Source organism: Apilactobacillus sp., assembly GCF_025290035.1.
Classification (GTDB): Bacteria; Bacillota; Bacilli; order Lactobacillales; family Lactobacillaceae; genus Apilactobacillus.
Genome location: NZ_JAMBKT010000001.1, coordinates 70,426 through 119,038, shown reverse-complemented (window position 1 = coordinate 119,038; position 48,613 = coordinate 70,426). Strand labels below are relative to the sequence as shown.

Here is a 48,613-nt window from a genome sequence, read left to right as displayed (position 1 = left end):
TAAGTGATCGCTACGAAATTATTGATAAAATTGGTGAAGGTGGGATGGTAAATGTTTATTTATCAAAAGACCTGAAAGAAAATCGATTAGTTACTATCAAAATTATTAGACTTGATTTCCAGGGAAGTCAAAAGGCTAAACGCCACTTTAAGTTTGAAAAATTAGCGATTAATAAACTGAATAGTGATCATATCGTTCAAGTATATGATTTGGATCGTTCTGACGATATTCAGTATTTAGTAACAGAATATGTCGAAGGATATGATTTAAAACGATACATTCAAGAAAACAATCCTATTTCTACTAATGAAGTTATTTCCATTATGAGTCAGCTAATTGATGCTGTGAATGAAGCTCATCAACATGGCATTATTCATCGCGATTTAAAACCACAAAATGTGTTAATTGATAAAAATGGAGTGGTTAAGGTTACTGATTTCGGAATTGCGTTAATTGAAAATCAGATTCCGTTTACTCAAACTAATGCTGTAGTTGGATCAATACATTATATTTCTCCTGAACAAGCACTAGGAAAGAAAGCCACCAAACAATCTGATATTTATTCATTAGGAATTATTTTGTATGAATTACTAACTGGAAAAGTTCCGTTTGATGGCGAATCACCATTAAATATTGCAATGATGCATACGGATGAAAATATTCCATCAGTGATTGAACAAAATCATAATGTTAGTCAGGCATTGGAAAATGTTGTTATTAAAGCGACAGCTAAAAAACTAGATGATCGATATAATAATGTTTTAGAAATGAAAAATGATTTACTAACATCGATGAATAAGGATAGAATTGATGAACCCAAGCTACACTTTATTTCACCAAAAAGAGAAATCGATAATGGCGAAACTAAAGTGTTGAACTTAAACGATTTAAAGAAATATAAAGATGACGATTATCAAGAAGATAACAGTAACAACAATCATATGATGTTAAAACAACTATCGTTAATCATAGTTCTTTTAATATTTTTATCTGGGATTTTTCTGTTCTTTAACTACACATTCTTTACTAGGGTATCGGTTCCTAATGTTGAAAATCTGACTTTAAATCAAGCCAAAAAAGAGCTTAAAGACTCACATCTATTAGTAAGCAAAATTAAATATGTTTATGATAGTAAAGTGCAAGCGAATCATGTTATTTCAACCAATCCTGGTACTGGAACCAAAATGATCAATCATTCAAGTATCGCACTAACTGTTAGTAGTGGATATAAAAAAGTAAAGGTTGATAATTATGTTGGCGAGTCAATTGATATAGCTGCTGGTAGATTAGCTAAATTAGGTTTTCATGTTCAACAATCTTATCGATATTCTACTGAATTTAAGTCTGGGACTGTTTTACAACAAAGCATTCAACCACGGACTGTGGCTAACCCACAAAAAGATACTATTAGTTTAACTGTATCAATTAATACCAAGACATTTAAAATGGCTAACTTGATTGGTATGACTGAATCAGAAGTTAAAAGATATGTTAAACAAAACAATTTAAACGCTAAGTATTTCTACGAAAAGAGTAATAGTCAAAAAGCAGGACGAGTTTATCAACAAAATCCTACGACGGGACTAGAAACTAAGTATGGTGATAACATTGAAATTTGGATTTCTAAAGGAATTCAAAATAGTAAAAATTTAAGCCATAGCGTTGACGTTACCTTAACGATACCATTTAAGGATAATGGAAACGGTAAAAATAAAATAACCATTTTTGCTAATCAAAATGGCGAAGATGAAAAGGTCTATCGAACCTTTTATATTAAACAAAGTACAAAAATAACAATTCCTTATAGTTTAAAGGCGCATCAACATGCTAAATATAAAGTATATAGAGATGGTCAGTTGATAATGAAGTAATGAATTGTATAATAATAATAGAAATGTTGTCGAGGTGATATATTGGCTGAAGGAAAAATTTTCCAATCCCTAAGTGGATTTTATGATATTATTAGTGACGGAAAGATATATAGGACAAGGGCTAGAGGTAATTTTAGAAAGAAAGGGATTACTCCTTTAGTAGGTGATAATGTTGAATTTGAATCTACTACTCCGAAAGAAGGATATTTGTTAAAGATTTTTGATCGAAAAAATTCTTTAGTAAGACCACCAATTTCTAACATTGACCAAGCGGTTGTAGTAACGTCAGCTGTTCAACCTGACTTTTCATACAATCTATTAGACCGTCAATTAGTAGCTGTAGAAATCAATAAGATTACTCCAATTATCTATTTCACTAAGACTGATTTATTAGATGATCAACAATTTGATTATTTTAAGGAAGTAAAATCTGTTTATGAAAATGCTGGATATAAAGTTATTTTACCTAGTAATCAAGGCGATAATAATAAATCTGTTGAAGAAATTAAAGACTTGTTTGCACATAAAGAAACAGTATTTATGGGACAAACTGGTGCAGGAAAGTCTACACTTCTAAATAAAATTTCTCCAGATTTAAATCTAGCTACCGGCGAAATCTCAGCCGCTCTAAATAGAGGGAAACACACCACCAGAAAAGTAAGTTTTATTGAAATAAATAATGGGTTGGTTGCAGATACTCCTGGATTTTCATCATATGAAGCATTTGATATTAAACCCGAAGAATTACGAGATTACTTCCCAGAATTTAGGGAAAATGCTAATAAATGTAAATTCCGTGGTTGTGTTCATATTAATGAACCGGGATGTGCAATTAAATCTATGTTGGAAAATGACGAGCTTTCCCATGAACGTTATCATGATTACGTTCAGTTGTATGACATTTTAAAAAATAAAAAACCAATTTATAATAAAAAGAAATGAGGAACTATAGATGATTAAAGTAGCACCATCAATTTTAAGCGCAGATTATTTAAATTTGGAAAGAGATATTGCTAAGGTTGAAGCAGATGCAGAACTATTACATATTGATGTAATGGATGGCTCATTTGTACCAGCAATTTCTTATGGACCTAACTGGGTTTCACAAATCAAAAAAATCTCAAATCTTGTTTTAGATGTTCACTTAATGGTTGTAAATCCAGAAAGATTTGTTGATGAATTTGCAGACAAAGGTGCAGATATTATTGGTGTTCATGTTGAAGCCACTCCACATATTCACCGTGCCCTACAAATGATCAAAAACAAAGGTGTTAAGGCTGAAGTTGTTATCAACCCAGGTACACCTGTTGAAGCAATCAAACCTGTTTTATACATGGTTGATCAAGTTCTTGTGATGACTGTTAACCCTGGTTTTGGTGGTCAAAAGTTCTTAGATGAAACTGTTAAGAAGATTAAGCAATTAGATGATATTAAAAAAGCTGAAGGCTATGACTTTGATATCGAAATTGATGGTGGGGTTAACAACGAAACTGTAAAGGCAGCTGCCAATGCAGGTGCTACAGTTGCCGTTGCTGGTTCTTATGTATTTGGTGCAGATAACCCAGCCGAAAGAATTCAAACTATGAAAGAAGCTACTAAATAGTTATGAAAAAAATCAATTTATTACTTGGTGGACCAACTGACTTATGGCCAGATGAAATGAATAATATGGATATCGATGGTGAATGGATTGGAGTTGATCGTGGCAATCTTTGGCTAATCGAAAAAGGCAAAGATCCAGTTATAGCGATTGGTGATTTTGATTCTATGAGTTCTGATGAACAAAAGATTGTTTCAAGTCATGTTAGCGATATTAGAACCTTCGATCCACATAAAGATTACACTGATACCCAGTTAGCTCTTACGATTGCTGATCAAGAGTTAAATGCCGATATCATTAATATTTATGGTGCGACAGGTGGTAGAATTGATCATTTTATCTCTAACTTCTTAATGGCAACAGAACCTAAATATAAGAGTATAGTTCCTAAGTTAAGAATTATCGATAAGCAAAACACCATCACTTATTACACTCCCGGTGATGGAAAGGTAATTAAAGAAGCTAATAAACATTATCTTGCTTTTATTCCGTTGAATAAAATGAATCTATCCATTTACGATGCAGAATATACATTGGATAATCATTTTGTTCCAAGAGCTTTTGCGTATTCTAGTAATCAATTCGTTACAGATGAATGTAACTTTTGGTTTGATGAAGGAATATTATGTGTAATTCAAAGTAAAGATGAAAAATAAAAAGAGATGACCAATATCATGGTCATCTCTTTTTTCGTATAAAAAAAGCTCAACTATAAGTAAGTTGAGCTTAAATATAATTAGGCACGAGTAACTTTACCTGATTTTAGAGTACGGGCACTAACCCAAACTTTTTTAGGCTTTCCATCTACAAGGATACGAACCTTTTGTAGATTTGGCTTCCAGCTACGACGTGAAGAATTCAAAGCGTGTGAACGCTTGTTACCAAAATGAGTTCTTTTACCATTGATAAAATCTTTAGCCATTGGAAATTCCTCCTTTTTAATGATTTCTAATCAAAAGCGTTGCTTTTATTACATCTCACCTTAATAATTTAGCATATTAAAGCCGAATTTGCAATGGTTTTCTTTCAAGTGAATATACTTGACAGCTTCAAACATTAATTATAACAATACTTTAGCTTTTATTTAACATGTGGTAATATTATATTACGAATATATTAAGAAATCTATCTTTTAAGGAGGCTATTGTTATGGCCGTAAAAATGAAAACAGAATATGGATTAATTGATATTGATAATAATGTCATTTCAACCGTAGTAGGTGGTGCTGCCACAGATAACTATGGTGTAGTCGGAATGGCAAGCAAAAATCAAATTAGAGATAATTTCAATGAAATACTAAAAAAAGATAATTATTCACGTGGTGTAGTTGTTACTCAACATGATAACGATGTAGCAATTGAAGTTAACATTATTGTTAGCTACGGTACAAAAATTTCTGAAGTATGTAAAAATGTTCAATCAAAGGTTAAGTATAATTTAGAAACAATGCTGGGTATTACCGCAAGTTCCGTGAATGTAGTTGTTCAAGGAGTAAGAGTTTTAGATTAAAAGGAGGTTCATTTTAGTGTCTATTTCAAATATAAATAGTTCTAAATTTGATCAAATGGTTCAAGCCGCTGCTACAACCCTTAATAGTAATGCAGAGTTTATTAATTCTTTAAATGTTTTTCCTGTCCCAGATGGTGATACAGGAACTAACATGAGCATGTCTTTCCAAAGTGGAGCGGATTACGTAAATAAAGATACAAGTGAATCTGTAGGTAAATTAGCGCAATCATTAGCTAAAGGATTGTTAATGGGTGCACGAGGAAACTCAGGGGTTATTTTATCTCAGATTTTTAGAGGATTTTCTAAATCAGTTGAGGACAAAGATTTTCTAAGTGGTAAAGATATCGTAGAAGCTTTTCAAAATAGTGAAAAAACTGCATATGGTTCAGTGATGAAACCTACTGAAGGTACTATTTTAACAGTAATTAGAGGGATCTCTGAAGCTGGACAGGCTTCTGATGTAAATGATTTAGCAAAACTATTCGATTCATTATATGATGCTGCAGAAAAGGCACTTCAATCAACTCCAGATTTATTACCAGTTTTAAAACAAGTTGGTGTTGTTGATTCTGGTGGACAAGGCTTGGTATTTGTAATTAAAGCCTTTGCGGATGTTTTAAATGGTCGAGAAATTGAAACCAGCCATCAACCAAATACTGGTGAAATGGATCAAATGATTGATGCAAGTCATGAGCAAAGTCATGAAAGTGCTCAAGGTAAGTTGAATCCAGATGACATTGTATATGGTTATTGTACTCAAGTTATGGTTAGAATTGGTCGTGGTAAAGAAGTTGAATATGCTTTTGATTATGACAAGTTTTATGAACATTTAGCTGGTATCGGTGATTCATTACTAGTTGTTAATGATGATGAAATCGTAAAAGTTCACGTTCATACTGAACAACCAGGTGAAGTTATTTCATGGGGACAAAAATTTGGTGATTTAGCCAACGTTAAAATTGATAATATGCGTCTTCAACAAGAAACAATCATTGAAAATGATGACACTAAGCAAGAACCTAAAGACATTGCAATCATTGCAGTTGCTTCAGGGGATGGAATTGGTGAGTTATTCACTAGTTTAGGTGTTACTGATGTTATTAAGGGTGGACAAACTATGAACCCTAGCACCCAAGATATCTTGGATGCAATCAACAACAGCAATGCTAAGAATGCTTTAATCATTCCTAATAATGGAAATATCTTTATGGCAGCTCAACAGGCCGCTGACGTTGCTGAAATTCCTGTAGAAATCGTTCATGCTAAAACGATTCAACAAGGTTTAACTTCAATGTTATCTTTCAATCCTGATGCTAGTTTACAAGATAACGCTTCTGAAATGGAAGATATGTTAGATACTGTAATTAGTGGGGATGTAACACACGCTGTTAGAGATACAGAAATTGATGGTGTCAAAATTAATAAAGATGACTTTATGGGTATCATCGATGGTAAGATTCAAATTGTTAAAAAAGATTTAACAGAAACTGCTATCGAAATGATTAAAGAAATGATAGATGAAGACAGTGAAGTAGTAACCATTATCTATGGTGATGGAATCACTGAAGAAGAAGCTAATGATTTGTCTGAAAAAGTAGAAGCTATTGATGACGAATTAGAAGTGGAAGTCCACGAAGGTGGTCAACCAGTTTATCCATACTTAATTTCTGTCGAATAAATTTATCGGACATAGTTCCGATTTTTTTATTTTAATAATATTTTGAGATGAGGTGATATGTTGAAAAATTTGTATGATTCGGTTTCAGTTCTAAAAGGCGTTGGTCCAAAAAAGGTTGAGGCACTGGAAGAACTTGGAATCAAGAGTATTTATGATTTATTAACTTATTACCCATTTAGATATGATGATTTTCAAGTTAAGGATTTGACCCAAATTGTTGATCAAGAAAAAGTAACTTTAAAAGGAAAAATTGCTGCTGATCCAGTTATCGCCCACTTTGGTCGTAAAAGAAACATTTTAAATATAAGACTATTGGTGGATAACGATGTTATAAAGGTTACTTTCTTCAATCAACCTTGGTTAAAGAAACAACTACCAGTTGGCAAGGAAGTACTGATTCATGGTCGATTTGATAAAGCCAAAGCATCACTTGCTGGAATCAAAATATTGTCTTCTGTTGATAATAATGAAATGAATGCGATATACCCTGCCAATAAGCATATTCGTCAAAAGACTATCAGCGATTTAGTTAAATTAGCCTTTGATGAATATAAAGATGCAATTGATGATATTATTCCAAATAAAATTATTGATAAATATAAGTTGGAAAAGCAAGTTAAAGTCATTCATGATATGCATTTCCCAACAAATACACAGGATGCGATGCTTGCTAGAAGAACAGCTAAATTTAATGAATTCTTTTTATTTCAGATGCAGTTACAATCTCTTAAGATGGCTGAACAAAAAGATAAGGGAATTGAAATTAATTATTCTGCTGCTGACATGGAAAATTTTATTGCAGAATTACCGTTTGAGCTCACAGGAGCACAACTAAGAGTTGTTCAGGAAATATATGCAGATTTGAAATCCAGCCGGCAAATGAATAGATTATTGCAGGGGGATGTTGGTTCTGGAAAAACAATCGTTGCTGCATTATCTATTCTTGCGACGATTGATGGTGGTTATCAAGCCGCATTAATGGCACCAACTGAAATCTTAGCAGAACAACATGCAAATAAGTTAGCTAAGTTATTTGAAAACACTAAGGTAAATGTAGCCTTGTTAACTGGTGATACTAAGCCCGCAGCGAAGAAGGAACTATTACCTAGAATTGCTTCTGGGGAAATTAACCTGGTTATTGGTACGCATGCACTAATTCAAGATACAGTGGTATATAATAACTTAGGACTTGCAATCATCGATGAGCAACATCGTTTTGGTGTTAACCAACGAAAAATTCTGCGTGAAAAAAATGATGGGACTAATGTCTTAGCAATGACAGCGACACCAATTCCTAGAACGTTGGCAATTACATCATATGGTGAAATGGATGTTTCAATTATTGATGAATTGCCTAATGGTCGACAACCGGTTAAAACGGCTTGGATTAAAGAAGGTCAATTTAAAAATTCGATTCCGTTTATTAAGGATCGACTAAATAGCGGTGAACAAATTTACGTTGTAACGCCTTTAGTAGAAGAATCTGAAGCTGTTGATATGAAAAATGCTGTCAACATATATGAAAACTTTCAGAAGTTATTTGAGCCTGATTTCAAAGTCGGTTTACTTCATGGTAGAATGAAAGATGATGAAAAAAATACTATCATGAGAAGTTTTGAAAATAACGAGTTTCAAATATTAGTTTCAACCACGGTTATTGAAGTTGGGGTTGATGTAAGTAATGCAACCATGATGATTGTATTTAACGCTGATCATTTTGGATTAGCACAACTTCATCAGCTTCGAGGAAGAGTTGGTCGTGGAAGTAGTCAGTCATATTGCTTGTTAGTATCTGATCCAAAAACTGAAACTGGAGTTAAGAGGATGAACGTAATGGTACAAAGTAATGATGGCTTTGTGATTTCACAAAAAGATTTGGAATTACGTGGCCCAGGTGATATTATGGGAAAAGCGCAATCTGGACTACCTGAATTTAAAGTTGGTGATCCGGTAGCTGATTTGAAGATGTTGAGCATCGCTCAACAAGAAGCCATTTTAGTGGTTAATACTAATAATTGGCAAAACGAATCAGAATATAGTAAATTATATAGTTACGTTCAACAAAAAAATAATAATAAAATGTTTGACTAAGAAGGAGTTTTATAAGATGAAAATTGCAATTGATGCTATGGGTGGAGACAACGCACCGTTAGAAGTAGTTAAAGGGGTAGAAATGGCTAGAGATCAATATCCTGATATTGAATTTAAGCTATTTGGTCAAATCGATAAGGTTAAACCTTTAATCCAAAATAACGAAAGAATTGAATTAATTCAATCTGACGAAGTTATTGAAATGGGTGAAGAACCTGTTAAAGCAGTAATGAAAAAGAAAAATTCTAGTTTGGATATGGCTGCTCAAGCTGTTAAGGATAAAGAAGCAGACGCCTTTTTCTCAGCTGGTAACACTGGTGCAATTTTAGCTGCTGGTTTATTTATTATTGGTAGAATTAAAGGAATTGACCGTCCAGGTTTGGCAACTACTTTACCAATTATTAATGATGAAGAACATGATAACTTTGTAATGTTAGATGTAGGTGCAAACGCTGAATCTAAACTATTTAACCTTTACCAATATGCATTCATGGGTAAGTATTATGCAGAAAACGTTAGAAACATCAAAAACCCACGTATTGGATTATTAAATAACGGTACTGAAGCTGACAAGGGTGATTCTTTACATAAGGCAGCTAACGAATTATTAGCTAATGACAAGAACTTAAACTTTATTGGTAACGTTGAATCAAGAGAACTATTAAATGGTGCTGCTGATGTTGTTGTTACCGATGGATTTACTGGAAACGCTGCTCTAAAAGCTATCGAAGGTACTGCATTATCACTTCTTACTTTGATTAAAGGTGAAATCATGTCAGGTGGTCTTAAATCAAAGGTTGGTGCTCTAATGCTTAAGCCAACATTTAAGAAGATTGGTAAGGAAATGGATTACTCACAATACGGTGGAGCTGTTTTAATGGGTACTAAAGCACCTGTTGTTAAGGCTCATGGTAGTAGTGAAGCAGTAACCATTAAGAACACTATTTTCCAAATCAAGACAATGATTGATTCAAAGACAATCGATAATGTTGTTGAATATTTTGATAAGCATGCTGATGATATGCAACAAATCAAACAAAACGCGAAAAACAACTAAATATCTGTTATAATTAATTATATTATTTACGATTTGAAGGAGATAAGTTATGACAAAAGAAGAAGTATTTAATAAAATTGCTGATTTAGTAGCTGAACAATTTGGAATTGATAGAACTACCATCAAAGGTGATTTAAACTTTCAAAATGATTTAGATGCTGATTCAATTGATTTCGTTGAATTTGTATTGTCTCTAGAAAGTGCATTTGGTACTGATATTTCAGATGAAGATGCTGAAAATATTAAAACTATTGATGAAGCCGTAGACTACGTTATGTCTAACGCTGATAACAAATAATTAAAAAGGCGATTACTCAATAGTAATCGTCTTTTGTTGTATTAATAACTGGAGGAGTTAGTTTGGAAAAAGAATTTGATGACCTATTAGAGAAAAAATTTAATATAAAATTCAAGGATGAATCATTATTAGATGAAGCTTTTACACAAGCCTCATACGTTAATGAACATCCAGGCAAAAATCTAAAGTTTTATGAAAGAATCGAATTCTTAGGTGACGCTGTGTATGAACTAGTTGTCTCAGAATATATTTACAAGAGATTCCCTAATTTACCACAAGGTAGACTTACTAGACTAAGAGCTGCAATGGTGAATGAGCAAAGTTTTAGTAGTTTTGCCAGAGAATGTCATTTTGATAAATACATTAGATTAGGTAAAGGTGAAGAAAAAGCACAAGCAAGAAGTCGTGATTCTTTGCTTTGTGATATTTTTGAATCTTTCATTGGTGCGGTTTACTTAGACCAAGGAATGGAACCAGTAGTTAAGTTTTGTCATCAAGTAATTTTTCCTAAATTAGATGAGGGATGGTTTGATGAATTCTTTGATCACAAAACAGAATTACAAGAATTGGCACAAGCAAACGGACCAGTAGAAATTGTATATAACCTACTCGATGAAAACGGACCTGAAAATGATCGTCGCTTTAAGGTTTCAGTTACCATTGATGGGGTTGAAAAAGGTGTCGGTGAAGGACATTCTAAAAAGAATGCCGAACAAGGAGCTGCGAAAAAAGCGATTAATAAACTCACAGAATAAAACAGGATGGAGAAAATACATTGAAGTTAAAATCATTGGAAATTGCTGGATTTAAGTCCTTTGCAAATAAAACAACAATTAGTTTCACTGATGGTTTAACTGCAATTGTAGGACCTAACGGTAGTGGTAAAAGTAACGTAATTGAGGCAATTAGATGGGTTTTAGGTGAACAATCATCTAAAACACTGCGTGGTACTAAAATGTCTGATGTTATTTTTTCAGGTTCAAGTACACATAATCCAGTAAATCGTGCAGAAGTTAAATTAACTCTAGATAATTCAGATCAATACATCAATAGTCCTTATTCAGAAATAATTATCACTAGAAGACTATATCGTTCTGGTGAAAGCCAATACTTAATTAATAACTCAGAATGTCGATTAAAAGACATCAATAATCTTTTTATGGATACTGGGATGGGAATTGGATCTTTCTCCATTATTTCTCAAGGAAGCGTTGAAGACATCTTTAACAGCAAGCCTGAAGATAGAAGATCAATTATCGAAACTGCAGCAGGAGTTTATAAGTATAAGCAACAAAAGCATGATGCTAACCTTAAATTACAACAAACACATGAAAATTTAGATCGTGTTGAAGATATTATCTTTGAACTTAAGGATCGAAATGATCAGTTAAAAGAACAAAGTTCTACGGCAGTTAAATACCTTGATTTGAAAAAGGAATTGAAACAATATGATATTTCTCGAATTGCCCTTGAATTAAATAGTCTAGGAATTGAATTTAATGCTACTGGGAAAATCATTCAAGAAGAAGAACAAAATGCTGAAACTATCAGTACTGATTTAGATAGATTAAGTACTGAAAAGAAAAATCTTAATACTCAATTATCTGAATTGTTGTCCAAAAAAGAACAACAACAAGATGCGTTATTAAACTACACTAAGAAAATTGAACAACTTTCAGGACAACAAAACCTTTCTAAACAAGAAATTGAATTTAAGAAAAGTAGTCTGGTTGAACATAAAGATGTCTTAAATAAATTGAAGGCACAATTGAGTGGTTTAGAACAAAAAGAAAAAGAAATTAATGCTGAAATTGAAAAGGTAAATAGTGAAATTTCAATTATCAATGAAAAATTAGGATCGTTAGATGAAGAAACTATTAACAAATCAATATCAGATAAGAGGGATGAATATGAATCTCTTCGTGGCGAATACGTTGCTATTATGCAAAAAATTGCCAACGTTAATAATGAAAGTACTTATTTAGAAAAGACACAAAAGCAAGCTGATGTCCAAAGTGATACTAATAGACAAAAGATTGCAGGCATTAATGATGAAATTAATCAATTAGAAGAAAATCTTTCTTCATTGAATCAAGAGTACCAAGATAACCTGGCCAAATATGAAGATAGCAAAAAAGTGGTTGATAAGTATCATAAAGAACAAGTTCAATTAAAACATGATGCCGCTAGAATTCAAGATAATTGGTATAAAGCACTTGAAAGAAACCAAAGTATCAAGATTAAATACAACAGTTTAAACAATCTGCAAAATGATCACAGTAATTTCTTTAAAGGTGCGCAAAGTGTTCTAAATAACAAAAATAAATTAAGCGGAGTTTTGGGTTCAGTTTCTGATTTTATAAAAGTTCCAGCTGAATATACTAAAGCAATTGAAACTGCGCTTGGAAATCAATTACAACAAATTGTGGTGGCTAATAATCAAGCTGCTCGAAATGCGGTTCAGTTTTTAAATGATAATCGATTAGGACGTGCTACCTTTTTACCAATTAATGAAATTAGTAGAAGAAGCGTTAATAACAATGTTTTAGCTGCTTGTCAGCAAAATAATGGTTTTGTCGGCATTGGTAACCAATTGGTTTCAATTGATTCCAAATTAGATGCAGTTACTGCGCACCTTCTTGGTAATTTAATTGTTACTAAAGACTTAAGTTCTGCCACTCAACTTAGTAATCAAATCAGACATTCTAACCGCATTGTTACCTTAAATGGAGAATTGGTTAATGCTGGTGGTTCTATTACTGGTGGTACGAATAAGAAGCAATTCGACGGCGTTTTAACGCAAAAAAACAATTTAGTTGAATTAGAAAAAGAATTCGCTAAAGGTAAAACAATTGCTGAAGGTCTTGAAAAGGAACTTAATGAAGCACAAGCAAAACTACAATCAATCAATGATGAAATTGAACAATATTATCAACAACAAAGGGATGCCGCTGGTTTAGTCGATATTAGCAAGAATAAAGTTAGCTTTGCTAAGGATACGTTGGAAAGAAAGCAACGTGAGTTAAAAGCTGTTAAACTATCAATTGGTGGACTTTTTGAAGATGATATTGAAGAAAAGAAACAACAAAATGAAAAACTAAAAGAACAATTGAATTTAGACTTATTAAACAATCAATCACAATCTCGTGATGTATCTGAAAAGATTGAAACGCTTGAAAAAATGAAAGAATCTAACGTTTCTGAAATTCAAAGTACTAGGGAAAAATTAATTGTTCAAAAGGAAAAACTTTCTAATTTGAGAGATCAAAAAGCTAATCTAATTGAAGAATTCGATAGACTTGGCTCTGAAATCGATGATGAAAAAGAAACTATTGATGAGTTAAATGAAGCTATTAGTAATAATATGTTATCTGCTAACCAGGATAGTGAGATTAAGAAGGTTAATGAAAGCATTCAATCAACTCAAGAAGATTTAGAACAATGTAAATCTGCAATTGATGAACATCAAAATAGCATCAAAGAAGTTGAAGAAAAGATTGATAAATTAAGTAAAGATTCTATTAACCAACAAAACTATTTAAATAAGCAAGTCAATAAGTTTGATCAATTAAAAGGTCAACTTGCTAATTTAAAACAACAGTTGGTTGGTAAATATGAAGTAGACATAAAAGATATTGATGATATTGTCATCGATGATAGTGTTGAAAATATTAAAAATAGAATTGCACAATTGAAGCGAGAAATCGATAGTTTGGGAATTGTTAATGTTTCTTCAATCGATGAATACAAAGAAGTTTCTAAACGTTATGAATTTTTGGTTCAACAATCTGATGACCTTAAGAATTCAAGTCAACAATTAACTGATACGATGAATAAAATCGACGTAACAGTTGAAAAGAAGTTTTCAGAAACCTTTGAAGCAATCGCTTATCAATTTTCAAAAGTCTATAATGAAATTTTTGGTGGTGGGAAAGCTAAACTAGTTTTAACCAATCCAAATGATCTTTTGACAACTGGAATTGAGATTATGGCACAGCCTCCTGGCAAAAAGTATAGACATATGTCATTATTGTCTGGTGGAGAAAAGGCATTAACTGCAATTGCGTTACTTTTTGCGGTGCTTAAGGTAAAACCAGTTCCATTTAGTATCTTGGATGAAGCAGAATCCGCGTTAGATGCTGAAAATGTTGATAGATACGCACATTACATGACGAAATTGGATGATGGAACACAGTTTATCGTGATTACCCATAGAAAAGAAACAATGGTTTATGCAAATACATTGTATGGTGTAACTATGCAAAACTCAGGTGTTTCTAAAGTAGTTACAGCAAATCTTAACAAGTACAATGCATCGGAGGGATAACCAATGGGATTATTTGATGTTTTTAAGAAAAAAAGTAATGATGAACAAAAGATTCAAGATTCAACAAATGATGTAAATGAAAATCAAGACATCGTAAAAGATGCTGAAGTTACTCCTGATGAAACTAGTTCAGTAGATACTGAAGTTCAAGAAGATGCGGATGGATCACAAGAAAAATTTACAGATGGATTAGAGAAATCAAGAACTACCTTTGGTGACCGTTTAAACCAATTATTTGCTAATTTTAGAAGTGTTGATGAAGAATTCTTCGAAGATTTAGAAGACACTTTAATTGAATCAGATGTTGGTTATGAAATGGCTGTTAACTTAACTGATCAATTGAGAGATGAGGTTAAGTTACAAAATGCTAAAAGTAGGGATGAAGTTCAAAATGTTATTATTCAAAAAATGATTAACATTTATGATGAAAACGGTAATGATGAAAATCCTGATATTCATTTTGCAAGTGAAGGTCCAACTGTCATTTTATTTGTTGGAGTTAATGGTGTTGGAAAGACAACCACTATTGGTAAAATGGCAAACATGTATAAGAATGCTGGTAAAAAGGTATTGTTAGCTGCGGCAGATACATTTAGAGCAGGAGCAATTCAACAACTTGATGAATGGGCTAAAAGAGACGGCGTTGATATCGTGAAAAAAGAAGAACAAAGCGATCCGTCAGCTGTTGTTTATGAAGCTGTTCATAAAGCTAAAGATGAAAATTATGATATTTTATTCGTTGATACTGCTGGTAGATTGCAAAATAAGGTTAACTTAATGAACGAACTAGCTAAAATGAAAAAGGTGTTAACTAGGGAAATTCCTGATGCCCCTCATGAAGTTCTTTTAGTTTTAGATTCAACTACTGGCCAAAATGCACTTAGCCAAGCTAAGTTATTTAAAGAAACCACAGCAGTTTCTGGAATTGTTTTAACTAAGTTAGATGGGACTGCTAAGGGTGGAATTGTTCTAGCAATTAGAAACGAATTGCACCTACCAGTTAAATATGTTGGATTGGGTGAAAAAGTTACTGATTTAAGACAGTTTGACGCAAATGATTTTATTTACGGATTATTTAAAGGATTAATTAAGTAGTCCTTCGGAAGGATTGATTTAATGGAAATCGAAAAAAATTATCGGATTAATTCTTTATTTGAGTTCTATAGACCGTTACTAACTAGTAAACAGGATAGCTATATTCAACTTTATTATGCTGATGACTATTCTTTAGGTGAAATATCAGAAGAGTTTAATGTGAGCCGACAAGCGGTTTATGATAATATAAGACGAACAGAAGTTATTCTGGAAAAATATGAAGATCAATTACATTTATATGCTGATTTTCAAAAGAGAAATCAACAAACTGACGCAATCAGAAATTACGTTAGAAAAGAATATAGTGATGATGCAAAATTAAATCAACTTGTTGATGAATTAGAAAACACAGAAGAAAGATGAAAGTGGTGAAATAAATGGCATTTGAAGGATTAACAGAACGACTTCAAAAAGCGATGCGTAATTTACGTGGAAAAGGGAAAGTTTCAGAAGCTGACCTAAGAGAAACAATGCGTGAAATTAGACTAGCGCTTTTAGAAGCCGATGTTAACTTCACTGTTGTGAGAAATTTCGTTAAACGAGTACAAGAACGTTCACGTGGAGCTGAAGTTTTAGAAGGATTAAATCCAGCACAACAAATTGTTAAGATTGTTAATGAAGAATTAACAAAGACTATGGGGGAAGAAGCTGTTCCTCTTAATAAATCCGATAAGATTCCAACTGTTATTATGATGGCCGGTCTTCAAGGGGCAGGTAAAACTACTACAGTTGGTAAATTAGCATTGAAACTTCAAAAAGAAGAAAATGCACGTCCACTTCTAATTGCAGCCGACGTTTACCGTCCTGCTGCCATTGATCAATTAGAAACTGTCGGAAAACAAATTAACGTTCCAGTTTTCCAACAAGGAACAGATGTTAATCCAGTTGAAATCGTTAAAAACGGGATGGCTAAAGCTAGAGAAGAACATAATGATTATGTTTTAATTGATACGGCTGGTCGTCTTCAAATCGATGAAAAATTAATGGATGAGTTAAAAGAAATTAAAGCGCTAACTAATCCAGATGAAATCTTATTAGTTGTCGATGCAATGACTGGTCAAAACGCTGTCAATACTGCTGAAGGTTTTAATGAAGCACTAGATATCACCGGGGTAGTACTAACTAAGTTAGATGGTGATACTCGTGGTGGGGCAGCTCTTTCTATTAGAGAAGTAACCCAAAAGCCAATTAAGTTTATTGGTCAAGGTGAAAAGATGGAAGCTCTAGATGTATTCCACCCTGATAGAATGGCATCTCGTATTCTTGGAATGGGAGATATTCTTTCATTAATCGAAAAGACACAAAATGATTATGATGAAAAACAGGCTAAACAATTAGCTGAAAAAATGCAAAATAACACTTTTGGATTTGAAGATTTTCTTGATCAATTAGAACAAATTCAAAAGATGGGTCCTTTGGATGAAATTATGAAAATGATTCCAGGGATGGCTAATAATCCGGCTTTGAAGAATGTTAATATGGATCCTAAAGATTTAGAACATATTAAAGCGATTATTTATTCAATGACATACGAAGAACGTAATAACCCAGACTTATTAAATCCTTCCAGAAGAAGAAGAATTTCAAGAGGTTGTGGACGTCCAATTCAAGAAGTTAACCGAATGATTAAACAATTTAATCAAATGAAAGACATGATGAATAAGATGTCTAACGGTAACATGTCAGGAATGGAACAAATGATGGGTAATATGGGTGGAATGCCAAATATGCCTGGAATGCCTGGTATGGGTGGCGGAATTGGTGGTAAATTGTCTGAAATGGCAATGAAACGAATGAGCCGTAAGATTAGCAAGAAGATGAATAAAAATAGACGCAAGAGAAACAAAAAGCGTTAATTTTATCACTTTTAGTAAAAAAATGATGGTGTAAAGAAAAAAACCTTTACAAGCATCAAAATAACTGTTATATTTAATATCGTTAAAAGAAATACAGGAGGTGTTTATTAATGTCTGTTAAAATTCGTTTGAAGAGAATGGGTTCAAAGAAACGTCCTTTCTACCGTGTTGTAGTTGCTGATTCACGTAGCCCTCGTGATGGTCGTTTCATCCAAACTGTTGGTACTTACAACCCATTAACTCAACCAAGTACTGTTAAACTAGAAGAAGAAGATATCTTCGAATGGTTAAACAAGGGTGCACAACCTTCAGATACTGTACGTAACTTACTATCTGATGCTGGTATCATGAAGAAATATCATGAAGCTAAATACTCTAAGAAATAAGTGATATCGAGTTATGACTAATTTTGATGAGCTGATTAAAAAAATCGTAAAACCACTGGTGGAAAATCCAGAGGATGTTGCTATTGAACATAGTGAATCTGATCGTTTTTATGAATATCATCTAATTACTAATTCTGCTGATGTTGGTAGAATTATTGGTAAAAAGGGCCATGTAGCGCAAACAATTCGTACGATTGTTTATAGTGCTCGTGTTTCAGGTGAAAAGCGCGTTAGATTAATTATTGACGATAGTAAAAATAAAAACTCTTAAATGAAACCTTGGTGTTTTGTTTAAGAGTTTTTTAACATAAAAAGGGGAATTACAATGGATTTTTATAATATTGGTAAAATTGTAAATACTCAAGGACTACGTGGTGAAGTAAGAGTTATGTCAATTACTGACTTCCCAGAAAAACGTTTTCAAGTTGGTAATGAGGTTTATGCATTTTTAAACGAAGATAAAAGCGAAAAACTTGAAATAGATGGTGTTAGAAGTCATAAAAACTTTATATTACTTCATTTTAAAGGTAAGCCTACCATTAACGATGTTGAATATTTAAAGCCATCAATTTTGAAAATTGCTGAAGATCAACTAGACACTGATGACCTAAATCCTGGTGAATATTATTATCACCAAATCATTGGTCTAAATGTGGTTGATACTGATGGAAATAAGATAGGTACTGTTAAGGAAATATTATCACCAGGGGCTAATGATGTGTGGGTGGTAAAACGTGATAACAAATCTGATTTATTATTACCTAAGATTGATTCAGTTATCTTAGATGTTAATTTAGATGATAATGTTATTACTGTTGAAATTCCTGGAGGACTTGATGATGAAGATTGATGTCTTAAGCCTTTTTCCTGATATGTTTGAGGGTCCATTAGGTGATTCAATCTTAGGAAAAGCCAAAGATAAAGGTGCTTTAGATATTGAAATAACTAACTTTAGGGACTATTCGACTAATAAGCATGGCAATGTGGATGATTATCCTTTTGGTGGTGGTGCTGGTATGTTATTACAAGCCCAACCAATTTTTGATGCCTTAGGAGCAACTCAAAATAAAGCACAAGAAAGTGGTTTATCAAAGGGAAGAATTATTCTGTTAGATCCTGCTGGGAAAAAATTCGACCAAAATGAAGCTGAAGAATTAGCGAAAGAGGACCATTTGACTTTTATTTGTGGTCATTATGAAGGATATGATGAAAGAATTAAGTCATTGGTTACTGATGAATATTCTTTAGGCGATTTTGTTCTTACTGGTGGAGAATTACCAGCAATGGTAATGATTGATGCTACTGCTAGATTGCTGGATAATGTATTAGGAAACGATGAATCGGCACCCGGAGATTCTTTCTCTAGCGGACTGTTAGAGTATCCACAGTATACGCGACCAGCTGACTTTAGAGGTATGAAAGTTCCTGAAGTATTAACTAGTGGGAATCACCAAAAAATTGAAGAATGGCGACAAAAAGAATCACTAAGAAAGACATACAAACGTCGACCAGATTTAATCGATTATAGTAAATTAACTGATTTACAGAAAAAATTATTAGCAGAAGTAAAAATAGAGGAAGAATAATAGACCTTTACAATCAATAATGGTTATGATATTATTCTAATTGACTATTTTTATAGTTAAATAAAACGGTATTCCGCTGTTGCTTTAAAAGACATGAATGCTAGTTGGAAGGATGTTATTTTTTATGCGTCAAAACGAATTAATCTCAAAGATTAACGCGGAACAACTTAAGAGTGATGTTCCAGAATTTAGAGCCGGAGATACTGTTAAAGTATCTGTTAAGGTTGTTGAAGGTAGCAACGAACGTATCCAAGTATTCGAAGGTGTTGTTATCAAACGTCACGGTTCAGGTATTCAAGCTACTTACACTGTTAGAAAGATCACTTCAGGTGTAGGTGTTGAACGTATCTTCCCACTTCACTCACCACGTGTTGCTAAATTAGAAGTAACTCGTCGCGGTGCTGTTCGTCGTGCTAAGCTATACTACCTACGTGAACGTCACGGTAAGGCTGCTCGTATTAAAGAAGCACGTCGTCGTTAAGATAAACTTTATATCTAAACAAAAACAGGTATTGAATTTAATTTCATACCTGTTTTTTTGTACATAAAAAGAGTGCTGATTAGCACTCTTTTTTAATTATAGATTTTCATCAGTATTATAGTTTAATTTTGAAAAATCAGTTGAAGCAGCAATTAATTTATAAGCAAGGTTTTGATAACTATTCATTGCTAATTCAGCACATTCATTACTAATTTTAGTTGTGTATTCACTTAATTCGTGATGATCTAAATCAGTTGCTTTAGCATCAACTTGATTAATTTTTTGTTGGAACGAGATATTTAATCTTTCTTGAACATCACCAACAACATCTACAAAATGATTGTAGTGTGGATCTAGTAGCACACCTACTAATTTGAAAATCCAGTATGCAGACTTAGGGTCATATGTCATATCACCAATTTTATATTCTTTTGGCGTATCATTGATTCCTGCAAAGAATGGCACAAATACACTTTGTGCTGCTACACCCATTGATAACCAGTGAATACCGCTTACTTCAATTGGGAGGTTAGGTCTGATTTGTAAAACATGTGATTCCTGTGCTTTAGCTAAGCTAATAGGTCTGTATCTTTTACGTGATTCAATAGGGCCTTTTCCAACTGGATCAAATTCTGTTCCTTCATAATGTGATGCTAAGAAATCCTTTGCATCTTGAACAGATATTAATCTAGATGGCTTTCTAACGAAAGGCATATCATAATCTTCTGGATCTTGTGTGATTTCAGGATTAAACATTCTTTGACCATACCAGACACGTGGATTGTTGTAGTATAAATCTGATTCACTACGAGTACCAAATATTTCTCTGAAGTTAAAAGTACCATCATTAGCTTTATTTAGTTTGTTGTCGTTAACAAAAGCAAGGATATCTTTTGACCAAGCAAAGTTATCATTATCGGTAAAGTCAATTTCTTGAATTGCTAAACGATTTGATACAACAGCATAGGAGTCATCAGGAATCTTCATTGCAACCCAGTGATGTCCGGAACCAATTTCAAAGTACCACACTTCATCTGCATCAGAAAATAGGATTCCATTACTTTCAGCAGCACCATGAGTACTTACGATTTCGCCAAGACGATTAACTGCGTCCCTTGCTGAATCAGCATATGGTAAAACAACAGTAACAATAGATGCTTCTGAAATACCATCTGCAAGTAAAGGATCATATCCTAATACATAACTATTAGAATAAGCACTTTCCGTTGCACTCATTGCAACACCTTTTTCGTTAATACCTTCTTCTTCAAATAAACCTTCTTTATCGGTCCATTCAGGAGTTGCAGTGTATTTATATCTAACCTTAGGTAAAGTGCAAGAGAAGCGATTTTCTTTGGCTTTAAATAGTTGTTCTTCTTTATATTCTTTATGTGGATGAACAATAAAATGCTTTGGCCAAGTGGCTTTACAATCTTCGTTTCTACCAATCATAGTAGAACCATCTACAGATGCATTCTTACCAACTAAAATACTAGTACATGCATCATATTCTGGAAACTTCGGCATTTTCACACTTCCTCTTTTTTATGTATTTAATTTATTGTACATTAACTAGGCTAAAAATTGAACTATATAGGTATTTAAAGTATAATCAGACTAAAATACAGAGTTAGGAGAATGATTATGCCATTAGTACATATTGATTTAATTGAAGGAAGAAACGAAGAACAACTAAAAGGATTAGTAGCTGACGTTACTGCTGCAATCGTAAAAAACACTGGTGCTCCAGCTGAACACGTTCATATCGTATTAAACGAAATGAAGAAGAGTAATTACAGTGTTGCTGGAAAATTAAAAAGTGACGAAGACTAATTAGATTAAGGAATAATTATGAAGAACGAACAATATATAATGTCGATAGACGAAGGTACTACTAGTGTTCGTGCAATGATCTTTAATCATGAAGGTAATGTTGTTAGTAAGGCACAGAAAGAAATCACTCAACATTTTCCACATTCAGGATGGGTTGAACATGATGCTGAAGAAATTTGGGACGCTGTGCAAACGGTAATATCAGAATCGTTAATTCAATCAAAAATCCCACCATATAAGGTCAGAGGGATCGGTATAACCAATCAACGTGAAACCACGGTTATGTGGGATCGTGTAACTGGTGAACCAATTCATAACGCGATTGTTTGGCAGTCTAAGCAAACCAGTCATATTGCAAATGATTTAAAAGAATCAGGGTATACTGATTTAATTCATCAAAAGACCGGGTTAGTGATTGATTCATACTTTTCAGCAACTAAAATAAAGTGGTTGTTGGATAATGTTCCGGGAGCACGAGATAAAGCTAACAGTGGTGACTTATTATTTGGAACGATTGATACTTGGATTTTATGGAAACTAACAGGTGGACATGTACATGCTACTGATGTTTCAAATGCTAGTAGAACAATGTTATATAACATTCATGATTTAAATTGGGACGAAGAAATTCTAAATATTTTAGATATTCCCAAGGAAATCCTACCGGAAGTCAAATCATCATCAGAAATATATGGGTACACTGCTGGTTATACTTTTTACGGAGTCCAAATTCCCATTTCAGGGATTGCCGGAGATCAACAAGCTGCATTGTTTGGTCAATTGTGTTTAGAACCAGGAAGTATTAAAAACACCTATGGAACTGGTTCATTCATCGTTATGAATACAGGTGATAAGCCAGTCATATCTGATAATGGATTATTAACGACGATTGCATATGGAATCAATGGCGAGATAAACTACGCCCTAGAAGGAAGTGTATTCGTCGCAGGATCTGCCATTCAATGGTTAAGAGACGGATTACGTCTCATAAATGATGCAAAGGAAACTGAAGCGTTAGCATTAGCGTCTTCAAACGACCATGATGTCTATGTTGTTCCTGCCTTTACTGGATTAGGAGCTCCATATTGGGATCAAGACAGTCGTGGCGCTATTTTTGGCTTAACCCGTGGGACCTCTAAAGAGGACTTAGTAAAAGCAACTTTGGATTCCTTAGCTTTTCAAACTAAGGATGTTGTTAATACTATGGTAGAAGATACCCAACTAGACCTAAAACATCTTAAAGTTGATGGTGGGGCTGCACAAAATAATTATCTAATGCAATTTCAAGCGGATATCTTAAATACGTCAATTGAACGTTCATATATTGCTGAAACAACCGCATTAGGAGCAGCATACTTATCTGGTTTAGCAGTTGGCTTTTGGAGAGATATTGCTGAAATCAAACAATTAAAGCCTAATCAAAGCTTATTTAATCCAGAAATGAGCGAAGATGATCGTCATAAATATTATCAGGGATGGCAATTAGCTGTTAAAAGCACGCAAATGTTTCATCCAGACAAATAAAAAAGACTTGATTTTATATCAAGTCTTTTTAAATTTCAAAATATTCTTCTAAATATCTCGCTAAACCATTTTGATCATTATCGTATTCAGTAATGTCATCGGCTAATGCTTTAATCTTAGGTTGACCATTCTTCATCGCCACTCCCAATCCAGCATACTTCAACATGGTTTCGTCATTAAATTCATCACCAAATGCGATGATATTTTCTTGGCTAATGCCATAGTAATCAGACAATACTTCTAAACCAGTTTTCTTAGAGATGTCCTTCGCTGCCAATTCAACGATTGAATCGGGACCACCCCAAGGAGAGATTTGCAATGTGTCACCATAATTATCGTTAATGTAATCAACAAATTTGTTCATCTTATCAGGATTAATTTGTAGTGTTAAACAAACAGGATCTTCTGTTAAGTTTTCTTCGGTCACAAATTCTTCAGGGGCTAAATGAGTTGGGAAAAAGCCAATTTCATTGTTAGCTTCACGATTAGCTAAAAAGAGCTTTTTACCTTCAACAGCCATTAGGTTAATACCTAATTCATCAGCATGGCTTAAAATATCAAACACAACATCTCTTTCAATGTTGTATTCATAAGCATGATTCCATTTTGCTAATGGATTGTAACCAAGGCTTCCATTAAAACTGATTAATGGATTGTCTAAACCAATTTCATTATAGATGTCTGTAACTAGACGGGGTGGACGACCAGTCACAATATTGACAACGTGGCCCAAATCCATTACCTTATTTAAAGTATTAACCGTTTTTTGTGAAACTTCGGAATTATTGTTTAAAGTAGTTCCATCTAAATCAATTGCGATAAGTTTCTTATCCATATAGTTGTTTCACCTCGCGTAAAAAAATATAATAGTAATATGTTAACTAATAAAAAATTGTAAGTCAATGTAAAAGGAGTATCCAAGTGGAATTACCAGCAGATTTTAAAAGTAAATATCAAAAATTAATGGGTGATGATGCAGACTCCTTTTTTAAGAGTTTGGATCAAGAAACCAATCCAGGATATCGAGTTAATCCATTAAAGGAATATGTAGTGCCAGAAAATGATAAAGATTCAATTGATTATTGTCAGTATGGATATTACGGGGACGTAAATGGAAAAAGTGTTGAACACCAAAGTGGTGCCATTTATTCACAAGAACCTAGTGCAATGTATGTTGGTGAAGTAGCCGATATTACACCCGGTGACTATGTTCTGGATTTATGTGCTTCTCCTGGTGGAAAGACAACCCATGTTGCTAGTTATATGCAAAATCAAGGATTATTAGTCACTAATGAAATTGATTATAAACGTGCCAAAGTACTAGTGGAAAATGTAGAACGATTTGGAATTCGGAATGCATTAATCTTGAATGAAAATCCTAATAACTTGGCAAAACATTTTCCACGATTCTTTGATAAGATCTTGATTGATGCACCATGTTCTGGTGAAGGGATGTTTAGAAAGAATAACGATGCCATTAATTACTGGAATGCTGATTATCCTGTTGAATGTGCAATTAGACAAAAGGAAATCATTGAACAAGCAGTTAAAATGCTTAAACCAGGTGGCAAAATTATATACTCAACTTGTACTTTTGCACCAGAAGAAGATGAACAAATTGTAGAATGGATGCATGATGAATTCGACTTTACAATTGATCCAATTCAAAAGTATGAAGGGATGGTTGATGGAAAACCCGACTGGGCAAATGGTAATCCAGATTTAACTAATACGGTTAGACTGTTTCCTAATCATTTTAAAGGCGAAGGTCACTTTATATCTAAATTATCTAGTAATGAAAACGGTAGTGCGAAAAAGATAAAGAATCGCCTTCAAGGAAACTTAACTCAAGATGATAAGAAATTATGGGATGAATTCAAAGAAAGCAATCTAATTAATTTTGATCCAAAACATTTAATCTTGTTTGGTGATCAGTTATATACCTTTGATAATACGTTACCTGACTTAAAAGGACTAAAGGTTATGAGACCTGGATTGCATTTAGGGACAATTAAGAAGAAACGTTTCGAACCTAGCTATGCACTTGCATTAGCATTACATTCTGATGAAGTAGTTAATCGTCTTGAAATCACTGAAGATGATTGGAAACAATACGTGCATGGTGATACGATTAGCTGTGATGCTGGATTGAGTAAGGGATGGTATCAACTTATTTGTAAAAACCAACCCATCGCTTTTGGAAAAGTTGTGAATGGAACCGTCAAAAATTTCTTTCCAAAAGGATTAAGATTTAATATTTAATAATTTTTGTTGAGAGGTGCTAAATGCATCTCTTTTTTTATGTATCTAATAATATTTTATTTATAAATGAATAAACTAGTGGTTAATTAACAAAACTTCTTATGGTATAATAATTATTTGTAAAGTATTTTTAATATTTATTCTTTAGGAGGAATTTTTATGAGCGCAAAGTTTTGTCCCAAATGTGGAACTGAATTAAAAGAAGGGGCTAAGTTCTGTCCCAAATGTGGTTTTGATGTAAATAGTTCATCATCTGATGCAAAGACATCTGATAAGACCAATGAAAGTATTGAACAAGCCAAACAATACTCAAGCAACTACATTAATTGGTTGGTAAATACCATCAAGAATCCTACAGATGTTGTTGAAACCAACAAATATTTTGGTATTACTTCATATGTAATTGCAGCTATTATCACTTATTTCTTATCATCTTCAATTGTAAGTCATTTTAGTGGATTATATGATTCAAGTTATCAATATGAAATCAGATTTGCTGTTGCTTTTGCTGGTTTTGACGTTGTTAAAATTCTTGATAACCCAGGATTATTTAAAATCATGTCAGTAGTAGCCGTGATTGCATTCGTTGGTTTAGGTTTCCTATTCAATAAATTAGCAAATGGTAAAAATGGTAACAAAGAAAGCTTCTTTGATTACACTAATAAGCTAGCTACATATACAAATTATGCAGTCGTTTTTGAAATCTTGATCTTAGCTTTCTCATTAATTACACAAGATCCAACAATTCAAATTACATTCATTCTTGTTGGTATTTTGTTAGTTACTTATTTCATTGGACTAAGTTACTCAATCGTAGATAGCAAAAAGGGAACTAAACTTCCTAAATTATACTGGGTAGTTTTATGTGTATTTGTATTAGTTATTGTTTCATTCATTCTATTCTCTGGTTTTGTGATTACTTCAACTGGAATTCAAGTAAACAACTAAGAAAAGGGTAATGCTAAATGGATAATGTTAAATATTGTCCCAATTGTGGTGCAAAAATTGACAGTTCCGAGTTATTTTGCTCAAATTGTGGATCAAGATTAACTGAAAGTACTGACGATAAAGCTACACAAGTTACCAATAATACTTCAGTTGATCAATCAAATACAAATGTTACAAGTAGACAAGCAATTAAGAAACAAAATAAGCATAGTAAGAGAAATAAAATTATCTTACTTGTTGTGCTAATTGTCGCACTATTAGGATATGGATCATATTTATTCGGTAATCATTACTATTCAAAGGATGCAGTATTGTCTAGAGCGATGGCATCCATTAAATCAGATAAAAATACCGATAAATATTTTGTTTCTGACAGTTCTAAGATAGCGGCAAATGATCAAACTTTGAAGCCACTATCTACTTACGCTGGTAAGCATGGTAGTTATTTATCATCTTTAAAGACACAATTAACTTCAAATGGTCACAGTGATGATTATTTATTTTCCGTTGAAAATGATGGAAAAAAATGGTTATTATTTCCTGATTATGAAGTACATGTTAAACCAGTAAATCCAACTGTATCAACCACTCAAGACGATGCATCTGTTACTTTAAATGGTAAGAAATTGGGAGTTATAAAGAATCAAAATATTGATTTTAAATTAGGTACACTTATGCCTGGTTATTATAAAGTTGCGGTTTCAAAGAAACTTTCATTAAAGACTTTGACAAATTCACAAAGTTTATTTATTAACACTGATTCAGAACCATTAGATATGCCATTAACAACTGTTAAATTCACTGTTAATGCAGGAGCGAATGCAGACGTATATATTAATGATCAAAAGATTGGAACCGCTGATAAGGATGGAAATCTAAAAGTCGGGGATACTCCATATTCTTCTAATATGTACATCTATGCAATTATTCATAATAATGGTACTGATGTTAAATCAAATAAATATCAAATTAGTCAAGATGATAATGGAAATGATATTGAATTAATTTATCCAGGTGCTGTTTCTAAAGATGACGCAAGTTCACTATTAACTAATTTCTTTGATGATTTATCTCAAATGGTAAGTGATTCAAGTAATAAATTTGATGCAGACAGTTATTTCGTTGATGGTTCAAGTAGTAAAGATGCAAAATACTTTGCAAATTGGGCTGTCATGGAAAGTAATAATTCTGATTTATCAGATGGAGTAGGTATTTCTGCCGATGTACAATCAATTGTTCCGTCAAATAGTTACTCAACAGTTAATGGAACGATTAAATATGTTTTCTATGGTGCAGGTAAAAATGATGATTCAGATCACATTCAAGTATATTCATTTACAAGTAAGATGAAAAAGACAAGTAATGGATACAAGATTATCTCACTAAAAGAAGTTAAAAAAGTTAAGGACTATGACAAAGACAGTTCGTTTTAACTTTTAAAATTGAGAAGCCATAAAGGGCTTCTTTTTTTATTTTTGTTAAAAGTAAAAAGTTACTTTAACTTATCTAAAAGAAAAGAAAAAAGCAAGCAAAAACCGCTTGCTAATTAATAGGGAATGTTTCTCTGGTTAATATAATTTTGGAGATATGGATCAGCAATCATTTTAATTTTTTTCAATTCAGATATACTACGGCATCCCAGCATGGTCATAATATTTATTAATCCATCTTTAAAATCATTAATAAATCTAACTGTTTCATCTTCACCATTCTTAATTAATGAATACAAAATAGGGGCTGCTATACCGACTGCATCAGCACCTAATGAAATTGCCTTAGCAGCATCCAAAGGTGTTCTAATCCCACCAGAAGCAATTATAGTTATGTCGTCAGAAACGTGAGCTTTCTTAGTTTCTAAAAGTGACTCAACGGTAGTTTGGCCCCAATCAGAAAGGTAGTCTAATTCTTGTTCTTTTCGACGATAATTTTCTATTTTACTAAAGTTAGTGCCACCTTTACCGCTAATATTAATGTTTTTAACTCCATTATCAATTAAACGCTGAATCGTTTCTGCACTCATACCAAAACCAACTTCTTTAACAATTACAGGAACATTTAAATTTTGATTGATTTCTTTAATGTTATCAATCCAGTTAAATTCACGGTCACCTTCAGGCATAATGATTTCTTGCGGAGTATTAATGTGAATTTCCAATGCATTAGAATCCATCATATCTACAGCTTTTTGAGCATTTTTTACGTCTACTGAAGCACCAATATTAGAAAAAATGGTTCCGTTTGGATTTGTTTCTCTAACAATACTAAATGAGTCAGATAAAGTTGAGTCTTTTAAAGCAACACTTTGAGAACCAGTAGCCATTGCAATACCTGTTTCTTCTGCAATTTTAGCCAAGCTTTGATTTAATTTTTTAGTATATTCGCTTCCACCGGTCATGGCTTCGATGTAGAAGGGGAAGTCTAAGTCAATTTTATCAATATAACTTTCTAAACTAACTTCGTTTAAACTTATTTCTGGAATTCCTTGATGAATAAATCTTAGATGATCAAACCCAGCATGACTTTTCTCATCATAAAATTTAATAGCTAGAGAGACATGTTCATCTTTTCTGTGTGATTGTTTACTAACCATAGTTACTCCTTTTCAGCAATATTTAAGTGTAGGGGAATAATATCATTTCTTTTCCATTCGTCTTCAATTAAATCGATTGAACTATTATTCTCAACAATTGCGATTCCGCAATCACCACCACCTGCACCGGATGATTTTCCAGCTCCGTTATAGGATTCAACGATTTCACATAGGCTTGAAAGTTGATCAGTTTCAATATCAACACCAGTTGAATTAGATAGGGATTTAATAATTTTACGATTTTCTCTTATTTGTTGTTTTATTACTTCGATATCTTGATTTTTAAATCCATCAATCATTTTTAGTATGCATTGTTTGCTAGATTCGATAAATGTTGTATATGTTCCAACGTTAGAATCTTTTTTTACTTGGTCTAATAAATTATGAGTTGAAGCAGGAGTTCCAGTCCATCCGATTAGTAATTTTAAGTCGTTAGGTGGAGTTAATGGTGATATAAATAGATCTGGCCAAGACGTATTTATTATTTCAGATACTGATAACTCACTATTTTTTAACCATTCTTTATCAAATGAACTATATGATATCCAACCACCAAAACTACTTGCAGCAACATCACCAAGAGAGCCGTTTCCTTGGACATTTAGATGTGCAATTGCTGATAGTTTAAAGATTTGTAGTGGAGATAGGTTTAACTTATAAAATTTATTAATTGCTTTTACAATTACAACAGTAACAGCTGCGGATGAACCCAATCCATATTTCTTACCATCATTACTATTCAATGTGCTATTGATGTTAATATTAAATATTTTTTTACTAATATTCATTTCTGAAATATAATTATCCATTACCATCAAAGATGATATGACGTAATCAAAAGATTTATCGTTATTTAATAAATGAATTGAATCGTTCACTAAATTCCATTGAATTGATTGGCTATATTGATTTGATTGAATTTTTCCGTAACTACCATTTGCTTCTTGTATTGTTGCAGTAATGTATTGATCAACTGCAGCGATAATAGCAGGGGTTCCGCTTTCAACTACTGCATATTCACCAGCAATATATAATTTCCCTGGTGCTTTTACTGAAATCATTGTATTTTAGTCCTTTCAAATTAATTTAACTTTTTCTCCAGGACCGGATACTTTAATTTGGTCTTGTGAAAATTGATTTGATAACTTATTGATAATAGGTTTGATATTGTCTTTTTGACATATTATTTTAACGTTTGGACCAGCATCCATAGTGTAGTAACATTCAATACCTTGTTCTCTTAAAGTTTTTACCATTTCGATGACAAGCAAACTATCTTTATTCAAGTATAGGTATGATGGGTCAGCACTTAATGTTAGTGAATGCATTCTCATGGCATTAAGTTCAGCAGTTTTTCCTAAAGTTGAAAAATCACCATTCTTGATAGCATTTTCAATTGTTGAAAAATCATCGGTTGTTTGTTTTATCCAACTATCATAGAAGGGAGAAGTTTCATAAGAAATTTTCATTCCAACTCTACTGCTTATCTTCTTTGGATTGCCATTTAAAACGATTGCTATCATGTTAATATCCATCTTAACGGGGTCTTCAATGCTGTACCCATAAGAAGTATTGTCATCGGTTCCTTTATTCCAAGCTGCAAATCCACCAAAGATTGATCTAGTAGCTGAACCAGAACCACGTCTCGCTAGCATAGATAGTTCCTTATCTGACAATTCTAAACCAGCAGCCTTACTTCCAGCAGTGGCAAGTGCTGCATAAGCTGAAGCAGATGAAGCTAATCCAGCCGAATTGGGAACATGGTTGTATGATTCAACTTTCGCATATAAGTTAATTCCAGCCTTTTTTCTAATAAGGTCTAAAAAGTTAATTATTTTTTTATCATCAGTGATTTCATCGTTAATCGTAATTAAATCCTTTTGAAGGGTAGAGTCAAATATCACAGAAGTATCTGTATAAAATTCATCTAGAGTTAAAGAAATACTGCTATTTGCGGGTATAATTAATTCTTCATTTTCCTTACCCCAATATTTAACTAAAGCAATATTAGTATGAGCTCTAGCAGTGTATTTTTTTCCAATATTTTCCATCTTATCCTCCATACTGATTTAATTAAAAGGTTGAATCCATGTATCTAATGCGCCAGCTTTTAATAACGCATTTTCAATGGTATTAGCATCGTTTATATTTTTAGCAAGTGCAATAATACATCCGCCCAATCCGCTACCTGTTAATTTAGTACCTAAAGAACCGTTACGATTAGCTATTTCAACTAGCTCATCAATTTTATCATTACTGACCTTTAATTTCTTAAGCTCTTTTTGATTTTCAGACATTAACGCACCGAGTTCAGTAGGGTTATTATTTTCAATATCATATTTAGCTTTGGTAACTAATTCACCAATGTGTTTAATTGATTCCATGGTTTCTTTGTTCTTATGAGTTAATTGTTGCTTTACATAGTTGATTGCAATATCTGTTCTTCCCTTGATTCCAGAATCAGCAATTACTAAAACGGCGTTTAGATTGAAATCAATTTCATTTAAGACACGATTACGAATAAACCAAACCGGATTGTCTGATCCTGCAGTAGCAGTATCTAAACCAGAAGGGTTCCCATGGGTAATGGTTTCTTCTATATTACTTAATTCTAACAATGTATCCTTATCTAAAGGAACGTTAAAATAATTATATAGAGATTTAACAATTGCGACAGAAGTTGCAGCAGAAGAACCCATACCTCTCTCAGATGGAATCGCACTTTCGATTGTCATTTCAAAGGAAGAATCTTCTTTATTTAATTTGTGTAAGGTATCATTGATTAAATTTTTAATTCCTAGTAAGTCATTAGGAATATTGTTGATATTGCCAATGTAGTATTTACTATTCAATAATATACCGTTATTTTTTTCGACAATTTTCACGTTTAAATCTATCTTAGGGATAGGAAGGGCAATTGCAGGTTGACCATATACAACACTGTGTTCGCCCATTAGAATTATTTTAGCGTGACTATGTCCGATTGCTTGATTTGTCAATGTTATCGCTCACTTTCTCTTGATTTTAATATTATCATAAAAGTGACAGAATAAAAATAACTTAAATTTAGTAAATTAGGGTTTTAAATTAATAGATATAACGGTACGAATTGTAGTATCATTAAAGTAAGTATTTTTTGAAAGATTGGTGAACTAATTATGAGTAAAACCATTTTTTCAGTGGTGGATATTGAAACTACCGGTAGTAGTCAATCTAACGATACAAATCGAATTATTCAATTTAGTTGTACGTTCATTCAAAATGCTAAAATAATTGGATCATTCAATTCGTTTATTAATCCTGAAATTAACATTCCAACTGAAATTACAAAACTAACAGGAATATCAAACCAAACAGTCGTTAACGCACCAACTTTTTCTGAAGTAGCTAATAAAATCTATGAACTACTTGAAGGAACAGTTTTTGTTGCGCATAACGTCAATTTTGATTTTCCATTTTTAAATTTAGAATTTCAAAGAGTAAACCATAAAGAATTACATAATAAATCAATCGATACAGTTACTTTAAGTCAATTGTTATTACCAACAGAATCTAGTTATAAACTAACCGATTTAAGTAAAAGTCTTAATATTGTTCATGAGCATCCACACTCATCTAGTAGTGATGCCTTAGCAACGGCTAAAATATTAATCATTCTTTTACATCAGTTGGATAATTTGCCTAAAAAAACAATCAAACAAATTTTAGATATAAATCCATCCTTACCAATGAACACTTTGGATTTATTTAAATATGTATACAGTAATAAGAAAAATGAAGATAATCCTAAAATGATTAATATTAAGGATTTGAAAATAAGAAAGATTAAATATAAATCTTCAGCTTCATTTGAAGAGCTTAAATATCCAAATAATAAGCGTAAAAAAGAAAAAATGTTTAAGGGTATCGTTGAATTTAATGAAACAGAAAATAAGCTGATGAATTCAATTTATGGTAATTATCATTCCCATAATGACAGTACTAATACAATTATTGAAACTAGCGGTGATTTTAACTACGATTTTAGTTATTTATTTCCGTTAAGTTATCTAATATCAAGCAATCAAAAGATAGTAGTTGCTGCAGATGAAGAGTTTTTATCTAACTCATCAATTGTTCAACAAGTGAATAAATTGAATAAGATTATTCCAAATGATGTTAGAAGTTTAATAGTTAGATCTGTTTCAGACTATATTGATATCGATAAATTCTCTGATAGTTTAAAAGTTAAAAGTAATTCCAAAAACACCCAATTTTTGAAATGTAAGATTTTGATATGGCTTACTTTCACAAAAACTGGTGATATTAGAGAATTAAAACTGGATAAAGATAACAATCAAAATTACTTTTTGAATGTTGTTAGCGATGAACAAAATCATGGATATTATATTAAAAAATTATCAAATGATTTTAACAATGCTAACGTCGTTTTAGTTTCTCATGATTATTTATTAAATAATTATGACGATTTATCAGAAGGTAATCCATATTTGGTAATTAAAGATGCAAGAAAACTAAATAAGCATGCTTTAGATCAGTTTAGAGTTGATTTTAAGTTTAGTGACAATAAAATTATTTCTAATCATCTTACCAATCTTTTATACCAAAGCCACAATCGGAATGTGTACGATATCTTTAATAAATCAAAGAAGCATTACAGCTTGATTAAAAAAATAGAAAATCTATTTACCAAAAATTGTACTCAAATTGAAGAACTGCAAGATGAATTTTTATATTATTTTTATTCTAAAGCTAAATTAGAAAAAATCGTTGATGGATTTATTTTAAAACCAGATACTGAAAAACTTGAAGAATTCATAACAAGTAAAAAGAGTTTATTTAATTCCATCTCTAGAAATAATCAAATTATTTTAGATATTGCGGATGATTTAAAAAGATCAATTAATCATTTTACAGGTCAAGACAAAGCCATTCTTTATGCTTTCTTCGATCAAATTAATGAGTTTAGTATGTTTATTGAAAACAATATTTACAGATTGTTTAAGCTTATGTCATATAACCAAGAAAAAACTTTTGCATTTCTAACTAATGACGATAAAGATATTAATAACGGTAAGTTTGTTGGTGGATTTATCAGAAATACCAATATACTATCTAATGGTTTATATCAAAAATTTAAGAATATTGTATTTATGGATAGTTCTATATATTCATCTAAAAGATCACAATATTTCTACGATGAGTTAGAATTAAACCGTAGTAATACAAGAATGATTAAGTTTGAAGATGAATTAGACTTAAATGATTCGGTTAATTTGATATTGGATGAATCTTTACAAATTCCAATGAAGATTAATAAGTTAATGAAATATAATAGTGGTAATTCATTTATTCTTACAAACTCTAAAAAAAGGGCTAGGGAGATTCTAAAATCTTTACGAGATTCTGATGTATATGATGAAAACGTCATTCTAATTCAAGATTTTATAGGGAATAATGATAAGATAGTCAAGAAGATAGTAAATGATTCCAAGAATATAATTATTGGGAACAATGAATTAATGGATTTAATTTGTCAAAAGGGTAAAAAAATTAATAATCTGATTATTGATGCATTTCCGTTAAACGAATTTGATGACGTGTACTTACAAGCTCAATATGATTTGATTAATGATCAACATGGTAATCCAAACGATGGATTATCAATTCCTTTAAGTATATTAAGCATTAAAGATGCAATTAAAAGTGTTATAAAGGCATCAAATCGTAATGCGCTTATTTATTTTAGGGATAAAGAAGTTATTGATGGACCATATGGTAATAATTTAATTGATTTATTACCAAATCATATAAAACCAGAATATTTGGAAAAAAGAAAAATCATTGAAAAATTTAAGAAGAATTAGTGAGGTGAAACCATGAATTATTCTTTATCAAAAAAGTTTAATTATTTCAGACTATTTAAATGGCTTATTATAATTGTTATTGTTTTGTTTATTATGATGATAGGGCTTTTATTGTGGGCTAGATTGCCGATTTCAACAGCTAAAAGCCAAGCAACCAATTTAGCTGAGAAAAAAGCAGGTATCACTAAAGTAGAAAGATTCTATATGTCTGATTTAAATAGAACCTATTACACAATTCAAGGAACAAATAAAGAAAAGCAAAACGTTATGGCTATAATTGAAAAGAAAACGGGAAACATTAATATTGTTAAGACATCGGATGGGATTTCCTCTGATAAAGCTAAGAATATAACCAATGAAAAGCAAGCTATCAGTAAACTAATTAGTGTTGCCCCAACTATTTTCAATGGAGAAGCAGCGTGGGCAGTTAGTTATTTTAATAGCAAAAATGGATTAGCTTATTCTGTAGTTGATTTTAAAACCGGTAAAATCCTAAGATTTATAGATAATGTATAAAAGGGGTGTTTTCTATGGATAAATTTGCTAAGGCGCTTTTGCAGTCTGGTAATACAACCATCTCAAATTTACTTTTGAAAAACTATCCCAAACTGGGTATGAATAGTGATCAACTAGTGTTATATTTGCAAATAAAAAGAAGTATTGATTTGGGAAGTTACTTCCCAGATATTAACGAATTAACTGAATCAACAGGTATGTCTAGTGCTAAAATTTATCAAATACTTCACGAGTTAATTCAAAATAAGTTGATGAAAATAAAAACTTTAACTGATAGAAGAGGCCAATCTTTTGATATCTATGACTTCTCTTTAATGTACGATAAATTATCAGAATTAAATCAAAATAATAATGACGATGTTTTTGATAATAAAGGAGAATCTATTGTAACAAAAGAGTCTGATAGAAAAGACACCTTTAATAAAATTGAATCAGAATTTGGTCGTCCACTTTCGCCAATTGAAATAGAAACAATTAATCAATGGATAAATGATGATCATTACGATACGAAAATGATTCAATTAGCCTTGAGAGAATCTGTTTTAAATCAAGTTTATAGTTTGAAATATATCGACCGCATCCTTGTTAATTGGGAGAAGGCTAATATTAAAACACCCGCTGATGTTGAAAAGAATAGACATGAACGAGAAACTAGAAGAAATAAAAACAGCTCTCTGAATGTAAATAATAATGACAAACCAGAAATACCAATCTTTAAAATAGACAAATAAAAAGAGCCTAGAATTAAATTCTAGACTCTTTTTATTTATTAATGAGTTTGTTGACTATTACTACTTTGATTGCTGTTGTTTTGAGTGTTTGTAGTTTGATTATTATTGGTGTTTGTTTGAGAAGTTTGTTGATTTGATTCGTTATTATTAGAACCTGAACCAGATCCTGATCCAGAACTTTGAGTTGCGTTGTTCTTATCTTTTTGTGAATCCTTATCGTCATCTTCGTTATCTTTATTGGTCTTAGAATCTTTTGTAGCTTTCTTAGTACTATCTAAGACGGTTGATAAACTTGCACCTTTGTAACCAGTTGTTTTATCCGGTTGAATTGCTGAATATCCATTCTTATAGTATTCAGTTTGTCCGCCAGATTTAACTGCTGTAACACCACTTGGTTTTGTCCAATCAGTGTTTGATTTACCTTGAGAAATATATTGCATTTCATACTTGTAAATTAATTGAGCAATATTAGTTTGTGCCGCAGAGATGTAATTTCCAGTTTCATAAGGTTTATCATATCCTGTCCAAACAGATAGGGCGTAGTTTTGAGTATAACCTGTAAACCATGAATCCATTGCTGCATATGCAGGAAGAACACCATTGTATGTGTTATCTGGATATTGAGTAGTTCCTGTTTTACCAGCTTGGTATAAACTAGGAATGTATGCTGCAGTTCCTGAACCACTTGCTGAATTAATAACACCTTTTAGCATTGATGTCATCATGAACGCTGTTGCAGGACTCATGACTTGAGTTCCTTCAGAAGTGAAATCATGGGAAACTTTATCAGGCGTAACAACTCTGCTAATTAAGTAAGGTTTGTGGTAAACACCATTATTAGCAAATGCTGAGTAAGCGGCTGCTTCTTGTTCAGTGGATACATATAAACCAATACCATTTTGAAGTGAAAGATCACTATTAAATGTCATTCCTAACGAACTTAAGAAGTTAGTTGCTTTACTGATTCCAACATTTTCAAGTGTTCTAATAGCAGGGATATTTCTAGATTCAATTAATGCTTTGTGCATTGAAATTGTACCTTGATATTTATTATCAAAATCTTTTAGTGAAATACTTGTTCCACCATAAGTGTATGGAGTGTCATGAACTAATTGATAAGTAGGGTAATTTAGATATTCAATTGCAGGACCATAATCCATTAAAGGTTTTGCAGTTGAACCACTAGAACGATCGGTTTGAACAGCACGGTTTAAACCAAATTGAATATCACTCTTTCTACTACCAATCATTGCATTAACGGCACCAGTCTTTGGATTAACAAGGGTAGCACCAATTTGCATTGTGCTGTTAGGGAATCCAACAGCAGCATCGTTGTTTGCTAAATCATATAGTTTCTTTTGAGCTGATAAGTCTAGATTAGTATAAACTTTCAATCCAGATTGAGTATTGTATCCTTGTGCTTTTAATTCTTGAATAACTTGTTTTAGATAAGCATCAATATACTTTTCGTTAACAGAGCTAAAGCTACTACTTTTATGGCTACTTACTAATCCTGTTTTAACACTAGTCTTTTTAGCTTCATTGGCTTGACTTTGTGTAATTGCTCCATAAGATGCCATTGCATTTAATACTTCATCTCTTCTTTGTTGAGCATATTTAGGATAAATGTATGGGTTATAGTAACTTGGCGACTGTGGCATTCCAGCTAACAAAGCAGTTTGAGCAAGCGTTAATTTACTTAATGATTTTCCAAAATAATATTCAGAAGCAGTTTCCATACCGTAAACATTGTTACCCATGTAAACCTTATTAATGTAGAATTCTAGAATTTGTTGTTTTGAATAAGTTTTTTCAACTTTTAAAGCCAACCATGCTTCTTGAGCTTTACGTTTAAAGGTTCTATCAGAAGCAGCTGTTGAGAACACTGATAACTTAACTAATTGTTGAGTTAATGTAGAACCACCTTGTAGGTTTAAACTTCCAGAAGTGATATTTGATAGGGAAGCACCTAAAATTCTAATAGGATCAACACCATGATGCTTGTAAAAACGACGATCTTCGATAGAGACAATCGCATTTTTTAGCTCAGATGGAATCTTATTTGATTTTATATAATCTCTATCTTGAACACCAAGTCTTGAGATAACATGGCCTTTATTATCATAAATTTTGGTTGAATTATCACTTGAAAGTGATTGATATGAAATATCAGGAGCAGTTGACGCAAAAAATACGAAAACAATACTACCTAATACAATTAGAAGAGAGATAAATCCAAGTCCACCAACGATAATTTTTTTAATCCAGCTAGCGCGTTTAGAAGATTTGTATTTTTTTTGGTTTCTTTGGACTCTGCTTCCGAGGTTTGGGTTGTTCTGAGACATGTATTATTCTCCTTTACGGTTTAGATTAATTCATCTACAACACTTAAATAAGGAATTGTAGGGTTAATTGAATAATTAATTTTATAACCAAGTTCTTCAATTATATCCTTTTTTATTGACTTTTTACCACCATTAAATTGATTATCCCAGTAGGTAAAGAGGTCAGAAGCCTTAAATAGATATACTTCATCACTTGATATAAATTTTATAATTGCAAAACAGATACCACCATTTTCGATGCATTTTTTCATGTGGTTGATTTGATGTTCATGAAAATTAGCTAATGGAAATGATGTTTTATTTTTGGTTTCTTTGGCATCAAAATCGATATACTTACCTTTATATACTCCATTGTAGTCAGTTGTCGAAGCTCTTCTAAAGTATGCTTCCTTAATAGTAGCAGCACTTCTTTTAGGATAGTCTACTTTAACAATTTGCACAGGAGTAGGTTTTTTATGTATAACAGCAATATTTTGAGCTAAATAGAATTCGTTACTTCTATTCAATTCTTCTTCCAAAGTCATTCCACGACCACCATATAATGTTGGTTTTACGTATTTATCGTTTGGGGCTTTATTATTACTGTTAGCATTAAAGGATTTCCCATTTGGATATTTAATTACCATTGTAACCACCTTTCAGCAAACAATACATTATTAACATCATAATTATTAATGATATTATACCATTAGTAATAAAAAGATAGTAATAGAAGGGAGGGCATCTTATGTCCCGCGTATGGATAACTGGATATAGAAGCTACGAACTTGGAGTTTTTGGAAATAAAGATCCTAAAGAATTAGTCATTAAGAGCGTTATCGAAAATAATATAAAACAAGAAGTTATCGATGGAGCAGATTGGATTATTACTGGCGGACAAATGGGAGTCGAGCAATGGACAGCAGAAGTTGCTACTAGTTTAAAAGAAGAACTTCCTGGAGAATTTCAATTATCAGTAATGCTTCCTTTTAAAGAATTTGGTAATCAATGGAACGAACAAAATCAAGCACGACTTTCATCAATACTAAGTAATGTTGATTTTTCTGCAAGCGTATCAAATGATCCTTACAAATCTCCGATGCAATTGCGAGCTTATCAAGAATTTATGCTTACACATACCGATAAGGCGATACTAATCTATGATGTTGACAATCCTGGTAAAACACAATATGATTATGAGCAGATTAAAAGATTTTCAGAGCAAAATGATTATGGATATCGGTTAGTCGACTTTGATGAATTACAAGAAGCGGCAAATGAATACCAAAATAATTTAAATAATTCTGATGATTAATTGAAAATATTTGAAATTCTGGTAAAATAATATTTGTTCGAGATTATTTATGAATACGAGGTGTGAATAATGAACAACATTCAATTTACCCCTAAAGACATCTTAGAAAGAGCATTTACTCAAAAGATGAGAGGGTACGATCCAAACGAAGTTGATACTTTCTTGGATGGAGTTATTAAAGATTACCAAGCTTTCGATAGCGAATTAACTAATCTAAAAAATGAAAACGATCAACTAAAGATGGAAATTCAAAGATTAAGACAATCTGGTGGCTCATTTAATGAACCGAGAGTTGCTCCATCAGGCTACTTCGATGATTCAAATTCAACACCATCAAGTCAAGATACATTAGGTAGAACACGTATTGAAAACGAATTACTAAAGCGTGTTTCAAATCTTGAACAACGTGTATTTGGTTCAACTGAAGGACCAAGTAGCATTGATAGATTTTAATTAATTAACAACTGGTGTACATTCTGAGTAATCGCGGTCAACTTTTGTTGGCTGAGGAAAGTCCACTCTCGCACAGGCTGCGATGCTTGTAGTGTTCGTGCTCGGTGAAAAAATAAGCCGGGGGACTACTTTGTAGTAACGGCGGAGAAAATAGCTAAGGTTTACTATGCTTCAGTACTCCTGAAAGTGCCACAGAGACGATACAATATTGGAAACGGTATTGGTGGAACGCGGTAAACCCCACGAGCGGGAAACCCAAACTTTGGTAGGGGAGCTTCACACACGGAAATTGAACTAAGTGTGGGGGAGAATTTAATTCTCAGATAGATGATTACTACTTTATATTTTAAGGCCTGACTTAAATATAAAGCACAAAACATGGCTTACAGGAATGTACACCAATCAGGAAAGGGTGGAAGTTTTCTTCCTCCCTTTTTTTATTGAATATTTTTGATTCGTGAAAAGGAAGAATTAAATGAATAAATTTAAATTAATGGCAACTTGTGCTGCTGGAATCGAAGCGCTTGTTGGAAAAGAATTACGTAACTTAGGATATGATGTTCAGGTCGAAAATGGACGTGTTAGATTTGAAGGAACGACCGAAGATATCATCAATACTAACTTGTGGTTAAGAACAGCTGATAGAATCGAAATTATCGTTGGAGAATTTGACGCCAAAACTTTTGAAGATCTGTTCCAAAACGTTAAAGCGTTACCTTGGGACGAATTACTTCCAATGGATGCAAACTTCCCGATGAATGGAAGATCACATAACTCTACATTACACAGTGTTCCTGATGTCCAAGCAATTGCAAAAAAAGCCGTTGTGAACAAATTAAATGAAACTTATCACCGTCGCACTCGTTTGCCTGAAACCGGTGAATTATATAAATTGGAAACAAGAATTAATAAAGATCATGTAATCGTTACCTTAGATACCACTGGTGAAAGTTTATTTAAACGTGGATATCGTGTTGCCAAAGGACCAGCTCCAATTAAAGAAAACATGGCGGCAGCATTAATTCTTTTAACCAGTTGGTACCCAGATATGCCATTTTTAGACCCAATGTGTGGTTCTGGAACGATTCCAATTGAAGCTGCAATGATTGCCAGAAATATCGCACCTGGTTTCAACAGAGAATTCTCATGTGAAAAATGGGAATGGATGGACAAAAAAATGATTGAAGATGTTCGTAATAAAGCTGATGAACAAGCTGATTACGATAAAGAAATTGATATTATGGCATCTGATGTTGATGGAAACATGATTGATATTGCCAAAGTAAACGCTCAAGAAGTTGGTCTTTTACATGATATTCAATTTAAGCAACTATCAGTTTTAGATTTCAAGACTGATAAAATTAACGGGGTAGTTGTTTCTAACCCACCTTATGGTGAACGTTTAAGTGATAAACAAGAAGTTAGAAAGCTATACAAAGGGCTAGGTAAAGTATTCAAGCCAATGACTAGTTGGTCTAAATATTTCTTAACTTCTGATTTAGAGTTCGAGAAGTTTTATGGTCAATCAGCTACAAAAACAAGAAAATTATTTAATGGTAATTTAAGAACCGATTACTTCCAATTCTGGGGTAAAAAGATAAGAAAATAAAGGATGTTATATATTGACTCAAAGCATTGCAATAATTGGTGGCGGAATAGTTGGATCAACTGCTGCATATTATCTCAGTGAATTTAATAAAAATAATGATTTAGATATTACTGTGTTTGATCACGGTTGCGGTCAAGCAACAAAAGCTGCAGCTGGAATAATTTCCCCTTGGTTATCAAAAAGAAGGAATAAGTCCTGGTACGAATTAGCTAAGGATGGCGCAACTCTTTTAAATTCGATTGCTGATAAAACAAACATGCCCGAAGATATTTATAATCAATGTGGCACTATTATCACTAGAAATAATCTTGAAGATATTACTGAACTGTATGATTTAGCTATTGAAAGAAGTAAGGATACAGAAACAATTGGTGAAATATATAAATTAACTCCAGACGAAATTAAAAGACATATTCCAATTATAAACTCTAATCTTCCAGGTCTTTTGGTTACCGGTGGTGCAAGAATAAAAGGTGATAAATACACTGATCATCTTTTAAAAATTGCTAAAAGTAATGGTGTATCTGTAATTAATAAAGAAATTTCAATTAACGAAAATGTTAATGTGGTCTGTGACAGAAAAGAAATGCAGTTCGATAAAATTATTTTAGCGACTGGAGCATGGACAAAAAACGTATTGTCTAATTTACCTCTAGATGTTGATATTAGACCGCAAAAGGGTCAATTAATTGAATTATCTATTAATGATATTAATTTATCACATGAAGACATGCCGGTTTTAATGCCCGAAGGGGAATCTGATTTTATTCCCCTTGGAAATGGTCGTTTGATTGTTGGGGCTAGTCATGAAAATGATAAAGACTTTGATTTAAATCCAGATGCTGATGTAATAGATGAATTATTAAATAGCGCTACATCGTTATTACCATCCCTGTCAGCTGAAAATCTAATCCGCGTAAAAATCGGAACACGCGCTTATACAAGTGATTTTTCTCCTTTCTTCGGTAAAATTCCTGGATACGAAAAAATCCTAGTCGGTAGTGGACTAGGATCATCGGGGTTAACAACTGGACCTTTAGTTGGAAAAATTTTAGCTGAAATGGCAATTGATAACTTGTCGATGGATATTGAAAAATATCGAAAACCAATCGAAAATTATATTAAACTAGTAAAATAAGTGAAGGGCCTGCGTCGCAAGATTGTGGGCACCTTCATTTTTTGTATCTTCAATCCAATTATTGATCACTAAACTATATTTACTTTGTTCTGACAGAATTTTATCGACGTAATCTTGAAAATGCTTTGCATATTGTTTTTCTAAACTTTCATGAACAATTTTGCTATCTGTATAATAAACAACAATATCGTCAGATTTGACAAGTTTTTCAAGTTGCTTAAATCCTAATAAGCAAGCTTCAAATTCTGCTTCATGGTTATTTTTAGCTTCAAGTTTAAGTTTGTATTGGTATTGTTGATTATCATGAACAATTAATATTCCACAGGAACTATTTCCGGAATTGTTCATAGTGGCTGCATCAGTGTATAATTTAAACATAATCACAAATTCTCCAAAGGAAGGTTTTACTTAATGATAACCCAAAAACGAACATTTTTATACCAACCAGAACCATTGTATACGGTAATTAACTGGACATGGACGTTCGCATTGTTATTTATCGCGATAATCTTTTGGCTAGAAGTAACTGTTATCCAGTGGATTACAATCTTTTTCTTCTTAGTTTTTTGTCTATTCACATTATTTCAAATTATATTTAGAAAAATAACGGTTGTAGATGACAGAATCATTATTAGCAAAGTATTAAATCCTAAATGGTTAGATATTAAACTTTCTGATATTGACTCTATTAATTTCACTAAGCATCGTGCTACTATAGTAGTTAATAATAGGAAATTTGACTTATTATTACCATCTAATTCTGTAATTGAATTAAGTAATTTAATTAATAAATAATTAACTAGGAGATGTTCTTACCATGAAAACAGATATTGAAATTTCACAATCAGCCGATTTAGTTAACATTAATGATATTGCTTCACAATTAAACATTGGAATCAACGAATACGAACCATACGGTAAATATAAAGCAAAATTAAATTTACCTTTTAAGGGTGAAAAAAATGGAAAACTAATTTTAGTTACTTCCATTAATCCAACTGCTGCAGGAGAAGGTAAGACAACTTTAACAATTGGATTAGGAGACGCATTCCATCGTATTAATCAATCATGTGCAATTGCACTAAGAGAACCATCATTAGGACCTGTTATGGGAATTAAGGGTGGTGCTACAGGTGGTGGATACTCACAAGTTGCACCAATGGAAGATATCAATCTATTCTTTACAGGTGATTTTCCAGCAATTACTGAAGCACATGATACTTTATCAGCATTAATTGATAATCATATTCATCATGGTAACAAACTAAATATTGATCCTAGAACTATTACATGGAAGCGTGTCGTAGATATTAATGACCGTGAACTAAGAAAGGTCGTTATTGGATTAGGTGGTAGAACATCGGGTGTTCCTAGAGAAGACGGTTTTGACATTACAGTCGCAAGTGAAATTATGGCTGTTTTATGTCTAAGTGAAGATTTAGCAGATTTAAAAAATAAACTGGGTAAAATTTTGATTGGATACAACTATGATAGAGAACCTGTGACAGTAAACGATTTAGGTGTTACTGGGGCATTAGCTTTACTATTAAAAGACGCAATCAAACCTAACCTAGTTCAAACATTAGAACATACACCAGCGTTTATTCATGGTGGACCATTTGCCAACATTGCACATGGATGTAACAGTATTCTTGCAACAAAAGCTGCAATGCAACATGCTGATTACGCAATTACAGAAGCTGGTTTTGGTGCTGATTTAGGTGGAGAAAAGTTCCTAGATATCACTTCAAAGAAACTAGGTCATCGTCCAGATGCAATTGTAATTGTTGCAACTGTAAGAGCATTAAAGCTAAACGGTGGAGTTAATAAAAACGATCTTGACGAAGAAAATGTTGATGCTTTATTAGCAGGTGCTAAGAACTTAGGTAGACATATTGCTAATATGAAGCAATATAACAAACCTGTTGTTGTTGCAATTAACGAATTCTCAAGTGATACCGAAAAAGAAATTAATGCATTGAACGATTACATTACAAAACAAGGTGTAAAGCCATTTAATACAACTGTTTGGGAAAATGGTGGAGCAGGTGCTACCGATTTAGCAAACGAATTAGTTAAACTTTGCGAAAATAACGATGAATTCAAACCATTATATGAAGATGATGATGAATTTATGGTTAAGTTAGAATCCATTGTTACTAAGATTTATCATGGTAAGAACGTTGTTTTAAGCGCGAAAGCAAAACGACAATTAAAAACAATGGAAAAATATGGTTGGGATAAATTACCAATCTGTGTCGCCAAAACACAATATTCATTCTCAGATGATGCAAAACAATTAGGTGCACCTGAAGATTTCACTATTAACGTAAGCGAACTTCAACCTAAACTAGGTGCTGGTTTCATTGTTGCATTAACCGGAAAAATACTTACAATGCCTGGTCTTCCATCTCATCCAGCTGCCTTAAATATGGACATTGATAACGATGGAAAAATTACAGGATTGTTTTAGGAGTTAAAGCATGCCGATTTTATATATTATCTTAAGTGTTATCGCTTTAGTAGGAATTGATCAAATTATAAAAATTTGGATTTCTGCTAATATTATAGAAAATACAGCAAAACCGTTCATCCCTGGAGTATTATCCATTGCAAACATCCATAACAGTGGTGCTGCTTGGAGTATTTTACAGGGACAACAATGGTTGTTCTCAATCATTACATTTGTTGCTGTCGTTGCGGTTATCTACTTTATGATAAAATTAAAGAATAGAAAATTATATGTAGTTAGTTTAACAATTTTACTGTCAGGAATTATTGGTAATTTTATTAATCGCTTATTTGACGGATATGTAGTAGACATGTTCCAAGTTGATTTCATTAATTTCCCAATCTTTAACTTTGCAGACATTTGTATCACTTTTGGAATTGTTATCCTATTCATTGCAATATTAAGAGATGGTGATTTAGATTAGTAATACAGTAATTTATACAGTAACAGAGGGTAATGTTAGACTTGATAAGTCCATTACTGATAACATTGAGGATTTAAGCCGTGCAAGAGCGAAATCATTAATTGAAGATGGCCTTGTACTCGTGAATGGTGAAAAGAAGAAGCCTAAATATGATGTCAAAATTGATGACGAAATTACGGTTGAAATCCCCGAGCCAGAAACTATGAATGTTGAGCCAGAAGATATTCCGTTAGATATTGTTTACGAAGATGACGATGTCTTAGTAGTTAACAAGCCACAGGGTATGGTAGTTCATCCCTCAGCCGGTCATCCTAATCATACTTTAGTTAATGGGCTATTATTTCATAGCCCATTATCAACAATCAATGGTACATATAGACCAGGAATTGTCCATCGAATTGATAAGGATACTTCTGGTTTATTGATGATTGCAAAGAACAATCATGCTCATGAGAGTTTGTCACAACAACTAAAAGATAAATCAAACATTCGTGAATACATTGCATTAGTCCATGGAAACATAAAAGAAAATAGTGGTGTAATCAATGCACCAATTGGTAGATCTAAAAAAGATCGTAAAAAACAAGGGATTGTTGAGGACGGTAAGAATGCAGTTACTCACTTTAAAGTCTTAGAAAGATTCGGTGGAGAGTACACATTAGTATCTTGTATTCTAGAAACTGGTAGAACTCATCAAATCAGAGTGCATATGAAATATATTGGTCATCCACTAGTAGGAGATCCATTATATGGTCCCAAAAATACTATCCAAGGAAATGGTCAATTCTTACATGCTAAAAAGCTAGGATTCGTTCATCCAGTAACTAATGAGCAACTTGTTTTTGAAACACCATTACCTGAAATTTTTGAACAAACAATTACTAAATTAAGAAATAAATATAAGATTCAATAGGAGGAACCATCTTGAGTAAAGTCGTCGTAGATAAAATGGCAATGCAAAGAGCATTAACCAGAATTACTTATGAAATTATTGAAAAGAATAAAGGGGTAAACAACTTAGTATTAGTTGGTATTAAAACACGTGGTATTTATCTTGCTAAACGTATCGCTAACCGATTACAAAAGTTAGAAAATAAAGAAGTGCCAGTAGTTGGAATTGACGTAACTAAGTATCGTGATGATATCCAACACACTAACAACGAACCAGAAGTTCTATCTGATAATGAAGTTTCATTAAAAGATAAAAATATTATTTTAGTAGATGACGTATTATTTACTGGAAGAACTATTAATGCTGCTCTATCTGCAATTGCCGAACTAGGAAGACCTAATAACATCCGTTTAGCTGTTTTAGTTGACAGAGGTCATCGTGAATTACCAATTAGAGCTGATTTTGTTGGTAAGAACATTCCAACTTCTAAGCAAGAAATCATTCAAGTTCAAGTAGACGAAATTGATGATCAAGATTCAGTAGAAATTGATGAAAAGTAACTCTTAAATAATTCATTTAAGGAGACATTGTTATGACCACTAGATATTTAATATTAGAAGATGGAACATCATATAAGGGAAAAGGCTTTGGTGCAGAAGCTACCACAACTGGTGAAATTATTGTAAATTCTAATATGTTAGGCTATCAAGAAGTTATAACAAATCAAATTTACCATAATCAAATCATCGTTTTCACCCAACCATCAATTGGTAACACTGGGATTAATCACAAAAGCTTTGAAGCAATTGTGACTAATACTAAAGGGATCGTTGTAAAGGAATATTCAAATGTTTCTACGAATAGATTAGGAAATCTTAACCTAGACCTTTTCTTGAAACAACATAATATCCCAGGAATTGCTGGCATTGACACCCGTGAATTAACCCGTCGATTAAATAAAAAGCCAACAATGAAGGCTAGTATTGTAGATATTGATGATGAGCACGCGTTTGATCAATTACATGCGACTGTTTTAACCAATCAACAAGTAAAACAAGTTTCTACAACATCACCATTTCCAAATACTGGTGATGGAAACAATATTGTTTTGATTGATTTTGGGCTAAAATACGGTATTTTAAGAAAGTTAGCAGACCTTGACTGTAATGTGATTGTGATGCCGTGGGATACATCTAGTAAGGCCATTTTTGACCTAGATCCGGATGGCGTAGTTTTATCTACTGGTCCAGGTTCTCCTTTGGACCTCCCTAGTTCTGTTTTAGACATGATTAAGGATGTCCAAAAAGAGATTCCAATGTTCTCAATGGGATTAGGTCATGAATTGTTCGCACTAGCTAATGGTGCTAATGTCTATAAACTAGATGGTGAACACCATGGTAGTAATCATCCAATTCGACAAATTATTACTAATCAAATTATTTATGCTTCACAAAGTGAGGGATACGCTGTTGACCCTAAATCCATCATTCATGATCAACTATTAATCACATACGTTGACCTAGTGAATGGAACCGTTCAAGGAATTAGACATCGTGATTATCCAGCTTTTTCAGTACAATTTTCTCCAGATGGAGGTCCCGGACCACAAGATAGTGCGGATACATTTGAAGAATTTCTAGAAAACGTTAGCTCACAAAGGAGATAACACATGATCGATAATGAAATAAAAAAGGTATTAATTCTAGGTGGAGGACCTTCTAAAATTGGTAGTGAAACTGAACTAGATGCATCAGCATTTCAAATGATGGTAGCCTTAAAAAAACTAGGCATATCAGTTCTAGTAATGGATAACAATCCATTTTCATTAACTCTTTCTGAA

At 32.6% G+C, this 48,613-nt stretch carries 47 protein-coding genes, 1 other RNA gene and 1 pseudogene (1 of these 49 cut by a window edge); 39 read left to right on the top strand and 10 right to left on the bottom strand.

The features are described from left to right. The 4 genes from pknB to M3005_RS00575 form a co-directional block, all read left to right on the top strand. Positions 1–1,871 (top strand): Stk1 family PASTA domain-containing Ser/Thr kinase (pknB, locus tag M3005_RS00590; protein ID WP_293792767.1); only part of this gene is annotated, 1,871 nt, incomplete at its 5' end. Between the two features lie 42 nt (positions 1,872–1,913). Continuing rightward, positions 1,914–2,813: a ribosome small subunit-dependent GTPase A gene (rsgA, locus tag M3005_RS00585; protein WP_293792765.1), complete on the top strand. Its 900-nt coding sequence runs from the start codon at positions 1,914–1,916 to the stop codon at positions 2,811–2,813. A gap of 10 nt (positions 2,814–2,823) precedes the next feature. Then, entirely contained in the window at positions 2,824–3,474 is a 651-nt protein-coding gene (gene rpe, locus M3005_RS00580; protein WP_293792763.1) for a ribulose-phosphate 3-epimerase, read from the top strand. A gap of 2 nt (positions 3,475–3,476) precedes the next feature. Beyond that, positions 3,477–4,127: a thiamine diphosphokinase gene (locus M3005_RS00575; RefSeq protein ID WP_293792762.1), complete on the top strand. Its 651-nt coding sequence runs from the start codon at positions 3,477–3,479 to the stop codon at positions 4,125–4,127. A gap of 80 nt (positions 4,128–4,207) precedes the next feature. Here M3005_RS00575 and rpmB read toward each other — a convergent pair whose 3' ends face one another. After that, a complete protein-coding gene (rpmB, locus tag M3005_RS00570) occupies positions 4,208–4,393 on the bottom strand; it encodes a 50S ribosomal protein L28 (protein ID WP_053950031.1) in 186 nt (61 codons plus the stop codon). 227 nt (positions 4,394–4,620) lie between these two features. Between rpmB and M3005_RS00565 the strand changes: the two genes are divergently transcribed. From M3005_RS00565 to rplS, 15 genes and pseudogenes are all read left to right on the top strand, one after another. Continuing rightward, entirely contained in the window at positions 4,621–4,980 is a 360-nt protein-coding gene (locus M3005_RS00565) for an Asp23/Gls24 family envelope stress response protein (RefSeq protein WP_053950030.1), read from the top strand. A gap of 16 nt (positions 4,981–4,996) precedes the next feature. Further along, the gene (locus M3005_RS00560) at positions 4,997–6,658 is read left to right on the top strand and encodes a DAK2 domain-containing protein (RefSeq protein ID WP_293792760.1); all 1,662 of its coding nucleotides are present in this window, start codon (positions 4,997–4,999) and stop codon (positions 6,656–6,658) included. 57 nt (positions 6,659–6,715) lie between these two features. After that, positions 6,716–8,749: an ATP-dependent DNA helicase RecG gene (gene recG, locus M3005_RS00555; protein ID WP_293792759.1), complete on the top strand. Its 2,034-nt coding sequence runs from the start codon at positions 6,716–6,718 to the stop codon at positions 8,747–8,749. Positions 8,750–8,765: 16 nt separating this feature from the next. After that, a complete protein-coding gene (gene plsX / locus M3005_RS00550) occupies positions 8,766–9,806 on the top strand; it encodes a phosphate acyltransferase PlsX (RefSeq protein ID WP_293792758.1) in 1,041 nt (346 codons plus the stop codon). A 49-nt stretch (positions 9,807–9,855) separates the two neighbouring features. Further along, positions 9,856–10,104 carry an acyl carrier protein gene (gene acpP, locus M3005_RS00545; RefSeq protein WP_293792757.1) on the top strand — a complete coding sequence of 83 codons (249 nt, stop codon included), beginning with the start codon at positions 9,856–9,858 and terminating at the stop codon, positions 10,102–10,104. Between the two features lie 62 nt (positions 10,105–10,166). Next, positions 10,167–10,859 carry a ribonuclease III gene (gene rnc, locus M3005_RS00540; RefSeq protein WP_053950025.1) on the top strand — a complete coding sequence of 231 codons (693 nt, stop codon included), beginning with the start codon at positions 10,167–10,169 and terminating at the stop codon, positions 10,857–10,859. A gap of 20 nt (positions 10,860–10,879) precedes the next feature. Next, positions 10,880–14,431: a chromosome segregation protein SMC gene (gene smc, locus M3005_RS00535; RefSeq protein WP_293792756.1), complete on the top strand. Its 3,552-nt coding sequence runs from the start codon at positions 10,880–10,882 to the stop codon at positions 14,429–14,431. A 180-nt stretch (positions 14,432–14,611) separates the two neighbouring features. Next, positions 14,612–15,526 (top strand): annotated as a pseudogene (gene ftsY / locus M3005_RS00530) (signal recognition particle-docking protein FtsY); the annotation flags it as partial. 21 nt (positions 15,527–15,547) lie between these two features. Continuing rightward, a complete protein-coding gene (locus M3005_RS00525; protein WP_293792754.1) occupies positions 15,548–15,889 on the top strand; it encodes a putative DNA-binding protein in 342 nt (113 codons plus the stop codon). Between the two features lie 14 nt (positions 15,890–15,903). Beyond that, complete coding sequence (gene ffh, locus M3005_RS00520) at positions 15,904–17,382, top strand: signal recognition particle protein (protein ID WP_293792752.1); 1,479 nt, start codon at positions 15,904–15,906, stop codon at positions 17,380–17,382. Between the two features lie 110 nt (positions 17,383–17,492). Next, positions 17,493–17,768: a 30S ribosomal protein S16 gene (gene rpsP / locus M3005_RS00515; RefSeq protein WP_034531094.1), complete on the top strand. Its 276-nt coding sequence runs from the start codon at positions 17,493–17,495 to the stop codon at positions 17,766–17,768. A gap of 13 nt (positions 17,769–17,781) precedes the next feature. After that, positions 17,782–18,039: a KH domain-containing protein gene (locus M3005_RS00510; RefSeq protein WP_053950020.1), complete on the top strand. Its 258-nt coding sequence runs from the start codon at positions 17,782–17,784 to the stop codon at positions 18,037–18,039. A 54-nt stretch (positions 18,040–18,093) separates the two neighbouring features. Next, complete coding sequence (gene rimM / locus M3005_RS00505; protein ID WP_293792740.1) at positions 18,094–18,618, top strand: ribosome maturation factor RimM; 525 nt, start codon at positions 18,094–18,096, stop codon at positions 18,616–18,618. Then, on the top strand, positions 18,608–19,354 hold the full coding sequence (trmD, locus tag M3005_RS00500) for a tRNA (guanosine(37)-N1)-methyltransferase TrmD (RefSeq protein ID WP_293792963.1): 747 nt from the start codon (positions 18,608–18,610) through the stop codon (positions 19,352–19,354). Before rimM ends, trmD begins: the two co-directional genes overlap by 11 nt. Positions 19,355–19,478: 124 nt before the next feature. Beyond that, complete coding sequence (gene rplS / locus M3005_RS00495) at positions 19,479–19,835, top strand: 50S ribosomal protein L19 (RefSeq protein ID WP_053950017.1); 357 nt, start codon at positions 19,479–19,481, stop codon at positions 19,833–19,835. Positions 19,836–19,931: 96 nt separating this feature from the next. On the opposite strand, the gene M3005_RS00490 is transcribed toward rplS, so the two are convergent. Further along, the gene (locus M3005_RS00490) at positions 19,932–21,362 is read right to left on the bottom strand and encodes a C69 family dipeptidase (protein ID WP_293792739.1); all 1,431 of its coding nucleotides are present in this window, start codon (positions 21,360–21,362) and stop codon (positions 19,932–19,934) included. A 117-nt stretch (positions 21,363–21,479) separates the two neighbouring features. On the opposite strand from M3005_RS00490, the gene M3005_RS00485 reads away from it, so the two are divergent. Next, entirely contained in the window at positions 21,480–21,668 is a 189-nt protein-coding gene (locus tag M3005_RS00485) for a 2-hydroxymuconate tautomerase (protein WP_293792737.1), read from the top strand. A gap of 18 nt (positions 21,669–21,686) precedes the next feature. After that, complete coding sequence (glpK, locus tag M3005_RS00480; RefSeq protein ID WP_293792736.1) at positions 21,687–23,192, top strand: glycerol kinase GlpK; 1,506 nt, start codon at positions 21,687–21,689, stop codon at positions 23,190–23,192. A gap of 28 nt (positions 23,193–23,220) precedes the next feature. On the opposite strand, the gene M3005_RS00475 is transcribed toward glpK, so the two are convergent. Next, a complete protein-coding gene (locus M3005_RS00475; protein ID WP_293792735.1) occupies positions 23,221–24,027 on the bottom strand; it encodes a Cof-type HAD-IIB family hydrolase in 807 nt (268 codons plus the stop codon). Between the two features lie 86 nt (positions 24,028–24,113). On the opposite strand from M3005_RS00475, the gene M3005_RS00470 reads away from it, so the two are divergent. From M3005_RS00470 to M3005_RS00460, 3 genes are all read left to right on the top strand, one after another. After that, positions 24,114–25,454: an RsmF rRNA methyltransferase first C-terminal domain-containing protein gene (locus M3005_RS00470; protein WP_293792732.1), complete on the top strand. Its 1,341-nt coding sequence runs from the start codon at positions 24,114–24,116 to the stop codon at positions 25,452–25,454. A gap of 159 nt (positions 25,455–25,613) precedes the next feature. Next, positions 25,614–26,402, top strand: coding sequence for a zinc-ribbon domain-containing protein (locus M3005_RS00465; RefSeq protein WP_293792729.1), 789 nt, complete (start codon positions 25,614–25,616; stop codon positions 26,400–26,402). A 17-nt stretch (positions 26,403–26,419) separates the two neighbouring features. After that, positions 26,420–27,835, top strand: a complete 1,416-nt coding sequence (locus M3005_RS00460; RefSeq protein ID WP_293792727.1) for a TcaA 3rd/4th domain-containing protein — start codon at positions 26,420–26,422, stop codon at positions 27,833–27,835. 113 nt (positions 27,836–27,948) lie between these two features. Here M3005_RS00460 and fni read toward each other — a convergent pair whose 3' ends face one another. Genes fni through mvk form a run of 4 tightly spaced genes read right to left on the bottom strand, consistent with a single transcriptional unit; the run spans position 27,949 to position 31,991 of the window. Further along, positions 27,949–28,992: a type 2 isopentenyl-diphosphate Delta-isomerase gene (gene fni, locus M3005_RS00455; RefSeq protein ID WP_293792725.1), complete on the bottom strand. Its 1,044-nt coding sequence runs from the start codon at positions 28,990–28,992 to the stop codon at positions 27,949–27,951. A 2-nt stretch (positions 28,993–28,994) separates the two neighbouring features. After that, positions 28,995–30,053, bottom strand: a complete 1,059-nt coding sequence (locus M3005_RS00450) for a phosphomevalonate kinase (RefSeq protein ID WP_293792724.1) — start codon at positions 30,051–30,053, stop codon at positions 28,995–28,997. 15 nt (positions 30,054–30,068) lie between these two features. Further along, on the bottom strand, positions 30,069–31,043 hold the full coding sequence (gene mvaD / locus M3005_RS00445) for a diphosphomevalonate decarboxylase (RefSeq protein WP_293792722.1): 975 nt from the start codon (positions 31,041–31,043) through the stop codon (positions 30,069–30,071). Between the two features lie 18 nt (positions 31,044–31,061). After that, positions 31,062–31,991, bottom strand: a complete 930-nt coding sequence (gene mvk, locus M3005_RS00440) for a mevalonate kinase (RefSeq protein ID WP_293792721.1) — start codon at positions 31,989–31,991, stop codon at positions 31,062–31,064. A gap of 159 nt (positions 31,992–32,150) precedes the next feature. Between mvk and M3005_RS00435 the strand changes: the two genes are divergently transcribed. From M3005_RS00435 to M3005_RS00425, 3 genes are read left to right on the top strand one after another with little or no spacing between them, the layout of a single operon-like run. Continuing rightward, positions 32,151–34,859, top strand: coding sequence for an exonuclease domain-containing protein (locus M3005_RS00435; protein ID WP_293792720.1), 2,709 nt, complete (start codon positions 32,151–32,153; stop codon positions 34,857–34,859). Positions 34,860–34,871: 12 nt separating this feature from the next. Further along, on the top strand, positions 34,872–35,375 hold the full coding sequence (locus M3005_RS00430; RefSeq protein WP_293792719.1) for a cell wall elongation regulator TseB-like domain-containing protein: 504 nt from the start codon (positions 34,872–34,874) through the stop codon (positions 35,373–35,375). A gap of 14 nt (positions 35,376–35,389) precedes the next feature. Next, the gene (locus M3005_RS00425; RefSeq protein ID WP_293792718.1) at positions 35,390–36,106 is read left to right on the top strand and encodes a DnaD domain-containing protein; all 717 of its coding nucleotides are present in this window, start codon (positions 35,390–35,392) and stop codon (positions 36,104–36,106) included. A gap of 38 nt (positions 36,107–36,144) precedes the next feature. On the opposite strand, the gene M3005_RS00420 is transcribed toward M3005_RS00425, so the two are convergent. Together M3005_RS00420 and recU are read right to left on the bottom strand one after the other, a co-directional pair. After that, positions 36,145–38,451 (bottom strand): PBP1A family penicillin-binding protein, encoded by a 2,307-nt coding sequence (locus M3005_RS00420; RefSeq protein ID WP_293792715.1) that lies wholly within the window; start codon positions 38,449–38,451, stop codon positions 36,145–36,147. Between the two features lie 20 nt (positions 38,452–38,471). Then, entirely contained in the window at positions 38,472–39,077 is a 606-nt protein-coding gene (gene recU, locus M3005_RS00415; protein ID WP_293792714.1) for a Holliday junction resolvase RecU, read from the bottom strand. Between the two features lie 101 nt (positions 39,078–39,178). Between recU and M3005_RS00410 the strand changes: the two genes are divergently transcribed. From M3005_RS00410 to M3005_RS00390, 5 genes are all read left to right on the top strand, one after another. After that, the gene (locus tag M3005_RS00410) at positions 39,179–39,745 is read left to right on the top strand and encodes an SLOG family protein (protein WP_293792713.1); all 567 of its coding nucleotides are present in this window, start codon (positions 39,179–39,181) and stop codon (positions 39,743–39,745) included. 69 nt (positions 39,746–39,814) lie between these two features. Beyond that, complete coding sequence (gpsB, locus tag M3005_RS00405) at positions 39,815–40,198, top strand: cell division regulator GpsB (protein WP_293792711.1); 384 nt, start codon at positions 39,815–39,817, stop codon at positions 40,196–40,198. 19 nt (positions 40,199–40,217) lie between these two features. Next, positions 40,218–40,589: RNase P RNA component class B (gene rnpB / locus M3005_RS00400), an RNA gene on the top strand. Positions 40,590–40,673: 84 nt separating this feature from the next. Further along, the gene (locus tag M3005_RS00395) at positions 40,674–41,807 is read left to right on the top strand and encodes a THUMP domain-containing class I SAM-dependent RNA methyltransferase (RefSeq protein WP_293792710.1); all 1,134 of its coding nucleotides are present in this window, start codon (positions 40,674–40,676) and stop codon (positions 41,805–41,807) included. Between the two features lie 13 nt (positions 41,808–41,820). After that, a complete protein-coding gene (locus tag M3005_RS00390; protein ID WP_293792709.1) occupies positions 41,821–42,945 on the top strand; it encodes an NAD(P)/FAD-dependent oxidoreductase in 1,125 nt (374 codons plus the stop codon). Here the strand turns inward: M3005_RS00390 and M3005_RS00385 are convergent. Further along, complete coding sequence (locus tag M3005_RS00385) at positions 42,934–43,323, bottom strand: ribonuclease HI family protein (RefSeq protein WP_293792708.1); 390 nt, start codon at positions 43,321–43,323, stop codon at positions 42,934–42,936. The genes M3005_RS00390 and M3005_RS00385 overlap by 12 nt on opposite strands. 33 nt (positions 43,324–43,356) lie before the next feature. Here M3005_RS00385 and M3005_RS00380 point away from each other — a divergent pair, with 33 nt between their 5' ends. The 7 genes in view from M3005_RS00380 to M3005_RS00350 are tightly spaced (at most 32 nt apart) and all read left to right on the top strand, a layout consistent with a single transcriptional unit that may run on beyond the window. Then, a complete protein-coding gene (locus M3005_RS00380) occupies positions 43,357–43,740 on the top strand; it encodes an EbsA family protein (RefSeq protein WP_293792707.1) in 384 nt (127 codons plus the stop codon). Between the two features lie 22 nt (positions 43,741–43,762). Beyond that, positions 43,763–45,418: a formate--tetrahydrofolate ligase gene (locus tag M3005_RS00375; RefSeq protein ID WP_293792705.1), complete on the top strand. Its 1,656-nt coding sequence runs from the start codon at positions 43,763–43,765 to the stop codon at positions 45,416–45,418. 10 nt (positions 45,419–45,428) lie between these two features. Beyond that, positions 45,429–45,881: a signal peptidase II gene (gene lspA, locus M3005_RS00370; protein WP_293792704.1), complete on the top strand. Its 453-nt coding sequence runs from the start codon at positions 45,429–45,431 to the stop codon at positions 45,879–45,881. 10 nt (positions 45,882–45,891) lie between these two features. Next, positions 45,892–46,794 carry an RluA family pseudouridine synthase gene (locus M3005_RS00365; protein WP_293792961.1) on the top strand — a complete coding sequence of 301 codons (903 nt, stop codon included), beginning with the start codon at positions 45,892–45,894 and terminating at the stop codon, positions 46,792–46,794. Between the two features lie 11 nt (positions 46,795–46,805). Continuing rightward, positions 46,806–47,333, top strand: a complete 528-nt coding sequence (pyrR, locus tag M3005_RS00360; RefSeq protein WP_053949994.1) for a bifunctional pyr operon transcriptional regulator/uracil phosphoribosyltransferase PyrR — start codon at positions 46,806–46,808, stop codon at positions 47,331–47,333. Between the two features lie 32 nt (positions 47,334–47,365). Continuing rightward, positions 47,366–48,439 carry a carbamoyl phosphate synthase small subunit gene (locus tag M3005_RS00355; RefSeq protein ID WP_293792702.1) on the top strand — a complete coding sequence of 358 codons (1,074 nt, stop codon included), beginning with the start codon at positions 47,366–47,368 and terminating at the stop codon, positions 48,437–48,439. A gap of 3 nt (positions 48,440–48,442) precedes the next feature. After that, positions 48,443–48,613: the start of a carbamoyl phosphate synthase preATP-grasp domain-containing protein gene (locus M3005_RS00350; RefSeq protein ID WP_293792700.1), read on the top strand. The gene runs 2,325 nt beyond the window's last position; only the first 171 of its 2,496 coding nucleotides appear in the window; its start codon is at positions 48,443–48,445; the stop codon falls past the right edge of the window.

Bases quoted from the DNA above. Each gene is read 5' to 3' on its own strand.
- M3005_RS00510 (WP_053950020.1), top strand. From the start codon at position 17,782: ATGACTAATTTTGATGAGCTGATTAAAAAAATCGTAAAACCACTGGTG.
- M3005_RS00490 (WP_293792739.1), bottom strand. From the start codon at position 21,362: ATGCCGAAGTTTCCAGAATATGATGCATGTACTAGTATTTTAGTTGGT.
- trmD (WP_293792963.1), top strand. From the start codon at position 18,608: ATGAAGATTGATGTCTTAAGCCTTTTTCCTGATATGTTTGAGGGTCCA.
- rplS (WP_053950017.1), top strand. From the start codon at position 19,479: ATGCGTCAAAACGAATTAATCTCAAAGATTAACGCGGAACAACTTAAG.
- lspA (WP_293792704.1), top strand. From the start codon at position 45,429: ATGCCGATTTTATATATTATCTTAAGTGTTATCGCTTTAGTAGGAATT.
- acpP (WP_293792757.1), top strand. From the start codon at position 9,856: ATGACAAAAGAAGAAGTATTTAATAAAATTGCTGATTTAGTAGCTGAA.
- rpsP (WP_034531094.1), top strand. From the start codon at position 17,493: ATGTCTGTTAAAATTCGTTTGAAGAGAATGGGTTCAAAGAAACGTCCT.
- ffh (WP_293792752.1), top strand. From the start codon at position 15,904: ATGGCATTTGAAGGATTAACAGAACGACTTCAAAAAGCGATGCGTAAT.
- M3005_RS00420 (WP_293792715.1), bottom strand. From the start codon at position 38,451: ATGTCTCAGAACAACCCAAACCTCGGAAGCAGAGTCCAAAGAAACCAA.
- M3005_RS00435 (WP_293792720.1), top strand. From the start codon at position 32,151: ATGAGTAAAACCATTTTTTCAGTGGTGGATATTGAAACTACCGGTAGT.
- rpe (WP_293792763.1), top strand. From the start codon at position 2,824: ATGATTAAAGTAGCACCATCAATTTTAAGCGCAGATTATTTAAATTTG.
- M3005_RS00425 (WP_293792718.1), top strand. From the start codon at position 35,390: ATGGATAAATTTGCTAAGGCGCTTTTGCAGTCTGGTAATACAACCATC.
- M3005_RS00565 (WP_053950030.1), top strand. From the start codon at position 4,621: ATGGCCGTAAAAATGAAAACAGAATATGGATTAATTGATATTGATAAT.
- M3005_RS00475 (WP_293792735.1), bottom strand. From the start codon at position 24,027: ATGGATAAGAAACTTATCGCAATTGATTTAGATGGAACTACTTTAAAC.
- fni (WP_293792725.1), bottom strand. From the start codon at position 28,992: ATGGTTAGTAAACAATCACACAGAAAAGATGAACATGTCTCTCTAGCT.
- M3005_RS00465 (WP_293792729.1), top strand. From the start codon at position 25,614: ATGAGCGCAAAGTTTTGTCCCAAATGTGGAACTGAATTAAAAGAAGGG.
- M3005_RS00525 (WP_293792754.1), top strand. From the start codon at position 15,548: ATGGAAATCGAAAAAAATTATCGGATTAATTCTTTATTTGAGTTCTAT.
- M3005_RS00355 (WP_293792702.1), top strand. From the start codon at position 47,366: ATGACCACTAGATATTTAATATTAGAAGATGGAACATCATATAAGGGA.
- rpmB (WP_053950031.1), bottom strand. From the start codon at position 4,393: ATGGCTAAAGATTTTATCAATGGTAAAAGAACTCATTTTGGTAACAAG.
- M3005_RS00385 (WP_293792708.1), bottom strand. From the start codon at position 43,323: ATGTTTAAATTATACACTGATGCAGCCACTATGAACAATTCCGGAAAT.
- M3005_RS00395 (WP_293792710.1), top strand. From the start codon at position 40,674: ATGAATAAATTTAAATTAATGGCAACTTGTGCTGCTGGAATCGAAGCG.
- M3005_RS00430 (WP_293792719.1), top strand. From the start codon at position 34,872: ATGAATTATTCTTTATCAAAAAAGTTTAATTATTTCAGACTATTTAAA.
- rimM (WP_293792740.1), top strand. From the start codon at position 18,094: ATGGATTTTTATAATATTGGTAAAATTGTAAATACTCAAGGACTACGT.
- recU (WP_293792714.1), bottom strand. From the start codon at position 39,077: ATGGTAATTAAATATCCAAATGGGAAATCCTTTAATGCTAACAGTAAT.
- M3005_RS00450 (WP_293792724.1), bottom strand. From the start codon at position 30,053: ATGATTTCAGTAAAAGCACCAGGGAAATTATATATTGCTGGTGAATAT.
- M3005_RS00460 (WP_293792727.1), top strand. From the start codon at position 26,420: ATGGATAATGTTAAATATTGTCCCAATTGTGGTGCAAAAATTGACAGT.
- M3005_RS00375 (WP_293792705.1), top strand. From the start codon at position 43,763: ATGAAAACAGATATTGAAATTTCACAATCAGCCGATTTAGTTAACATT.
- M3005_RS00380 (WP_293792707.1), top strand. From the start codon at position 43,357: ATGATAACCCAAAAACGAACATTTTTATACCAACCAGAACCATTGTAT.
- recG (WP_293792759.1), top strand. From the start codon at position 6,716: ATGTTGAAAAATTTGTATGATTCGGTTTCAGTTCTAAAAGGCGTTGGT.
- M3005_RS00410 (WP_293792713.1), top strand. From the start codon at position 39,179: ATGTCCCGCGTATGGATAACTGGATATAGAAGCTACGAACTTGGAGTT.
- M3005_RS00575 (WP_293792762.1), top strand. From the start codon at position 3,477: ATGAAAAAAATCAATTTATTACTTGGTGGACCAACTGACTTATGGCCA.
- glpK (WP_293792736.1), top strand. From the start codon at position 21,687: ATGAAGAACGAACAATATATAATGTCGATAGACGAAGGTACTACTAGT.
- plsX (WP_293792758.1), top strand. From the start codon at position 8,766: ATGAAAATTGCAATTGATGCTATGGGTGGAGACAACGCACCGTTAGAA.
- M3005_RS00485 (WP_293792737.1), top strand. From the start codon at position 21,480: ATGCCATTAGTACATATTGATTTAATTGAAGGAAGAAACGAAGAACAA.
- gpsB (WP_293792711.1), top strand. From the start codon at position 39,815: ATGAACAACATTCAATTTACCCCTAAAGACATCTTAGAAAGAGCATTT.
- mvaD (WP_293792722.1), bottom strand. From the start codon at position 31,043: ATGGAAAATATTGGAAAAAAATACACTGCTAGAGCTCATACTAATATT.